At 69.9% G+C, this 55,373-nt stretch carries 53 protein-coding genes, 1 tRNA gene and 1 pseudogene; 29 read left to right on the top strand and 26 right to left on the bottom strand.

What is annotated here, in order from left to right; genetic code table 11:
* The first annotated feature begins 218 nt into the window (after nt 1-218).
* The 6 genes from AB0H82_RS02205 to AB0H82_RS02180 all read left to right on the top strand — a co-directional run bounded on the left by AB0H82_RS02205 (nt 219) and on the right by AB0H82_RS02180 (nt 3,847).
* Nucleotides 219-581 carry a hypothetical protein gene (locus tag AB0H82_RS02205; protein ID WP_362987841.1) on the top strand — a complete coding sequence of 121 codons (363 nt, stop codon included), beginning with the start codon at nt 219-221 and terminating at the stop codon, nt 579-581.
* 216 nt (nt 582-797) lie between these two features.
* Entirely contained in the window at nt 798-1,076 is a 279-nt protein-coding gene (locus AB0H82_RS02200; RefSeq protein ID WP_362988291.1) for a hypothetical protein, read from the top strand.
* A gap of 247 nt (nt 1,077-1,323) precedes the next feature.
* On the top strand, nt 1,324-1,824 hold the full coding sequence (locus AB0H82_RS02195; RefSeq protein WP_362987840.1) for a DUF5949 family protein: 501 nt from the start codon (nt 1,324-1,326) through the stop codon (nt 1,822-1,824).
* Nucleotides 1,824-2,498 carry a vitamin K epoxide reductase family protein gene (locus AB0H82_RS02190; RefSeq protein ID WP_362987838.1) on the top strand — a complete coding sequence of 225 codons (675 nt, stop codon included), beginning with the start codon at nt 1,824-1,826 and terminating at the stop codon, nt 2,496-2,498. The genes AB0H82_RS02195 and AB0H82_RS02190 overlap by 1 nt, the downstream gene beginning before the upstream one ends.
* Nucleotides 2,499-2,539: 41 nt before the next feature.
* Nucleotides 2,540-2,941, top strand: coding sequence for a tyrosinase cofactor (locus tag AB0H82_RS02185; RefSeq protein ID WP_362987836.1), 402 nt, complete (start codon nt 2,540-2,542; stop codon nt 2,939-2,941).
* Between the two features lie 36 nt (nt 2,942-2,977).
* Nucleotides 2,978-3,847: a tyrosinase family protein gene (locus AB0H82_RS02180; RefSeq protein ID WP_362987834.1), complete on the top strand. Its 870-nt coding sequence runs from the start codon at nt 2,978-2,980 to the stop codon at nt 3,845-3,847.
* Nucleotides 3,848-3,916: 69 nt separating this feature from the next.
* On the opposite strand, the gene AB0H82_RS02175 is transcribed toward AB0H82_RS02180, so the two are convergent.
* The gene (locus tag AB0H82_RS02175; RefSeq protein ID WP_362987832.1) at nt 3,917-4,252 is read right to left on the bottom strand and encodes a chaplin; all 336 of its coding nucleotides are present in this window, start codon (nt 4,250-4,252) and stop codon (nt 3,917-3,919) included.
* Between the two features lie 209 nt (nt 4,253-4,461).
* Between AB0H82_RS02175 and AB0H82_RS02170 the strand changes: the two genes are divergently transcribed.
* On the top strand, nt 4,462-4,752 hold the full coding sequence (locus AB0H82_RS02170; protein ID WP_362987830.1) for a hypothetical protein: 291 nt from the start codon (nt 4,462-4,464) through the stop codon (nt 4,750-4,752).
* A gap of 15 nt (nt 4,753-4,767) precedes the next feature.
* Here the strand turns inward: AB0H82_RS02170 and AB0H82_RS02165 are convergent, their stop codons facing one another.
* Both AB0H82_RS02165 and AB0H82_RS02160 read right to left on the bottom strand, forming a co-directional pair.
* Entirely contained in the window at nt 4,768-5,427 is a 660-nt protein-coding gene (locus AB0H82_RS02165) for a M23 family metallopeptidase (protein WP_362987828.1), read from the bottom strand.
* A gap of 69 nt (nt 5,428-5,496) precedes the next feature.
* On the bottom strand, nt 5,497-5,922 hold the full coding sequence (locus AB0H82_RS02160) for an STAS domain-containing protein (protein ID WP_362987826.1): 426 nt from the start codon (nt 5,920-5,922) through the stop codon (nt 5,497-5,499).
* 288 nt (nt 5,923-6,210) lie between these two features.
* Here AB0H82_RS02160 and AB0H82_RS02155 point away from each other — a divergent pair, with 288 nt between their 5' ends.
* Nucleotides 6,211-7,434, top strand: coding sequence for an FAD-dependent monooxygenase (locus AB0H82_RS02155; RefSeq protein WP_362987824.1), 1,224 nt, complete (start codon nt 6,211-6,213; stop codon nt 7,432-7,434).
* On the opposite strand, the gene AB0H82_RS02150 is transcribed toward AB0H82_RS02155, so the two are convergent.
* The 4 genes from AB0H82_RS02150 to AB0H82_RS02135 all read right to left on the bottom strand — a co-directional run bounded on the left by AB0H82_RS02150 (nt 7,431) and on the right by AB0H82_RS02135 (nt 9,396).
* The gene (locus AB0H82_RS02150; RefSeq protein ID WP_362987821.1) at nt 7,431-7,796 is read right to left on the bottom strand and encodes a hypothetical protein; all 366 of its coding nucleotides are present in this window, start codon (nt 7,794-7,796) and stop codon (nt 7,431-7,433) included. The two genes, AB0H82_RS02155 and AB0H82_RS02150, sit on opposite strands and share 4 nt — an antisense overlap.
* Nucleotides 7,797-7,872: 76 nt before the next feature.
* Nucleotides 7,873-8,127: a hypothetical protein gene (locus tag AB0H82_RS02145; protein WP_362987819.1), complete on the bottom strand. Its 255-nt coding sequence runs from the start codon at nt 8,125-8,127 to the stop codon at nt 7,873-7,875.
* Nucleotides 8,128-8,216: 89 nt separating this feature from the next.
* Nucleotides 8,217-8,774 carry a hypothetical protein gene (locus AB0H82_RS02140; RefSeq protein WP_362987816.1) on the bottom strand — a complete coding sequence of 186 codons (558 nt, stop codon included), beginning with the start codon at nt 8,772-8,774 and terminating at the stop codon, nt 8,217-8,219.
* Between the two features lie 172 nt (nt 8,775-8,946).
* Nucleotides 8,947-9,396 carry a DoxX family membrane protein gene (locus AB0H82_RS02135; RefSeq protein ID WP_362987815.1) on the bottom strand — a complete coding sequence of 150 codons (450 nt, stop codon included), beginning with the start codon at nt 9,394-9,396 and terminating at the stop codon, nt 8,947-8,949.
* 194 nt (nt 9,397-9,590) lie between these two features.
* On the opposite strand from AB0H82_RS02135, the gene AB0H82_RS02130 reads away from it, so the two are divergent.
* Both AB0H82_RS02130 and AB0H82_RS02125 read left to right on the top strand, forming a co-directional pair.
* Nucleotides 9,591-10,814 (top strand): amidohydrolase family protein, encoded by a 1,224-nt coding sequence (locus AB0H82_RS02130; RefSeq protein ID WP_362987813.1) that lies wholly within the window; start codon nt 9,591-9,593, stop codon nt 10,812-10,814.
* A 56-nt stretch (nt 10,815-10,870) separates the two neighbouring features.
* Nucleotides 10,871-11,806 (top strand): FkbM family methyltransferase, encoded by a 936-nt coding sequence (locus AB0H82_RS02125; protein WP_362987811.1) that lies wholly within the window; start codon nt 10,871-10,873, stop codon nt 11,804-11,806.
* A 4-nt stretch (nt 11,807-11,810) separates the two neighbouring features.
* Here AB0H82_RS02125 and AB0H82_RS02120 read toward each other — a convergent pair whose 3' ends face one another.
* Nucleotides 11,811-12,572, bottom strand: coding sequence for a glycosyltransferase (locus AB0H82_RS02120; RefSeq protein ID WP_362987808.1), 762 nt, complete (start codon nt 12,570-12,572; stop codon nt 11,811-11,813).
* 301 nt (nt 12,573-12,873) lie between these two features.
* On the bottom strand, nt 12,874-16,908 hold the full coding sequence (locus tag AB0H82_RS02115) for a hypothetical protein (protein WP_362987806.1): 4,035 nt from the start codon (nt 16,906-16,908) through the stop codon (nt 12,874-12,876).
* 1,557 nt (nt 16,909-18,465) lie between these two features.
* Between AB0H82_RS02115 and AB0H82_RS02110 the strand changes: the two genes are divergently transcribed.
* Nucleotides 18,466-19,344: a hypothetical protein gene (locus AB0H82_RS02110; RefSeq protein WP_362987804.1), complete on the top strand. Its 879-nt coding sequence runs from the start codon at nt 18,466-18,468 to the stop codon at nt 19,342-19,344.
* 341 nt (nt 19,345-19,685) lie between these two features.
* Here AB0H82_RS02110 and AB0H82_RS02105 read toward each other — a convergent pair.
* Nucleotides 19,686-19,925 (bottom strand): annotated as a pseudogene (locus AB0H82_RS02105) (YnfA family protein); the annotation flags it as partial.
* A gap of 207 nt (nt 19,926-20,132) precedes the next feature.
* Here AB0H82_RS02105 and AB0H82_RS02100 point away from each other — a divergent pair.
* Together AB0H82_RS02100 and asnB are read left to right on the top strand one after the other, a co-directional pair.
* On the top strand, nt 20,133-20,480 hold the full coding sequence (locus AB0H82_RS02100; protein ID WP_362987803.1) for a hypothetical protein: 348 nt from the start codon (nt 20,133-20,135) through the stop codon (nt 20,478-20,480).
* 263 nt (nt 20,481-20,743) lie between these two features.
* Entirely contained in the window at nt 20,744-22,264 is a 1,521-nt protein-coding gene (gene asnB / locus AB0H82_RS02095) for an asparagine synthase (glutamine-hydrolyzing) (protein ID WP_362987801.1), read from the top strand.
* On the opposite strand, the gene AB0H82_RS02090 is transcribed toward asnB, so the two are convergent.
* Nucleotides 22,244-23,290, bottom strand: a complete 1,047-nt coding sequence (locus AB0H82_RS02090) for a saccharopine dehydrogenase (RefSeq protein ID WP_362988290.1) — start codon at nt 23,288-23,290, stop codon at nt 22,244-22,246. The genes asnB and AB0H82_RS02090 overlap by 21 nt on opposite strands.
* Before the next feature lie 200 nt (nt 23,291-23,490).
* On the opposite strand from AB0H82_RS02090, the gene AB0H82_RS02085 reads away from it, so the two are divergent.
* The gene (locus AB0H82_RS02085) at nt 23,491-25,017 is read left to right on the top strand and encodes an RICIN domain-containing protein (protein WP_362987799.1); all 1,527 of its coding nucleotides are present in this window, start codon (nt 23,491-23,493) and stop codon (nt 25,015-25,017) included.
* A 55-nt stretch (nt 25,018-25,072) separates the two neighbouring features.
* Here the strand turns inward: AB0H82_RS02085 and AB0H82_RS02080 are convergent, their stop codons facing one another.
* Both AB0H82_RS02080 and AB0H82_RS02075 read right to left on the bottom strand, forming a co-directional pair.
* Complete coding sequence (locus AB0H82_RS02080; protein WP_362987797.1) at nt 25,073-25,570, bottom strand: hypothetical protein; 498 nt, start codon at nt 25,568-25,570, stop codon at nt 25,073-25,075.
* A gap of 43 nt (nt 25,571-25,613) precedes the next feature.
* Nucleotides 25,614-26,708 carry a hypothetical protein gene (locus AB0H82_RS02075; protein ID WP_362987795.1) on the bottom strand — a complete coding sequence of 365 codons (1,095 nt, stop codon included), beginning with the start codon at nt 26,706-26,708 and terminating at the stop codon, nt 25,614-25,616.
* A 385-nt stretch (nt 26,709-27,093) separates the two neighbouring features.
* Here AB0H82_RS02075 and AB0H82_RS02070 point away from each other — a divergent pair, with 385 nt between their 5' ends.
* On the top strand, nt 27,094-27,819 hold the full coding sequence (locus AB0H82_RS02070; RefSeq protein ID WP_362987793.1) for a hypothetical protein: 726 nt from the start codon (nt 27,094-27,096) through the stop codon (nt 27,817-27,819).
* 61 nt (nt 27,820-27,880) lie between these two features.
* Nucleotides 27,881-29,722 carry an RICIN domain-containing protein gene (locus AB0H82_RS02065; protein ID WP_362987791.1) on the top strand — a complete coding sequence of 614 codons (1,842 nt, stop codon included), beginning with the start codon at nt 27,881-27,883 and terminating at the stop codon, nt 29,720-29,722.
* 543 nt (nt 29,723-30,265) lie between these two features.
* On the opposite strand, the gene AB0H82_RS02060 is transcribed toward AB0H82_RS02065, so the two are convergent.
* Both AB0H82_RS02060 and AB0H82_RS02055 read right to left on the bottom strand, forming a co-directional pair.
* Nucleotides 30,266-30,823 carry a peptide deformylase gene (locus AB0H82_RS02060; protein WP_362987789.1) on the bottom strand — a complete coding sequence of 186 codons (558 nt, stop codon included), beginning with the start codon at nt 30,821-30,823 and terminating at the stop codon, nt 30,266-30,268.
* 5 nt (nt 30,824-30,828) lie between these two features.
* Entirely contained in the window at nt 30,829-31,803 is a 975-nt protein-coding gene (locus AB0H82_RS02055; RefSeq protein ID WP_362987787.1) for a helix-turn-helix transcriptional regulator, read from the bottom strand.
* A gap of 143 nt (nt 31,804-31,946) precedes the next feature.
* Here AB0H82_RS02055 and AB0H82_RS02050 point away from each other — a divergent pair, with 143 nt between their 5' ends.
* Genes AB0H82_RS02050 through AB0H82_RS02030 form a run of 5 tightly spaced genes read left to right on the top strand, consistent with a single transcriptional unit; the run spans nt 31,947 to nt 36,467 of the window.
* On the top strand, nt 31,947-33,101 hold the full coding sequence (locus AB0H82_RS02050; RefSeq protein ID WP_362987785.1) for a glycosyltransferase: 1,155 nt from the start codon (nt 31,947-31,949) through the stop codon (nt 33,099-33,101).
* On the top strand, nt 33,098-33,802 hold the full coding sequence (locus AB0H82_RS02045; protein ID WP_362987783.1) for a hypothetical protein: 705 nt from the start codon (nt 33,098-33,100) through the stop codon (nt 33,800-33,802). The genes AB0H82_RS02050 and AB0H82_RS02045 overlap by 4 nt, the downstream gene beginning before the upstream one ends.
* Nucleotides 33,799-35,028, top strand: a complete 1,230-nt coding sequence (locus tag AB0H82_RS02040) for a hypothetical protein (protein ID WP_362987781.1) — start codon at nt 33,799-33,801, stop codon at nt 35,026-35,028. Before AB0H82_RS02045 ends, AB0H82_RS02040 begins: the two co-directional genes overlap by 4 nt.
* Nucleotides 35,029-35,895 (top strand): glycosyltransferase family 2 protein, encoded by an 867-nt coding sequence (locus tag AB0H82_RS02035; RefSeq protein WP_362987779.1) that lies wholly within the window; start codon nt 35,029-35,031, stop codon nt 35,893-35,895. It abuts the gene before it with no gap.
* A 47-nt stretch (nt 35,896-35,942) separates the two neighbouring features.
* Nucleotides 35,943-36,467, top strand: a complete 525-nt coding sequence (locus AB0H82_RS02030) for an ATP-binding protein (RefSeq protein ID WP_362987777.1) — start codon at nt 35,943-35,945, stop codon at nt 36,465-36,467.
* 150 nt (nt 36,468-36,617) lie between these two features.
* Here the strand turns inward: AB0H82_RS02030 and AB0H82_RS02025 are convergent, their stop codons facing one another.
* The 4 genes from AB0H82_RS02025 to AB0H82_RS02010 all read right to left on the bottom strand — a co-directional run bounded on the left by AB0H82_RS02025 (nt 36,618) and on the right by AB0H82_RS02010 (nt 41,426).
* Nucleotides 36,618-38,312 carry a mobilization protein gene (locus tag AB0H82_RS02025; RefSeq protein ID WP_362987775.1) on the bottom strand — a complete coding sequence of 565 codons (1,695 nt, stop codon included), beginning with the start codon at nt 38,310-38,312 and terminating at the stop codon, nt 36,618-36,620.
* Nucleotides 38,309-38,845, bottom strand: a complete 537-nt coding sequence (gene mobC, locus AB0H82_RS02020; protein WP_362987773.1) for a plasmid mobilization relaxosome protein MobC — start codon at nt 38,843-38,845, stop codon at nt 38,309-38,311. The genes AB0H82_RS02025 and mobC overlap by 4 nt, the downstream gene beginning before the upstream one ends.
* Nucleotides 38,846-39,115: 270 nt before the next feature.
* Nucleotides 39,116-40,048, bottom strand: coding sequence for a DUF2637 domain-containing protein (locus AB0H82_RS02015; protein ID WP_362987771.1), 933 nt, complete (start codon nt 40,046-40,048; stop codon nt 39,116-39,118).
* A gap of 100 nt (nt 40,049-40,148) precedes the next feature.
* Nucleotides 40,149-41,426 carry a DUF3631 domain-containing protein gene (locus AB0H82_RS02010; protein WP_362987768.1) on the bottom strand — a complete coding sequence of 426 codons (1,278 nt, stop codon included), beginning with the start codon at nt 41,424-41,426 and terminating at the stop codon, nt 40,149-40,151.
* Between the two features lie 293 nt (nt 41,427-41,719).
* Between AB0H82_RS02010 and AB0H82_RS02005 the strand changes: the two genes are divergently transcribed.
* The 3 genes from AB0H82_RS02005 (at nt 41,720) to AB0H82_RS01995 (ending at nt 44,274) form a co-directional block, all read left to right on the top strand.
* On the top strand, nt 41,720-42,232 hold the full coding sequence (locus tag AB0H82_RS02005; protein WP_362987766.1) for a helix-turn-helix transcriptional regulator: 513 nt from the start codon (nt 41,720-41,722) through the stop codon (nt 42,230-42,232).
* Nucleotides 42,233-42,358: 126 nt separating this feature from the next.
* The gene (locus AB0H82_RS02000) at nt 42,359-42,736 is read left to right on the top strand and encodes a helix-turn-helix domain-containing protein (protein ID WP_362987764.1); all 378 of its coding nucleotides are present in this window, start codon (nt 42,359-42,361) and stop codon (nt 42,734-42,736) included.
* Nucleotides 42,737-42,768: 32 nt separating this feature from the next.
* Nucleotides 42,769-44,274, top strand: a complete 1,506-nt coding sequence (locus AB0H82_RS01995) for a LacI family DNA-binding transcriptional regulator (protein ID WP_362987762.1) — start codon at nt 42,769-42,771, stop codon at nt 44,272-44,274.
* A gap of 66 nt (nt 44,275-44,340) precedes the next feature.
* On the opposite strand, the gene AB0H82_RS01990 is transcribed toward AB0H82_RS01995, so the two are convergent.
* The 4 genes from AB0H82_RS01990 to AB0H82_RS01975 all read right to left on the bottom strand — a co-directional run bounded on the left by AB0H82_RS01990 (nt 44,341) and on the right by AB0H82_RS01975 (nt 47,380).
* Complete coding sequence (locus tag AB0H82_RS01990; protein ID WP_362987760.1) at nt 44,341-45,477, bottom strand: hypothetical protein; 1,137 nt, start codon at nt 45,475-45,477, stop codon at nt 44,341-44,343.
* Nucleotide 45,478: 1 nt separating this feature from the next.
* A complete protein-coding gene (locus AB0H82_RS01985) occupies nt 45,479-45,982 on the bottom strand; it encodes a DUF4365 domain-containing protein (protein ID WP_362987758.1) in 504 nt (167 codons plus the stop codon).
* Nucleotides 45,983-46,272: 290 nt separating this feature from the next.
* A tRNA-Pro gene (locus AB0H82_RS01980) sits at nt 46,273-46,346 on the bottom strand.
* 107 nt (nt 46,347-46,453) lie between these two features.
* The gene (locus AB0H82_RS01975; RefSeq protein WP_362987756.1) at nt 46,454-47,380 is read right to left on the bottom strand and encodes a metallophosphoesterase; all 927 of its coding nucleotides are present in this window, start codon (nt 47,378-47,380) and stop codon (nt 46,454-46,456) included.
* A gap of 128 nt (nt 47,381-47,508) precedes the next feature.
* Here AB0H82_RS01975 and AB0H82_RS01970 point away from each other — a divergent pair, with 128 nt between their 5' ends.
* On the top strand, nt 47,509-47,973 hold the full coding sequence (locus tag AB0H82_RS01970) for a GatB/YqeY domain-containing protein (protein ID WP_362987754.1): 465 nt from the start codon (nt 47,509-47,511) through the stop codon (nt 47,971-47,973).
* A gap of 104 nt (nt 47,974-48,077) precedes the next feature.
* Here the strand turns inward: AB0H82_RS01970 and AB0H82_RS01965 are convergent, their stop codons facing one another.
* Nucleotides 48,078-50,414 carry a transglycosylase domain-containing protein gene (locus AB0H82_RS01965; protein ID WP_362987752.1) on the bottom strand — a complete coding sequence of 779 codons (2,337 nt, stop codon included), beginning with the start codon at nt 50,412-50,414 and terminating at the stop codon, nt 48,078-48,080.
* 384 nt (nt 50,415-50,798) lie between these two features.
* Between AB0H82_RS01965 and AB0H82_RS01960 the strand changes: the two genes are divergently transcribed.
* Nucleotides 50,799-51,143 (top strand): WhiB family transcriptional regulator, encoded by a 345-nt coding sequence (locus tag AB0H82_RS01960; protein WP_030782081.1) that lies wholly within the window; start codon nt 50,799-50,801, stop codon nt 51,141-51,143.
* A gap of 135 nt (nt 51,144-51,278) precedes the next feature.
* Here AB0H82_RS01960 and AB0H82_RS01955 read toward each other — a convergent pair whose 3' ends face one another.
* Both AB0H82_RS01955 and AB0H82_RS01950 read right to left on the bottom strand, forming a co-directional pair.
* On the bottom strand, nt 51,279-52,562 hold the full coding sequence (locus AB0H82_RS01955) for an ArsA family ATPase (protein WP_362987750.1): 1,284 nt from the start codon (nt 52,560-52,562) through the stop codon (nt 51,279-51,281).
* On the bottom strand, nt 52,559-53,539 hold the full coding sequence (locus AB0H82_RS01950) for an ArsA-related P-loop ATPase (RefSeq protein ID WP_362987748.1): 981 nt from the start codon (nt 53,537-53,539) through the stop codon (nt 52,559-52,561). The genes AB0H82_RS01955 and AB0H82_RS01950 overlap by 4 nt, the downstream gene beginning before the upstream one ends.
* An 82-nt stretch (nt 53,540-53,621) precedes the next feature.
* Between AB0H82_RS01950 and AB0H82_RS01945 the strand changes: the two genes are divergently transcribed.
* From AB0H82_RS01945 to AB0H82_RS01935, 3 genes are all read left to right on the top strand, one after another.
* Entirely contained in the window at nt 53,622-53,783 is a 162-nt protein-coding gene (locus tag AB0H82_RS01945; protein WP_003975360.1) for a DUF4177 domain-containing protein, read from the top strand.
* Nucleotides 53,780-54,250, top strand: coding sequence for a RidA family protein (locus AB0H82_RS01940; RefSeq protein WP_362987746.1), 471 nt, complete (start codon nt 53,780-53,782; stop codon nt 54,248-54,250). Before AB0H82_RS01945 ends, AB0H82_RS01940 begins: the two co-directional genes overlap by 4 nt.
* A gap of 98 nt (nt 54,251-54,348) precedes the next feature.
* Nucleotides 54,349-55,218: an NUDIX hydrolase gene (locus tag AB0H82_RS01935; RefSeq protein ID WP_362987744.1), complete on the top strand. Its 870-nt coding sequence runs from the start codon at nt 54,349-54,351 to the stop codon at nt 55,216-55,218.
* The last annotated feature ends 155 nt before the right edge of the window (nt 55,219-55,373 follow it).

The raw sequence follows: 55,373 nt of genomic DNA, 5'->3' as shown, positions 1-55,373 counted from the left end.
CCGCGGTGGTGCCGGGTCGCCGCGGTGGTGCCGGGCGTGCCCCGAATGGAGTGTGCTCCCGCCCGCTGCCGACCGACCGTCACCTCGGCCCCCACCTGCGGGGATGCCCGCACGCACGGGGAAAGGCCAGGACGTCGCGCGGCCGCTCGGTTGCGGGCGGCGTGCGCCGCTCCCACGGTGATCACAAGATCCGACGCATCACCGGAAGGGAAACACCTATGCGCGCTCTGCCCGTACGGCGCCTCGCGACCACCACCCTGTGCGTGACGCTGCTCCTCGGCACGGCCGGCCCGGCCTTCGCCTCCCAGGGGGACGCGGACCCCACCCGCGACGCGATCGAGGCCGTCTCCGCGTCGCCCGTCAAGGCACCGGAGCCCGACGGTGACGCCCCGGCCGAGCCGCAGACGGCGGTCGACGATCTGCTGAAGGGCAACGAGGGCAACGAGGGCGACCAGAAGGACGTGCTCGGAGGGGTCCCGCAGGTCCTCACCGGCCTGCTCAACACCGTCCTCTCCCTGCTGGGCGGCAGCCAGCCCAAGGCGCCCGCCGGAACCACACTGCCGCAGGTCCCGGCGGCCTGAGCGGGCCTCCTTTCCGGCGGCCGACCGTCGTTTCGAAACAGCCGGTTGATATGAGGATGGGCGCGGCCTTCATTCGAGTGGGCCCCCGGAAGTTTCAGGGCCAGGGGTTTCCGTACCGGCCCGCGCTCGTTAGTCCCGGCGAAGAGAGACGACAGGCAATCGATGCCTGAACGGTGCTCGCCAAAGGCGACCCGCGTCGCCAAAGAAAGGAACATGATGAAGGCCCTGAAGGCTGCCGCTGTCCTTGCCGGTTCGCTCGCCGTCGCCGGTTCCGCCGCGCCCGCGGTCGCCGACAGCCTGACGCCCACCAGCCTGAACGGCGGGCTCGACGCCCTCACCAGTCAGAACCTGCTCGACACCAAGCCGGTGGGCACGAACATCCTCGACACCGAGAACAAGGGCTCCGTCATCAACACGGTCAAGGACACCGCGGAAGGCCTGAACTCCGCCGGCGGTCCCACCGATCTCCTCGGCGGACTCCCCCTCGCCAAGTAGAGAAGTAGAGCCTCGCAATTCCCGCGCAGGGCGGCGGAATTGGACGCACTGGGTGAAGCAATCCCCGCGGGCGGTGCCCTCGCCGTCCGAGGTCGCGCAAGGGCCGGTCACCTCTTCCACGGACCGGCCCTTCGGCGCGTCACCGGAGCCGACCGGGTGACCCCATCGTGTGATGGCGGGCCCCGGTTGGGCCACACGGGTGACAACCGGACCGGACCCGTCCGTCCGCGTCTATACGGTTCCCCTCATGACCTCAACATCCAGCGAACAGCGCCCCTTTAAAGAGACTGACCTGGGAACCCTGGCTGTTCTCGCCTGGAGCGGCGAGCACCCCGAGGAGGAGAAGGACATGCCTTTCCTGCTGGCCTACTCCCTCGGTGACGCGGAGGGCGGCCCGGAGACCACCGCCGAAGCGATGCGCACCGTCCTCGACGAGGCGGGCCTGCCCATCGGCGGTCCTCTCCTCGACGGGGCGCGCAACCCCTCCCTGCCGGTGAGCCTCCTCGTCGAGGGCGACCAGGCCGTCGTCACCATGCCCCACCTGAACGCGCAGTGCGTGGTGCCGCCGGAGTGGCTCGCCGCCGTCAAACAGCGTGGACACGCCTACTTCCTCGCCACCACGCGCGCGTGGCCGGAGGCCAAGCCGGGCGAGCCCGTCGCGGAAGACAGCCTCCGCGAGTTCGCCGCCGCCGAGGAGACCCTGCTCAACGCCACCCACTGCCTGCTGCCCGCGCGCAGCCTGCGCTGATGCGCCCCACCACCGAACTGCCGCACCGCGTACCGCCGCAGACCGTCGGCGAAGCCGGTGCGGGCCGCGCCACCACGCCCGCACCGGACGGCGCCCCCGAGCAGTGGGGCGGCCGGCGGCTCGGCCTGCTCCTGGTGCTCACCGGCGCGGCGGGGCTGCTCGCCGCGTGGGTCATCACCCTCGACAAGTTCAGGCTCCTGGCGGACCCGGACTTCGTCCCCGGGTGCAGCCTCAACCCGGTGGTCGCCTGCGGCAACATCATGAGGAGCGAGCAGGCGGCGGCCTTCGGCTTCCCCAATCCGCTGCTCGGCCTCGTCGCGTACGCCGCCGTGATCTGTGTCGGCGCCGGCCTGATCGGCGGCGCCCGCCACCCCCGCTGGTACTGGCTGACCTTCCACGCGGGCACCGCGTTCGGTGTCGCGTTCTGCGGCTGGCTGCAATTCCAGTCCCTCTACCGCATCAATTCCCTCTGCCTGTGGTGCTGCCTCGCCTGGGCCGCCACCATCGTCATGTTCTGGTACGTGACCGCGCACAATGTACGTTCCGGATTCCTGCCCGCCCCGCGCGGTCTGCGCACCTTCCTGGAGGAATTCCCCTGGCTGCTTCCCGCCGCGCACATGGGCGTCGTCGGAATGCTGATCCTGACGCGCTGGTGGGAATTCTGGACCGGCTGAACACCGATGGGACCGCACGGCGAAAGGACGGACCGAGCCCGATGGAGAAGAACCTCGCCGACCGGGTGACCCGCCGGCACCTCATCGGGACCGCGGCCGCGGCGCTCCTCGGCGCCGCGGGCGTCGTACGGGCCCTGCCCGACCGGCCCGTCCCCGACCCGCCCGCACCCGGTCCGGCGGCCGCGCCCGCCGACCCGCCGTTCGACGAGACGTACCGGGGCCGGCGCATCCAGGGCGAACCGATGGCCCAGCAGGCCGGGCACGACTCCGCGGGCTGGCACGTCACCGTCGACGGGCGACGGCTCGCGCTGATGCGCCGCGCGGACGGCAGCTATCTGAGCATGGTCGACCACTACGGCTCGTACGCGACGCCCCTGGCCGCGGCCCGCGGAGCCGTCGATGAACTAGGCCCCCTCCAGGCCCTGATCGGCCGCGGCCACTGAGCCGGGCACGTACCCCCGAACGCGGAAGGGACGGGCATGGCCCCCACGCGCAGGAACCAGCGGAGCCTCAGCGGGCCGGAGCGGCGCCGCTTCGTCGACGCGGTGCTGAAGCTCAAACGCCGCGGCGAGTACGACGAATTCGTCCGCACCCACATCGACTTCTATGTGTCGGACGGGGAGCAGCGGCTCCGCGTCGCCCACATGACCCCCTCGTTCTTTCCCTGGCACCGCCGCTTCCTGCTCGACTTCGAGCGGGCCCTGCGGCGCGTCGACCCCGGCGTCGCCGTCCCCTACTGGGACTGGACGAAGGACCGCGGCCCGGCCGCGTCGCTCTGGGGCGCGGACCTGATGGGCGGGAACGGGCGGCGGGGCGACCGGCAGGTCATGACCGGGCCGTTCGCGTACCGGCACGGGCGCTGGACCATCAAGGAAGGGGTCACCGACGGGGATTTCCTCACGCGTGACCTCGGGCGCCCCGAGGATCCGATCGACCTGCCCACGGCGCGGGACGTGGCGCGTGCCCTGGCCGATCCCCGCTACGACGTGCCGCCGTGGAACTCCACGTCACCGGAGGGCTTCCGCAACAGGCTGGAGGGCTGGACGTCCGCGCGCGGCGCCGAGCGGTGGCAGAACCACAACCGCGTCCACCGCTGGGTCGGCGGTCACATGCTGGGCGGGGCCTCGGTCAACGACCCGGTCTTCTGGCTCAACCACGCCTTCGTGGACCTGCTCTGGGACCGGTGGCGGCGCCGGCACCCCGGCTCCGCCCCCTACCTTCCGGAGCGGCCGCCGGGCCCCGGCTCGTCCCAGCACCGGCGCATCGTCGCCCGTGACGAGCCGATGCCGCCCTGGGACGTCACCCCGGGCGAACTGCTCGGGCACAAGGGGCTCTACAAGTACGCATGAGCAGGGGGAGCAGGGGGTGCATGGGGAAGCCCCCGGCGGAACGCGCGGCGGGGGCTTCGTCGGGTCGGGTCAGCCGCCGTAGCCGGAGTGGCCCCCGCCGTTGTGGCCGCCACCGTTGTGACCGCCACCGTTGTGGCCACCGCCGTGGTGACCGCCCTTGTGGCCGCCGTTGTTCACGCACGGGTTGCCGAAGGCGGGGTTCAGCAGGCCGATGACGTCGACGGTGTTGCCGCACACGTTCACCGGGATGTTGACCGGGACCTGGAGCAGGTTGCCCGAGATCACACCGGGGGAACCGACGGCGGCACCCGACGCACCGGCGTCCGCCAGGGCCATGCCGGCGCCGCCGACGACGACCGCTCCGGTGGTGAGGGTGACAGCGGCTGCCTTCGCGATGCGAGACATCACGTTCTCCTTTGATTTGGATAGAGCGGCTGCCCACACGCAACCGCCTATTGTCCAACTGCTTTCGTCAAGGCGAGGTCACGGTGCGAGAGCACGGCATGACCATGCTGGATAAATTCATCGTTCTCGCGAAATGCCGCGGATGCGCTTCCTGAGTGAGGCCTCGGCCGGACCCGTGACTTTCGGGTGCCCGAGACGGTTCTGAAAACATGACTTCAGCACGACGACTCATCACCGCCGTCTCGCTGGCCGCCGGCGCAGTGGCCCTGGCCACCCCCGCAGCCCAGGCGTCCGCCCCCACCCAGGACACGGGAAGGATGGAGGTGCTCGACACCATCGACGGCCTCGGTACGACCGGCATGCCCGCGGAACAGGCCGCCCGGATGCCGCACCTCAAGGACCAGCTCGTCGGCGTCAACCGGCTGAACGAGCTGAACCAGCTGCGCCAGATCACGGACCTGGTGGCCCCCCTCACGAACCTCGTGCCCGGCATCCAGTAGGCCGGCGCGCGACGGTCAGACGAGCCGCACTCCGCGCTCGGCCAGGTAGGCGACCGGGTCGATGTCCGATCCGTAGGCACGGCGGGCCCGTATCTCCAGATGGAGGTGCGGGCCCGTGGCACGCCCGGTGGCCCCGCTCCTGCCGAGGAGGAACCCGGCGTCGACGTTCTGGTCCTCGCGGACCGCGATGCTCGACAGATGGGCGACGAGGGCGTAGTGGCCGTCCGGCATCCGCACCGTCACGGCGTTGCCGTACGCGCCGGACCACCTGGCGACGAGGACGGAGCCCGGACCCACGGCGTAGACCGGCGTCCCCACCGGCACGGCGAGGTCTATGCCCGTGTGGTGGCCCGCGAGCCAGTTGCCGCGGATTCCGTAGGGCGCTGTGACCCGGTAGCCGCTGCGCAGCGGCATCGCGTACCGCTCCGGCGGGCCTTCCGGGAGCCTGCGCGTCTCGTCCGCGCTGAGCAGGTCGTCCGCCTCGGCCAGGGCGGCCTCGAACTCGGCGTCGTACGCGCCGGTACAGACGTGGTCCGACGAGGAGTGGTCCGCCCGGGCGACGGCGCGGGACGCCGTCAGCGGCAGCGCGCCGCCGGCCAGCAGCGCCGCGGCGGCCCCCAGAACGCGACGCCGCGTGGTGACCCCTTGTCCCGCACTCGCTATCTCGTGGTCCATGTCCGACAGCTCACCGGTGCCGGGTCCGCCTCGCATCTCGGGTGAGCCGCCCGGCGTATGCCGCACGCCCTAGGCCGTCGGAGGGAAGACCTCTTCGTCCGCGCCGCGCTCGGCGGGTGGCGGCCAGTGGGGGCGGGCGGGCTCCGGGAGGGAGCGCAGGGCCTGGCCGACCGAGGTGTGGGAGGAGAACAGGGCCGTGCTCCCGCTGTGTTCGAGCAGCGTGGCAAGGCGGCGGCCCACGCCCGCCAGCATCAGGTCACCGGCCTGCCGCCGCAGGAGCCAGTGCAGGGCGAGCAGGCAGTTCAGGCCGCGGGAGTCGCAGAACGTCAGCGCCGTCACGTCGAGGACGATGTGGCGCCGGCCCGCGTCGACCGCACCGGCCAGCGTGTCCATGAAGAACTTCTCGGACGCCTGGTCGAGTTCGCCGCTGAGCCGCACCACGGCGCAGAGGTCCGACTGGGCGAGGCCCGCGATGGACAAACGGTGGGACGGCATGCCCATCTCACCTCCAGGGCCGTCAGGAGCACCGGGCCGGCGGCGGGTCCGGACCGGCTCGGGGGTTCTGCTCTCGGATATACAGGATCGTCGACTTCTACAGGATCGACGTATACAGGATCGGCAGGGAGACGTCAGCCCGCGGGGGGCCACGTCACAGCTGGCACCCGACAGCGTGAGCCGGCCGGCCGAAACGGACAATTCACCCGTCCGTCCGGCGCTGGGACCCGCTCCGGACGCATGACGTCCGCATACGTTGGTGCTCCTCGGCAGAGATCAGGAGCGCGCGTGAAGATCGATTGCGTCGGTGGCGGGCCCGCCTCCCTGTACCTGGCCGTCCTCGCCAAACTCCAGGACCCGGCCCACGAGATCACGGTCCACGAACGGCACCCGGCCGACGCCCGTTTCGGCTGGGGTGTCACCTACTGGCCCGACCTCCTGGCGGACCTGTACGCCCACGACCCCGAGTCCGCCCGGCTCATCGAGGAGCAGTCCGTGCGCTGGCAGGGCGGGTTCGCCCATGTGGGCGACCGGACCACGGCCCACGACGGCGACCCCGGGCACGCCATCGCCCGCCACCGGTTGCGGACCGTCCTCGCCGACCGGGCCAGGTCGCTGGGCGTACGCCTGGAGTTCGGCCGGGAGATCGGCAGCCGCGCCGACCTGCCCGACGCGCACCTCGTCGTCGCCGGGGACGGGGCGCGCAGCAGGCTCCGCGCGGAACACGCGGACCGGCTCGGCACCCGGGTGACCACGGGCGCCAACCGCTTCATCTGGCTCGGCACAACCCGCGTCTTCACCGCGTTCACCTTCGCCTTCGTCGAGACCGGCCACGGCTGGATCTGGTGTTACGCCTACGGATTCAGCGCCGAGCACAGCACCTGCGTCGTCGAGTGCTCCGCCACGACCTGGGCGGCGCTCGGCTTCGACCGGCTCGGCCACGACGAGGCCCTGCGCCTCCTGGAGAAGATCTTCGCCGACCTGCTCGAAGGCCACGAACTGCTCGGCCGCAGGGACATCGAGAGCCCCGCCCAGTGGCAGGCCTTCCCCACCGTCACCAACGCGTCCTGGTCGCACGACGGCCTCGTGCTGATCGGCGACGCAGCCCACACGACGCACTACTCCATCGGGGCTGGCACGACCCTCGCGCTCCGCGACGCGATGGGCCTCGCCCGCGCCCTGCGGACCGCCACCGCGCCGGCGGAGCTGCCCGCCGCCCTCGCCGCGTACGAAAGGGAACGCAAGCGGGCCCTGCTCTCGGTGCAGAGCGCCGCGCGGCACAGCGCCCAGTGGTACGAGAACCTGCCCCGCTACATGGGTCTGGAGCCGCACCAGATGTTCGCGCTGCTCGGCCAGCGGCACTCGCCGCTCCTGCCCCACGTGCCGCCGCAGCTCTACTTCCACCTGGACCAGGCCGTCGGCCGCCTCCAGACCCTGCGCTGGCTCAAGCAGCGTCTGGGCCCCCGCCTCGCCCGCACGCTGCAGAGCCGCCGCGGCGGGAGCGGCTCCTAGGGGGCGTGCTGTCTGCGGGCCAGGCGGGTGAGCGTACGGACCAGGCCGCCCGGGCCGCTCTCGTCGGCGGCGAGCGTGTCCCCGTCGGGGGAGACGGCGCCGACGACCGCGTCGCCCCCGTGCACGACCAGTTCGCTGGGCAGGCCGAGGCCGCGCGCCCGGTGGACGACCGCGGCCGCGTCCCCGGGGAGGCAGGCACCGAGGTCGATGACCAGCACGTCCGGGAGCAGCACGCGGGCCCGGGCGAGGGCCAGCGAGCTGTCGTCGGTGTGGGACAGGACGCACACCTCGGGGACGCTCTCGATCCGGGCGATCAGATCCTTCTCGTTCTCCCGCCCGACCAGCACCAGCACGGTAAGCACGCCCTCCATCCTCCTCCGGACGCCCGCCGGTGTCCTGAGCGGGCCGCCGAAGGAGGGGCGGTGGCACCGGGTGCGGTCAGCGGCCGGCGGCGGCTTCCGTGCTCGTCCGCACGGACTTCAGTCCGGTGTCGACCACGGAGAGGGCGATCTTGCCCGCGTCCATGACCTGCTGGCCCTTCTCGACGGGGTCCATCAGGGTCTCGCCGACGGCCCGGCCCACGCTGCCCTGGCCCTCTTCGGACGGGGCCGCGGCGGCGTGGGCGGGGGCGGTCGCGGCGACGGCGGCGGCGGCCAGGGTCAGGGCGGTGAGCATGCGCTTCGAGTTGTTCATGGTCTTTCAAACGGTGAAAAGCGCGGGAAGGTGCGCCGACACCGCCGGTAACCGGGGCAATTCCACCGTCCGAGCGACGCGCACCGATCTCAGAAGTGCAGCATCGCCATCAGTTCGGGGCTGCGCAGGCCGGTCGGTATCTCCGGGAGGCGCCGGCCCGGCCGGAGCCAGCCCGCGTGCTCGGCGGCGGTGCGGGCGGCCGCCTCCGCCCGGTCCGCCGCGGCGTTCAGCGCCTCGTCCGCGCCGAGGGCGTCCCGGCCCGCCGCGGCCGATGCGGCCCGCGACGCCTGGAGCGCGGCACGGCACGCGGCGACGGCCGGCTCGCTGTCGCCGTCGTGCAGCTGCCCCAGCTGGGCGGCCCGCGCGGCGGCGGCCGCGGCGTTGCGCGCGCAGCGGGAGTCCGCCGCCGGGTCGGGGGCGGACTCGGAGAGCACGGCGAGGGCCTGGACGGAGGCGCGGGCCGCGTGGGTGGCCTGCCAGGCGGTGTTCTGCTCGGCGCCGTGCCGCTCGATGTGGTGGCAGACCGCCGCGGCGCGGACGGCGGCGCTCTTGGCACGGGCGACGTGACCTGCCCGAAGAGCCGCGTGGGGGTCCGGCGCGGGGGCTGCCTTCGGGGTCGCCTTCTCGTCGTGGGCGCGGTCGCTCATGGTCGTCTCCTCGTCCGCGGGACGTGCCGGTGCCGGTGCCGGTTGCCGAATGTCCGGCAGGGTGACAGCTGCGGCTTCAACAGGCCAGGGGGGGCGGGAAGGGTCAGGGTCGGGCAGGGGCAGGGGCAGGGGCAGGGGCAGGGGCAGGGGCAGGGGCAGGGCCGGGCAGGGGTCAGACGAGGATTCCCAGGGCCGCGTCCAGCGACCACGTCTGCCAGCTCCACGTGAAGAAGGCGACCAGGGAGGCCAGCGCCATCATGAGGTTCTGGCCCTGCTCGGCCCAGTCGTGGATCATCAGGACGAGGTAGACGAGGTTGAGGACGAGGCCGCCGATGAGGGCGACCGGGGTGAGGAACCCGAGGATCAGGCCGAGCCCGAGGGCCAGTTCGGCGTAGGCGACGACGTACGCCATCACGCGCGGCCGGGGCTTCACCACGACGTCGAATCCCCGGCGCACGGCGGGCCAGCGGTGTTTCTCGGCGATGCCCGCGGCCCAGCCGATGCCGCCGCCGGCGAACCACTGCTTCTTGTCCTTGTGGCGCCAGCTCTCCAGCCACCACAGGCCGATGCCGATCCGGAGTACGGCCACCCACTCGGCTCCACCGAGCCAGATCGTCTGCATCGCGCGTCCTCCCGAAGTCACCTGACGGGGCGTCAGTTCAGCGGATCGGGCCGTGGCGCGCAAGGGGTCGAGTTGCGGGCGGGCGCTTGCCGTCGCCCGGGTGAGGCCATAACCTCGATCCGACGGAATCTGATGGATCGTCAGATCCGGGTCGGTGAAACCGGCAGGCGGCGGCAGCGGTAGGGGGCACAACAGTGGTCAGCAGCGAGGTCGGCACCAAGGAACTCCCCCGGGTCATCAGCGTGGACGACCACGTGATCGAGCCCGCGCACCTCTTCGAGAAGTGGCTCCCGGCCAAGTACCGCGACCGGGGCCCGAAGCCCTTCACCGCGGGCATCGGCGAGCTGGAGTACGTCGGCGGCAAGTACAGGTTCACGACGGACCCGGCGGGCCAGACCACCGACTGGTGGGAGTACGAGGGCAACATCTTCCCGTACAAGCGCATCATCGCCGCCGTCGGCTTCTCGCGCGACGAGATGACGCTCGACGGCATCACCCGCGAGCAGATGCGCAAGGGCTGCTGGGACCCGCAGGCCCGCCTTGCCGACATGGACCTCAACCACGTCGAGGCGTCCCTCTGCTTCCCGACCTTCCCCCGCTTCTGCGGGCAGACCTTCTCCGAGGCGAAGGACAAGGAGGTCGGCCTCGCCTGCGTCCGGGCGTACAACGACTGGATGGTCGAGGAGTGGTGCGGCGACAGCGGCGGCCGGCTGATCCCGCTCTGCCTGATCCCGCTCTGGGACGTGGACCTCGCCGTCGCGGAGATCCGGCGCAACGCCGCCCGCGGGGTGCGGGCCGTCACCTTCAGCGAGATCCCGACGTATCTGGGGCTGCCGTCGATCCACTCCGGATACTGGGACCCGTTCTTCGCGGCGTGCGAGGAGACGGGGACCGTCGTGAACATGCACATCGGCTCGTCGTCACAGATGCCCGCCGCGTCCCCGGACGCGCCGCCCGCGGTCCAGGCCTCGCTCTCCTTCAACAACGCGATGGCGTCGATGATGGACTTCCTCTTCAGCGGCGTCCTTGTGAAGTTCCCGCGGCTGAAACTCGCCTACAGCGAAGGGCAGATGGGCTGGATCCCGTACGCCCTGGAGCGCGCCGACGACGTGTGGGAGGAGCACCGGGCCTGGGGCGGTGTGAAGGACCTGATCCCGGAGCCGCCGTCGACGTACTACTACCGGCAGATCTTCTGCTGCTTCTTCCGCGACAAGCACGGCATCGAGGCGATCGAGACCGTGGGCGTCGACAACGCCACCTTCGAGACCGACTACCCGCACGTCGACTCGACCTGGCCGCACACCAAGGAAGTCGCGGCCGACCACGTCGGGCACCTGCCGTACGAGATCCAGTACAAGCTGCTGCGCGGGAACGCGATCCGCATGCTGGACCTGCCGTTCGACCGGACCGGCCGGTAGGCGGCCGACGACGGGCCGATACGGTTCATCCGACCCCCCGACGGAGAGGCGATCGGATGAGCACCCCCCGGATCAGCACCCCCCTTTCGGAGACGCTGGTCACGCTCGGCCGCCGGTACGTGCGCGCCGCCCCCGGCACCTTCGGCAAGGCGGCGCTGGCCGCCCGCTTCCTCAACCCGCGCCTGCGGGAGAGCCCGCGCCGCCGCGTCGTCGCCGACCGGTACGGCCACCGGTTCGCCGTCGACACCCAGGACCTCATCCAGCGCTACGTGTACCTCTTCGGGGCCTGGGAGCCGCACATGACGCGGTGGCTGCGAGGGCGCCTCGGCGCCGGGGACGTGTTCGTCGACGTCGGCGCCAACGTGGGCTACTTCGCCGTCCTCGGCTCGGGGCTCGTCGGGCCCGAGGGACGGGTCGTGGCGATCGAGGCCTCACCCGCGTTCCACCGGCGTGTGCTGCGGAACGCCGAACTCAACGGATGCACCAACATCCGTGCGGTCAACGCGGCCGTGTCGGACGAGCACAAGCGGCTCACGTTCATCCTCGCCAGCTCGAACAACATGGGCGCGAACAGCATCGTCCCGTACGACGGGCCGGCCGAGTCCACCTTCGACGCCGACGCCACACCGCTGCCCGAGCTCCTGGAGCCCGACGAAATCGCCCGGGCACGAGTGATCAAGATCGATGTGGAAGGGGCGGAGGGCGGCGTCATCAGAGGCCTCGCCCCGGCCCTCGGCCGCCTCAGGACCGACGTGGAGATCGCGGTGGAGGTGACCCCCGACCGCCTGACGCAACTGGGGGACAGCGTCGAGGAATTGATGGACACCATGCGGAAGGAGGGATTCCACCCCTACCGCCTGATCAACGAGTACGCGCCCGAGAGCTACCCCGGTGCGATCCGGCGCCCCGCGCCACCGGTGCGGTGGCGGCAGCCGGTGACCGGCGAGACCGAGCTGGTCTTCTCACGGGTCGACGCGGAGACACTGGAGTGAGCCGTCAGCCGGTGCCGGGCGGGAAGCGCCAGTGGAAGCCCGCGAGCGCCCTGGCCCTGGCTTCCACCACCGCCATCCGCGCTGCCCGCTCACCCGTGTCGACGTGCGCGCTCTGGCCGGTCGCCTGGCCCTCCCACTTGCGGTAGAGAAGACCCACCTCGGAGGAGAACCAGCCGCGCGCCACCGCGTCGAGCGCCAGCAGGAGCCCCGTGTCCTCGGATGCGGGCAGCGCCATCCAGCCGCCCAGGGCGAGGAGCAGGTCACGGCGGACGCAGAGCGTCGCCGGGTGGACCGGCGCCCGGTAGTCGTGGCGCGCCCAGTGGCCGAGGACCGTCCCGCGCTCGATTGGCCCGTGCTCCGGATCGCCGGGGAACCCGGCCGTGGAGCCGTCGGGCAGCAGGTCGAGCGCCCGCGAGGTGGCCCACCCGATGGTCCTGTCCCCTTCGAGCGCCGCGAGATCGCGGGCCAGCGCACCGGGAGTGAGCTGGTCGTCGGCGTCGAGGATCTTCACGTACTCGCCGTCGGCGCGCGCGAGCGCCATGGTGCGCGCGACTCCGGGACCGCCGGGCCGCCCCTGTCGGAACGACACCCGCTCGTCGTCCGGGACGTGCGGCGCGACCCGGTCGCTCGTGCCGTCCTCCTGGATGAGCCAGCGCCACTCCCAGCCCTCGGGGAGCTCCTGCCGGCGGAGCGAGTCGTACGCGTCCGCCAGGAAGGGCGCCGAGGGCGCGTGGACGGCTGTGACGACGATGACGCGCCTGCGCACGGCACTCACCACCTTTCCGCGCCACACCCTATGACTCATGACTCCGAAAGAGGAGTCGACGAGAACACCAGGAAGTTTCGGTACGAAACGATCTCGCGGCTTAAAACCTGAACGGGCGACGGCACATCGCCGTGGGCGCCGAATAGTGCCGGGGAATGGAAGGGCCCGACCGCTGGCGACGGGGGATGCACCAGCGATCGGGCTCTGCTTACAAGAGTAACAAGGCTTATTGCGCGACGGGAGTCAACTCTGCCTTTTGACCATGGAGTTGTGATCGGGATCACGCGGCGGCGGCTGTCCGTTACTCGTCGCACGGCGGGTCGTACGAGAGGCGGGGAAGATACTCATCCCATTTATCCCGCGTCAGAACGCCCCGCGTGGTCGAGCAAATACGGCTGACGGCTTCGTCGGTGTCCAGGTCCCACAGCCGGACCGTATCCGTGCCGCTCGACACCCCGATCATGTGGCTCTGCGGGCTGAACGCCAGGAAACTGCCGGTCTTGGCGTTGGGGCTCATCGACTGGCCGATGGGGGAGACGTCCGCCGGATCGCTGACGTCCCACAGCCGGACCGTGTTGTCGTTGCTGCCGGTCGCCAGGGTGTGGCCGTCCTCGCTGAACGTCAGCGACACCACCGCGTCGGTGTGCCCCGTCAGGGTCGCGTCGAGGCGGGGCTTCGCGCGGCGGTCGGCGACGTTCCAGAGCCGGACCGTCCCGTCGTCGCTGCCGGCGGCCAGCGTGCGGCCGTCCGGGCTGTAGGCGATCTCGTTGACCGGCCCCAGATGCCCCTTGAGGGGCGCGCCGAGCCGCTTCACGTGGCGCGGGTCGGACACGTTCCAGAGCCGGACGGTGGCGTCCGCGCTGCCGCTGACGAGCGTGCGGCCGTCGTTGCTGAAGTCCAGGGAGTTGACGTACCCCTGATGGCCGGTGAGCGGCGGGCCGAGCTTGCGCAGCCGGCCCGGCGAGCTGACGTCCCACAGCTGGATGGTGCGGTCCGTGTCCGGGGTCGCCAGTACGCGCCCGTCCGGGCTGAAGGCGAGCGCGGCGGCGAACCGCGTGCGCAGCGCGACGGGCGGGCCGAAGGCGACGGCCTTCGCGGGATCGGAGACGTCCCACAGCTGTACCGCGCGATCGCCCGTGAGCACCGCGAGCGTGCGGCCGTCGGGCGAGAACACCGGTGAGCGGGCGGGCCCCTTCCCGGGCCGGAACGGCTTGCCGAGCGCCACCGGACGCTCGGGACGCCGCACGTTCCACAGCCGGACCTTCTCGTCCCCCGCCGCCGTCGCGAGCACCTTCCCGTCGGGCCGGAACGCCCCGATACGGCCGAGCATGTCCGCCGTCGAGATCGACCAGAGGCGCACCTTGTTGTCGCCCGTGCCGGTGGCCAGGGTCCGCCCGTCGGGGCTGAACCCCAGGGCGTACATCTCCCCGCTGCTGCCCGCCAGCGGCTCGCCGACCTGGGACGGATGCGCCGGATCGCGGACGTTCCACAGGCTCGCCGTGCTGTCCGCGCTGGCGGCCGCGAGCATCGTGCCCGCCGGGTTGAACGCCACGGACCACAGCGGGCCCGCGTGGCCGGTCAGCGGTGTGCCGAGCGGCTTGCCGCGGCGGGGGTCACGGACGTCCCAGAGGCGGATCGTATTGTCCGAGCCGCCGCTGGCGAGCGTGGCGCCGTCGGGGCTGAAGGCGACGGAGTGCGTCGTGCTCGTGTGCCCGCGCAGCACCTTGCCGATCGGCTCGGGGCGGCGCCGGTCGGCCGTGTCCCACAGCCTGATCGGGCCGTTGTCGCCACCGGCCGCCAGCGTCCGCCCGTCGGGGCTGAACGCCACGGACCGCACGGCCGCGGTGTGGCCGGTCAGCTTGGCGAGCGCCTTCGGCCGGGCCGGCGCCGCCACATCCCACAGGCGTACGGCATGGTCCTCGTTGGCGGCGGCCAGCGTGCGTCCGTCCGGGCTGAAGGCGAGCAGGTAGATCGTGCCGCCGTGCCCGGTCACCGGAGCGCCCAGCGGCCGCGGACGGCTCGGGTCCCGCACGTCCCACAGCCTGATCGTGCCGTCGTCCGAAGCGCTGGCGAGGGTCTTGCCGTCCGGGCTGAACACCGCGGTGCTCACCCAGCTGTCGTGACCGGTGAGGGGCTTGCCCAGCGGTTCGGCGTGCGTCGGGTCCGACACGTCCCACAGGCGGACGGTCCGGTCGTAGCTCGCGGTGGCCAGAACCCGCCCGTTCGGACTGAACGAGGTGAGGTACACGGCACCCTTGTGACCCAGGAGCGGTGTGGCCAGCGGCGCGTTGACGATCGAGATCAGCCGGTTCCGTACGCCCTCGTCGCCCGGCCGCAGGCGGTGCGCCACCAGGTCGAGCTGCGCGGACAGCGAAGGGTCCGTGTGCTGAGCCCGGTCGGCCTCGGCGACGACCTGCTGGAACACCGCGTCGTCCCGCTGCTGCCGCGCGACCACCGCCGATACGACGGCCACCATCGCCAGCACGACGAGGACCGCCACCGCGCCACGGCTCAGCCAGACGAAGCGCCTGCGCAGCCTGCCCGAAGCGGCCAGGAACTCCACCGCTCCCCGGGTCAGATACGTGTCGCCCGCGTTCTTCGCCCAGGCGCTCGCCTGTTCGAGCCGGGAGCCCCGGTAGAGCAGCGACGAGTCGCGCCCGGAGTCCTCCCAGGCCTTGCCGTCCTCCTCCAGGCGCTGGCGCAGCAGATGGTCGCTGCGGTCCTCGTCGATCCAGTCGCGCAGCCGCGGCCAGGCGTGCAGCAGCGCCTCGTGCGTGATCTCCACGGTCTCCGCGTCGAGCGTCACGAGCCGGGCGCGGACCAGCGCTTCGAGCGATTCCTCCGTCTTGTGGGGATCCGTCGACTCGTCCGCCAGCTGGCGGCGCGTCCCGCGTCTCCGGGTCGCCTGCGTGTCCTCGCCGAGCCGGACCAGGCGGAGCAGCAGCAGCCTCGCGGCCGTACGGGCGGCCGGGTCGAGGCCGGACCAGGCCCGCTCGGCGGTCGCCGCCACCGCGCCCTGGATGCCGCCCGCCGCGCGGTAGCCGGCCAGGGTGAGCCGTCCCGTCTTCCGCCGCTGCCAGGTGGCGAGCAGCGCGTGGGAGAGCAGCGGCAGCACGCCCGCGTCGTGCGCGCCGCGCGGTCCGTCCGTGCTCACCTCCCGGACGATCAGCTCCGCGAGGCCGGGTTCGAGCTCAAGGCCGACGGCCTTGGCCGGACCGGTCACCGCCTTGCGCAGCTCACCGGTGGTCAGCGGCCCGAGCACCATGTGCCGGTGCTGGAGGGCGTCGGCCAGCTCGGGGTAGCCGAGGCACTCCTCGTAGAAGTCGGCGCGTATGCCGAGGACGACGAGGGCGGGGGCGCCCTCCCCCTCCTTGCCCGGACTGCAGGCGGCATGGAGCAGCTGGATGAAGGCGCGCCGCTCCGACTCGTCCGGGCAGAGAGTGAAGGTCTCCTCGAACTGGTCGACGATGAGGACGGGGCGGGTGGCAGGGGCCGGGCTGCCCGGTTCCGTCTCCCCGCCGGAGGCGATGCGTCCCGTCCAGGCGCTGACCGACTCACGCACAGACCGGGTGAATTCGGACGTGACGGGCTCGTCGGCCGCACCCGCCTCAGGGACGGCGTGCGCGAGCTCGGGTATCTGGCGGAGCAGTTCGGCCAGGGGCTCACCGCCCGGCACGAGCTGCAGGACGGGACCGGTGGCCCGGCCGCCTTCCTCGTCCAGCGCGCCGTTGCGCAGGGTGGGCACCAGGCCGGCGTTCAGCAGGGAGGACTTCCCCGCGCCGGACGCGCCCACGAGCATGACCAGACCGCCCGTCGCCTCCGCCGCGCGGAGCTGGCAGACGAGGGCCTCCGTGCTCCGCTCCCGGCCGAAGAACCACTGGGCGTCCTGCTGACGGTACGAGGCGAGCCCCCGGTACGGGCAGACGCTGGGCGCGGCCGGGTCCTCGGCGGTCCCCGGCTCCCCGCCCTCCTCGGCCCCCGGGGCCCGGTCGCCGACCGGATCGGCCACCGCGCGCTCCCACAGGCGGTGCCACTGGGCCATGTCGTAGAGACCGGCGGAGACGGGCACGGGCCGCTCGCGCCGCGCCTCGGGAATCAGGACGTGCAGTACGGCCGCGAGCGCGGCGAACTGGGCCGGCACGTTCTTCGCCCGCCGCCAGTCGCTGATCCGCTGAGCGGACACCCGTACGGGCCGCCCCCGCTCGTCGACCCGCTGGAGCCTGACGACCGCTTCGGCCACACGCTTGAGGGGCGGGTTACCGGCTTCCTTGTACAGCAGCGCGAGACGTTCCGCGAAGCTTGTGCGTGCCCCTGAGTCGGAACTCAAGGCCTCCACCCCTTACTTCCGCCGCGCCTGGACATCCGGACCGGAAAACTCACTTTATACGGCTGACCTGCGCGGAAGGTGTCCGGACGAGAGGGCACCCTCCTCCCGGAGACCGCCAACTGGCAGGATTTCATCGCAGTAGCGAACCAACCACGCAGCGTCCTGGCAGGTCACCGGCGCAGTGCTCGCGGAGGCGGCTCACGCCACCGATGGTTCTGAGCCTGGCTTGCGTCACAGTGACGACGGGCTCGTCGCGTGGCCCGAGAGATCAGTGCAGTCGGTCATATACGGACCGCGTTCACATCGAAGGCGTTTCCGGACTTTCCCTGATCCGCGCCGATACGAAGTTCCACCACGGGTCGGCGTTGTACGCGTCGATCGGTGCCGGTCCCCACGAGGGGAGGGACCGGCGCCGGTCCGACGCGGTGCTGCTTGGCTGGGGCTGGGCTGTGCGGGACGGGGCAGGGCTGAGCGGGGCTCGCGAAGCTCGCCCACCCTCTATGGCGTTGCCGGGTTCTTCACGTCCTGCCGCCGTACATGCCTGAGCGCGCCCTGCGCCGGCCTCCACGCCTCACCCGTGCCGACGGGCCGGCGTCATCGAAGACGACGACAGCAGGGGCCTTCGCCGGCGTCGAGTTCACCCCAGAGGCCTCCAGCCCAGTCGGCGCTTCCTGTCCAGGCGCCCGAAGGACAGGCCTGACCCGATGCGTCAGGAACCCGTCAGAAACCCGTCAGAAACCAAAGAGGGGCCCTGGCGCCATACGGCACCAGGGCCCCGAAGGACTGCTACACCATCTGCCGACCCTGTAACTGCGTCGGCCTTCTGCGTCCGCAGGCCCGACCTGAATGCTGTCGGGGGTGCGGGGATCGCGGTTGCTTGACCGGAGACCACCTCACTATCGATGTCCTGCGGTACCCGGGCTCGACTTCCACCCGGGCGATCCTGATGGCGCTCGCTTCCTCCGTACTTCCCTCGGTGATCAACTACTTCTTGCGGTACTGCGAACTGCACTTGCGTGTACTGCTACTACGGGTACTGCGGTCCTGCTCATGGCGGCCCCTGATCACTGCGGGCCACCCGGTCCGGTCGTCAGTCCCGTCGCCGTCCTGCGACAACCCTGGCTTCGGAACTCCACCACCGCACCGTCCTGCGAACTGCAACTGCGGGTACTGCTGCCTGGCAGTTCGTCTCTGCCAGGCCCTGCGGTCTCTCTGGGGTACGAGAGAAACCATAACCACACCAGGACCCAATGTCTACTCTGGCTGGAGCAGATTTTTAGCTGCTCGAAGCGCAGGAAATCGACCCTGACCGACTCTCGCGCCTGCGGAACGGGGACGACTGAGACCCTGCCGCAGCACGTGTCCAGGCCGCTACGCTGGGTCAGTGAGACGTCCAGCGCGTCGACGCCGGCGGCATTGAGCGGCATTTAGGGGGCCCTGATGTCTTCCACTCCACCTCCTCCCGTACCACCTGAGCCGCCCACCAACGCTCCGCCCACCAACGCTCCGCCCTCGACTGACCCAGGGCCGAACACGGGCTGGCAGTGGACCCTCAGGGTGTTCGCGGTGATCGGTGCCGTCGGTGTCGTCGTCTCGTCGGCCGTCGCGATCTGGGGGCTTCCCGCCGCCGTGCAGAGCTCGGATGTCGCGCAGCAGGCCGAGGCCCGTGAACGAAACAAGGACAAACAGGACGACGCGAAGGAGGAGCGCCTCACGGTCGGTCCCGCGATCGACATCGCGGCCGGGGAGCCGAACCTCCTTTTCGGCGGCCGTTTCGCGCTCGCTCAGCGCACCACGAAGGCGGCGGACCTTCCGGAGGGCGGATTCCTGTCGGACGAGTACAGGGCCTGGTTCGCGAAGAACAAGGCCCTGCGGGTCAATGAAGCCACGGTCCGCGTCACCATCTTCCCCATTCACAGGGGCACGGTGGTGATCCAGAACATGCGGATCACCGACCTTTCCTGCCGGCCCACTCGCTACACCGGCACCGCTGTGATTCCCCCTCCTTTCGGAGACAGCGGAGGCGAGGCGCTTCCTACAGCAGTCGCCTTCGACCTGACAGAGCCCAGTCCGAGGCCGTGGAAGAAGAAAGGCTGGGTGAGCACAGGGTCACGCGACGGAGCGTGGGTCCTCTCCGAAAACGCCTTCGCCAAGGGCATCTACCTCGACGGGGGCGAGGATTTCGACGCCAGGGCGTTCGACCTGTCCTTTTTCACCAAGGGAAAGGACTGCGAGTTCGGCGTCGAGGTGAACGTCACGACCGCCGGCCGGGGAGACGAGTGGTACCGCGTGGTCTTCCCGGGCTCACGACTGACTTACAAGGTCGCAGGCCGCCCGGAGCGCTACGACACCTCTGTGGTCAGCGAATCGGTGGAGGCGCCTCCCGTCCTGAGGGGCCCACACACCTCCGACAGGCCACCGACCCTGCGGAAGGGCAGGTTCTGAGAGCCCCTCAGAACGCAGACGCAGCAAGGGCCTGACCCGCGATGCGGATCAGGCCCTTGACCTGGTGTTTCAGCTGTCGGGGTGGCGGGATTTGAACCCACGACCTCTTCGTCCCGAATGAGGTCCGAGCAAGATCGTTATCTGTGGATCTTATAAACATGCAGGTCAGGGGATTGGTCTGAGGTGGTGTGGTGGGGTCTTGGTTGGCCTCCGGGGGAAGATCATCTCCCAGATTTCTCCCAGCGGCGGCTCTTTGGCCGAGGGTTCGCAACCGGGGCTCGACTGCGAGCAGCATTGCGGAAGCAAGTTGCTTTGGCTGTCCTGCTGTGGTGAGCGGAAAGTCAGCCGTAAGGGGCATACACGATGACCGCCATACCGGCGAGGCAGACCAGGGAGCCGATGACGCCGAAGCGATCAGGGCGGTAGCCGTCGGCGGCCATGCCCCAGGCGATGGACCCGGCAACGAAGATGCCGCCATAGGCGGCGAGGATCCGGCCGGAGTTGTCGTCGCTTTGGAAGGTGGCAACGACGCCGTACAGACCGAGTGCGATCACGTCGGCGCCGACCCCGATCCAGCCTCTTGAGTGAGCGCCTCGCAGGTCGCACCTCCAGTGCCGACGAGTGGGGGGAGGCAGTCGGCTGGCGCCCCCTGCGAAGCGGCAGGGCGCCTGCCTGCGGGCCGAACGGGGCACAGAGAATCGTTTACTCAAAGTGACCGCGTGTGATGCAGAGCGCCAACGGACAGACTCGAACAGCCCATGTGCCCTTTCTCCTCAGGAGCCTGCTTTATGCGTCTTCGTCGTTCCGCAGCCGTCGCTCTGGGAGCTCTCGCCCTTGTTCTGACGGCCCCCACATCTGCCAGCGCCGCCGACGGGCAGTTCCGGTACACCTACCTGACCGATGAGGGCTTCGAGGCGGTCGGCTTCCTCAACAACCCGCCAAGTGGCGAGTGCATCAACCTCTACGGCGTCGGGTCCAACGATCAGCTCCCCGGGTATTCCCCGAAGAATCGGACGGACGCGGCGGCGGTGGTCTTCCGCAACGCCGACTGCGAGGGGGACGACTTCTTCTCCCTGCGCCCCCACACGGGCGGCGGCTCGGAGCGTCTGAAGGTGCGCTCGGTCATCTTCGCCTGACGGGCACGGATCCGCCCGGTGCCAGCCCACCGGCTGTACCGGGCGGATCCTTGAGTGTCTCCGCGACCAGGAGCGCGGGGTATCGGCTGGACTCGGAGACGAACTTGCGCCGGTGGCGGGGCCGTTAGCGACTCCTGCTTGGCCGGTGAGAAGACTGGCGCCACGGACTGCCACCGTGGCAGGGGGGAAGGAGTCTCGGTACGAGTCTTCGCCCGATTGCCGTGAGCTTCGATTGCCGTGAGCTTCGAGGAGGATGACCCACCATGTGCGGAATCGTTGCGGCGGTCGGCGAGGTCGACGTCCCGCTCTGCCGGGAGATGCTGGCCCGGATCGCGCACCGCGGCCCGGACGACACGGGAGAGACGCATCGCGGAGACGTCTGGCTGGGCCACCAGCGGCTTTCCATCATGGATCCGCCCGGCGGCCACCAGCCGCTCGTGGGGCCGGACGGCCGTTCCCGCCTCGTTGTCAACGGCGAGATCTACAACCAGTTCCACCTCCGGGAGGAGCTGGGCCCGGAACGCTTCACGACGGGTTCCGACAGTGAGGCGGCCCTGCACGTGCTGCTCGTGGATGGTCCCGCCGGGCTGACCCGGCTGCGCGGCATGTTCACACTTGCCCACATCGACGAGACCGGCTCGCTCCTTGTCGCCCGCGACGCCCTGGGGGTGAAACCGCTGTACTGGGCCCGCAAGGACGGCTGTGTCCTGTTCGCCAGCGAGCTGCGCGCCTTCGACCCCGCCGACCGTCCCCTGGTGGAGAGCTTCCCGCCGGGATGCTGTTGGACCCGGCAAGGCGGCCTGGTGCGTTTCGCAGACGCCGTCCCTCCCCGGGTGCGCCCCGCTCGGCGCCCTCAGGGGTCCGCCACGCCGGGCCGGTGGGACGAGACGTTGCTCAAGGCGGTACGCGAGACGATCGTCAGCGCGGTCGAGGACCGGATGATGAGCGATGTCGGCGTCGGTGTCTTCCTCTCCGGCGGCCTCGACTCGGCGATCGTCACTGCCGTGGCAGCGGAGTACGCGAGGCGTCACGGGCACCGCCGGCCGCTCCCGACGTTCGCGGTCGGTACGCCGGGCAGCCCCGACCTGCTGGCCGCGCGCGTGGTCGCGGAGTATCTCGGCACCGAACACCACGAGGTGGTGATGAGCCCCGAGGACGCCGTGGCGGCGCTGCCGAGGACGGTGCGGGCGATCGAACACTTCGACGTGCATCTGGTGCGCAGCGCGGTGCCGAATCTGCTGCTCGCCGAGTACGCCTCGAAGCGAGTACGGGTCGTACTCACAGGAGAGGGCGCGGACGAGTTGTTCGCCGGTTATCCGGACTGCCACCGTGAGCCGTTCCTGTCCCCGGAGGCCCTTCAGGCGAGGCTGGTGTCGATCGTGGAGGGGCTGCAGTGGGAGAACCTGCAGCGCTGCGACCGCACGACGATGGCGTACGGCCTGGAGGCCAGGGTGCCGTTCCTCGACCGGGACGTCATCGAACTGGCGCTCTCGATCCCGCCGGAACACAAGATGATCGGCCCGGGCATCGAGGAGAAGAAGCTGCTGCGGGACGCCTTCACGGGCTGGCTGCCGGAGGAGATGCTGCGCCGCGGCAAGCTCCAGTTCGGCCACGGATCCGGGGCCAAGGACGTTCTGACAGCGGGACTGACAGCGGCGGGGCTCGCACAGACCGCCACGGGCGACGCCGAGGAGGAGGCGGCCTTCTACGCGCTGTGGCGCGCCGAGTTCCCCGGCGTCGATCCGGTACGGACCCTGGGCCGTTCAGCCCCGCTCGCCCAGTGAGGCGACCGCACGACGGAACATCTCAAGGCAGCGGTCCCAGACTTCTGAGCCCTCCCTCAACGACAGCAGAAGGGGCCACAGGTCGGCGGAGAAGGCGCGGCTGGCCTCGGCCGGGAGGAGGGAGGGGAGGTTGTCGATGGCGATGATGTCGAGTGGCCGGGGATCCTCGCGAAGCCGCCGTACAGGGGTGGCCCAGTCGGTGACTTGGTCGTAGACGGGCAGGGCGTTGAGGTCGGAGCCCACGTCGCACGTCACGTCGGCGATCACGGACAGCCGCCGCTGCTCGTTGTCGAGGTCGGCCTTGGTCAGGAACGGCGGTACGGGCTGGCTGGTGGCGATGGCGTTCACGAGGATGTCGTGCGCGAGTAGTGCGTCACGGTCGAGGTTCCGGGTGTCCTTCAGTCCCCAGCGGGTCGGCTCGATACCGGCGGCACTGAGCGCGTCGCAGGCCCCGCGTCCCGACCGCCCGTCCGCTCCGATCACCAGGGTGGTGACGCCGCCTAAGCGTCGGTCAGGGGTCAGCTGCCCGCGCAGTTCTTCATGGGACGACGAGGCGAGCGGCGCCGTCAGCGTGCCCCGGTGCTGGAGAACGGCCAACGTGGCGCCCGCGTAGCCCGCCCAGTAGCCGAACGCCACCACCCGGTGGCCCTCAGCGTCGACGAGGTGTTCCAGGTCGAGCAGCGTGCCGCCGCCCGACTCGAAGCGCCGCAGCAGCCGCGGCGCCGCCGCCTGTCCCTTGTAGGCGTGCCCGAAGAAGATGTGCCGGTGGGTCAGCTCCGAGGGTGCGTCGGGCAGTTCCTTGAGACCCAGGACGTAGCTCGTCGCGGGGCAACGGCTCGTCCAGCTGCCCTGCGGTGCGATCGCACAACCGGCATCGGCGTACTCATGGACGGGAAAGACGCGCTGCGGCGACTCCTCGACCGTCAGGTGCACTCCTCCTGCGATCAACTTGCGGGCGTCGTCGGGGGCCAGAGCAGCACGTCGCTCGGTCCGCCGGGATTCGTGTCTCATCCAGAGGCGCGGCATGTCAATGTCAGGCACCGCATAAGTGTCCGAGACGTACGCCCCGTTGCACCGACCGCCGCGCCGGTCCCAGGCGGCATCGCGCCCCCACGCTTCGCAAACCACTCGGTCGTGGACTAGCCACCCCTGACGCCCTTCTGACTATGTGGAATCAAACGATGACCGTCTGTGGCAGGCGGTCGATGAGCGGTGAAGGGATGACGATGAGCACTGCCCAGACGTCAGACACAAGGGACGCGGACTCCGCCCCTGCGATCAGCACGGTCGTCGGAACCGGGGAACGGGGCTCCGGCGGTGACGGCGGCCAGGCTGCTTCGGCCCAGCTGAAGGGCCCGTTGAAGATCGCGATGGACAGCACCGGCACCCTCTACATCTCCGACAGCGGCAGCCACCGGCTCCGGAAAGTGACGGCTGACGGGGAGATCAGCACGATCGCTGGCACGGGCACCGGGGGTTTCGGCGGTGACGGCGGCCTTGCCGTTGAGGCACAACTGAGGAGCCCGGGCGCGCTGGCAGTGGACAGCACCGGCGCCGTCTACTTCACCGATGGCGGCAACCAACGGGTCCGGAAGATCACGGCAGACGGGACGATCAGCACGGTCGCCGGCACAGGCAAAGTGGGCTCCGACGGTGACGGCTGCGCCGCCACCGATGCCCAATTGAACGCCCCTTCGGGGGTGGCGGTGGACAACTCCGGTGTCCTCTACGTTGCCGAAAGCAACAACCACCGGGTCCGGAAGATCACGGCAGACGGGAAGATCAGCACGGTCGTGGGGAACGGGACCAAGGGAGCCGGAGGAGACGGCGGTCCGGCAATTGAGGCCCAGCTCAACCTCCCCCAGGGCCTGGCGGTGGACGCTGCGGGCAATCTCTACATCGTCGATGGCTTCAACTGCCGTGTCCGCAAGGTCACGGCGGACGGGACGATCAGCACCGTCGTCGGCATGGGTGCACCGGGCTCAGACGGTGACGGCGGCCCGGCTGCTCAGGCCCAGCTGTTCGGGCCCACGGAGCTCGTGGTGGACAGTACAGGGACCCTCTACATCGCCGATACCTTCAACAGCCGGGTTCGCAAGGTCACGGCGGACGGGACGATCAGCACCGTCGCCGGCACGAGCAAAGCCGGCTTCAGCGGTGACGACGGCCCAGCCGCCAAGGCCCAGCTCAGCATGCCGTCGGGGCTCACCGTGGATGGGGCGGACGCCCTCTACATCGGCGACTCCGGCAACTGCCGGGTTCGGAAAGTCACGCCGGTGAAGACGGACGGACTGCCCGATTCGGGCACTGTGGCCGCCTGGGTCAACGTCCGGAGCAAGCTGCGGATGGGGGTCTCGCGTGAGTCCCTCAGAGATGGGGCCGAGATCCGCCAGTCCCTCGCCTCCACCAGGGCTCACCAGAAGTGGCAGCTGGTCGTGGTGAGCCAGGACGACGGCGACGTCCTGTACACGATCGAGAACACGCGCAGCGGCAAAGTCCTGGAGGTCGTCGGAGCGGGGACGGCGAACGGGGCGGCGGTCGCGCAGCGCGCCTACGAGGGCGATGACGCGCACCACCAGCAGTGGAGGCTGATCCCGGCGGACTCCGCGACCGGCGCTCCACGGGTGTACGAGATCGCGAACCACCACAGCGGTCTGCTCCTGCGCGTCGACACCAACGGCCCCGCGGCGATCAAGCAGTACGGGTCGGAGGGTGACCACCGCGAGCGGCAGTGGCAGCTGCTGCCCGTATGACACACGAACGAGGGGTCAGGGACGGAAACGCCCCTGACCCCTCGTTGCCCGGACGCTACTCCGGCTTGTCCGGCTTCTTGGCCTTCGCCTCGGGGGCCTTGGGTTCCGCGGCCTCGGGGGTGGGCGGCTTGGGATTCGTGCACTCATCCTTCGTCGGCATGTCTTTCAGGTTCCCCGGCTTCTTGAGGTCGTTGTCACCCTTCACTGTCTGACTCGACTGCCGCATGCCGGCGGCCGCCGCCGTAGAGACCGAGCTGGGGTCCTGGGCGTACGCGGCCTGGGCGTCAGCACCTTGTCGGCTGGTCTGGATGAAGGAGCCGAGGAAGCCCAGGACGACCCGCGCTTCGGGCAACTGCTCCTGCACGGTCTGCGCCCGGGAGGAAGCCCCATGGATTCCGCGGGTGAACAGACTCGTGCTCGTGTCGTCGTATGTGTTCTCGTCGGCATCCTCGAAGTCGATGCCCTCTCCAGGCTGCGGCCTGTCGCGGCCGGTTACCACTGTGAAGAGTCCCGCGTTGTTTTTCGCGGCGTTGAAGACGTTGTTGAACACCATGGTCGTCACCTCTGGTCGTCGTCGTGGCGGTGCCGCCCGCCGGTCATGTCTGCTTGTACGGCGTTCGCTGGCTGTCGGTCAGCTTCTCGCCGTCGAACATCGTGTGGTGGACATCCAGTGCGGAGACGACTTCGGCCAGTCCCTTCATGCGAAAGCCGCCGCCCGCCAGGTCGATGTCGCCGATGTCGCGGGCGACCAGCCGGTCGAGGCCGGGGTAGGCCCCGCTCTGCGGGGGAGCCAGGACCGGCACCGGCACGGCGTACTGCACCGCGAGGAGCCCGGAGAAGGTCACCGGGATCTCATAGGAGTACTGCTTGCGGGTGCGGCGCTGTGTCACGAGGGTTTCCACGCGGGAGCCGGGCGGGACCTTGCCGGAGATCTGCGATTTCGAGGCCCAGCCTGTGGTCAGGGAGCCGCCAGTGGTGGCCGCGATGCCCTGCGCCAGCGAGGCGTTGAGCCCCGCGGTGCCGGAAGCGCTGCCTGTGGTCGTGAACGCCGTCTTGCCTGTCACCGTGCCCGTCGCGGTGGTGGTCATCCCGTTGGTCATGCCCATGTCCACGGCGTTCGCAACGTCCGCCCCCACGCTGTCCTTGCTGTTCTTGCTGGTGAACGTGTTCGCGTTCTTCGCCGAAATCTCGTTCTTGAGCTGCGCCTGAATCTGCCCCTGGAGGTCCAGACCGAGCATCAGCTGAAGCTGCAGCTGGAGCTGCGCGCTGACGTTGCCGCCGAAGGTGAGCTTGGAGTCCCCTGTGAGTGACCACGTGGCCCCGTTCGTCACGGTGAAATCGACCGAGTCGGTGAAGTTCATGTCCTCCTTGCCCCGGTTGACGTAGGTGCGCGAGGAGAACGTGTCGGGCGGGGGCTGGGCGATGTTGCGCCGCTCCTCGATCAGCGGCTCCCCCAGGTTCATGTAGGCGAGCCAGCCCAGACTGAAGGCGTTGCCCGTGAACGTGCCGAAACTCAGCTTGTTCACGGAGAACCCGATGGGCTTGTGCCGCACACCGTAGTCGTCGACGTAGACCAGATTGGGGTGGTCCAGGATGGACTTCCAGCTCTTGTCGATCTTGAGTTCCCACAGGTTCTTCTTCGTCAGAGGCTGACGCTTGGCCCGTTCCAGGCTGTACGCATTGGAAGGCAATTTCTGTCCTCAACTGATCCGGTCGAAACCGTACTCGGTGAAATGGAAACAGGCAGCTGCGCGCACGTTCCAAAACGAAGCTAGCACGGGCTCCATTGCCCGAGAAGACCGTCCTGCCTATCACGCTCAATCGAGTGACCGAGACATGCCTCCAGTGGTCAGGCACCAGCTCAACACCTTTCACAATTCACGCTCAGGGGTGGTGTGACCTGGAACCTTGCCGGTTTTAAGGCTATTTGCCTCGGTCGTGTATTCGCTTTTCGGGGCCCTTTCGACCGGGGGCTATTGACCTTGCGGTTATGTCGCGTGCCTAATCACTGTTTGAGTGCCGACGCGCTGTTCTCCCGCGTTGTTCCCCGCATCGAAAACAGGTGAGGTTTCCGCGATGTACACCCAAGAACGCACGGCAATGTCGAATTTGGTGGTCGGCGGTCCGGTGGCGGTGAACAGCTACGACAACGCCATCGTGGCGGCGCTGCTCGAGAGCCGGCCGGTCATGCTCGTCCACGCCTTCAACGGCGGCTACCTGCGGCCCGCCGAGCTGAAGGAGGAAAGCCACGACAAGGGGGTCGAGCTGGCCACCGCGCTCGACCCGGACACCAAAGAAGCCAAAGGCCATCTCTGGCACATCACCCCCGGCGGCTTCTTCGGACAGCGGCCGCTGTACTTCCTGGAGAGCGCCGCGGGCCAGGTGACACCCCCGCCCCCGGGCAAAGCCGAAGATGAAGCCGAGGCCGGGCGCGGCGACGACGGCGCGCCGAAGCCGCAGCGCAGGCGCATCACCGTCCACCAGGACGCCCCCAAGGATCCGGCCGACACCCTCCGGGTCGGCCTGCCCAGTGAGGTCGGCGACAAGTGGCGCGGGAAGAACGGCGCTCCCGAGGACACCCAGCTCTGGGTCGTCACGGTGACGCCGTGGGGCGGTATCACCTTTGTGCCGATCACCCACCCCGACACCATCCTGGGGTTCAAGGACCACACGGTGGCGGCCGCCGGCGAGGCGCGTCTGACCTACAACTGGGGCGGGGACTTCACCGGAACGGTCATCAACACGTTCTATCCGCGGCTGCCCAGCGAGTGGAACGTCCCCTACCACCACATCTTCACGTGACCTGCGGCCACCGCCGCGCCGTCCTGAGCCCACGCCCCCACCGCCTGGAAGAGGCAGCACGATGCCCGTGCCCACAAAAGAACTGAAGCTGGAGATCGTCAACGCCGCCACGGGACAGACCCTCAGTGCCCGGGCCACGCCGGGCGCGGACGGTGCGCTCGTTGCCCGCGACTTCTCCGCTGACGGCCCGAGCCCGGAACAGTGGCACCTCACCCCCACACAGGACGACCAGGACGGCCAGGCATATGTGATCCGCAACGCGGTCAGCGGCAAGGTGCTGGACAATCCCGCCGCTGAGGACGGCGGCGTGCGCCAGTGGGATGCCGCCGCGGGCAAGGAGAGCCAGCAGTGGCGCGTCGTCCCCGTCGAGGGTGAAGAGGGCCTCTACTTCATCGAGGACGTGACCGATGGCGCCGTTCTCGACCTCGCCGTCCCGAGCAAGGATGGTGAGGGCGACACCCGCATCGTCCTGCGCGAGTACGACGACAGCGCGGCAAGCCAGCGCTGGCGGTTCGTGACGGTCGAGCCCGAGCGCACCAGCGATCCGGTGCTGCGGTGGGCGCCACTGAGCCACTGGAACGGCCGCCAGTCCTGGCGGCTGGCCGACTCGGCCGCGCTGCGGCCGGCACCCGACGCGACCCCCTCCTTCAGCAACGTACTGCTGGTCCTCGAACAGTTCGGAAGCGACCAGGGCGCGGGCAAGTGGATGACCGACGGCTCCAACCGCTCTCCCGGCGGGCAACCGGGCTGGTGGGCCGGTGTCGGTGCGCGTTTTCTCGCCGACACCACGGGAACAGGACGCCAGGACGTCGTCGGGCTCAACCTCAAGAAGGGGGCTGTGGCGGCGTCCGGCAGAGGTGACGGGACGTTCGACGACGAGGAGCGCGTCCTGCACCAGCCCGCACCCTCCTTGAACGGCGCGGACCTGTGGACCCTCGCGGACACGACGGGTGACGGCAGCCCCCACGTCGTCGTGCTCGCCGCTGACGGAGTCCGGATCTCTCCCCAGGACGAGGCCGGGACGTACGCGCCCGCGGGCGGCGAGCCGGCCGTCAAGGCGTTCGGCCGCAGTGAGGAGGCGGGTGGCTGGATCGCCGACAAGCACCCTCGCTTCCTCGCCGACACCACCGGCAACGGCAGGCTCGACATCGTCGGCTGCCATGAGGACGGCGTCTGGATCTCCCTCCAAGACGAGGAAGGGACGTACGCGCCGATCGGCGACGAACCCGCTCTCCGCGCGTTCGGCCACGGTGAGGAGGCGGGTGGCTGGATCGCCGACAAGCACCCTCGCTTCCTCGCCGACACCACCGGCAACGGCAGGCTCGACATCGGCGGCTGCCATGAGGACGGCGTCTGGGTCTCCCTCCAGGACGAGGAAGGGACGTTCGCCGAGCCTCTGTACGTCCTCGACGAATTCGGCGTCGACCAGGGCTGGAGTTCGGCCGAGGAGCACCCTCGGTTCCTGGTCAGCACCACCGCCGACGGATCACTGGACATCGTCGGCTTCGGCCCGCAGGGCGTCGTCGTCGCCCGCGGGCTCGGTGACGGCACCTTCGAACCCCCGAAGCTCGTCCTGAACGACTTCGGGCACGCCCAGGGATGGACGGGCGCGAAGCACCTCCGGCTGCTCGCCGACGTCACCGGAGACGGGAACCCGGACGTCGTCGGCTTCGGCAACGAGGGTGTCTGGGTGTCGCACAGCACCGGCGACGGTCGGTTCGAGCAGGCCCAGCTGGTGTGCCGGGGCTTCGGGTACAACGACGACGCGGGCGCCTGGCGGGTCGGCCGCCACCCCCGCTTCCTCACCGACATCACCGGCGACGGCCGCGTCGACATCGTCGGCTTCGGCGGCCCGGGAGTCCACGTGGCCCGCAACCTCTACCGCCGCTTCAGGACCCGATAACCCCCGAAGGGCCTCCCCAGCCCCATCACGGCGAGCTTGCGGGTCACCGTGGGCTTGGGGCGGCGGTCGCTGGACAGGTGGCGGTAGGGCCGAGATCCCGGCGGACCTCTCCGGAGGCGTGCAGATCGCCGGACGGGTGACCTGGGCGCGGGGCGGGCGTCCGCTCCGCCGGAGGAGGCCCTCGTACCGGTCGCTCACCGACGCCGCCGGTGCCTGAGCGGGGACTCAAGAAAACGCCACCTTGCGGCGAGGCCGGTTCTCCGCCTGGGGCCCAACCAAAGTGGCCCTTAGGCGAGGGCGGTGATCCCTCCGCACGCGCCAGTGGGGATGCCTGTCAGGTGTGGAGGGTAGGGCTGTCGGCTGCGCGTAGCGGTGTCCGAACAGGATTCGCGGTTTCTCACGTATACGGAACTCCGGCACCCTGACCCGGTTGACGTCTAGCTGGTGAAGGCCGGCGATCTTTGGCGAGTTCGGCGGTGCCGGGCACGCCGCGGCGCTGGTAGAGCGCGAGCCCGTGTCTCGGCCTCCACCTGAAGCTGACGGCTACTGCTCGTACGCCCAGGCACTGCCGGTCTGCCGGTACTCCTCCACGGGGATCGGCTCGACCCCGGTGCACATGCGGGCGGTGTAGAGCAGGCCGTCGAGGTGGTCGATCTCGTGGTGAATGAGGCGGGCGAGACCGCGTTCGTACACGGTGGTGACGGTCTCGCCGGTCAGGGACGTGGTCTCGACGGTGATCTTCAGGGGACGGGGGACGAGGCCGCGGACGTCGAAGAAGCTCAGGCAGCCTTCGTACTGCTCGTCCAGTTCGTCGGAGCGGTCGGTGATCCGCGGGTTGAGCAGGATGATGGCGGGTGCGTCGCCGGGCGGCTGGACGACGGCGGCGGTGCGGCCGATGCCGATCTGCGGGGCGGCGATGCCCATGCCCTTGGCGAAGGGGTGGACCTGGCCGATCCGTTCCATGGCGGCGAACAACTCGTCGGTGATGCGCTCGGCTTCGACGCGCTCGTCGGGCAGCGTGAAGGCGCGGGCCGGTTCGGCCAGGATGCCGGCGCCGTGCTGGACGACTCCGAGATCGCGCATCTTCTGGCTGGGCCGCACGTCAATCACCTGAAGTCCCCTTGTTCCGTGTTGTGTTCGGGCCGTGCCCGGAACCTCCACTCAAGACGGTACCGAGCATGGAGGGCGGGCGTGGCCGTGATCCAGGTGAATTGCCTCAGTTCACCGTCGTCGCTGCGGACGGGCGGAGTCCGCAGGGGCGAGGCTTCGGCGGTCATGGAGGTCTCGGTGCCCCACACGACGGGGTCGAGGGAGGCGGGGAAGGCGAGCTGGACTTCGAGTTGTTCGGTGGGTAGGCGGACGGCCCGCTGGAACCAGTTGCCCCATTTGTCGTCGCCGACGGTGTAGGCGTACTCGATCCACACGGACTCGCCGGGGTAGAGCGGGAAGCGGCCGTGTTCGTTGTCGAACAGCAGCCAGACTTCCTTGAAGGCGTCGCGGTCGTGCTTGGCCTGCCAGCGCATCGTCTCGCCGCGGCAGGTGGCGGTGAGATCGAGTTCATCCCAGGTCAGCGGGTGGACTCGGTAGTGGGCGTTGGACTGCTCCGGGTCGCCTGGGTATCGGTCGACGGAGATGCGGATCAGGTAGCGGGTCACCGGTTCGTCGCCGGTGTTCCGCAGCAAACGCCTCATGGTGAGCCGGTAGGAGTGGCCGTCGTAATGGAGGCGGGCGGCGTCGTGTTCGACGACGAGGGCGGACCCGGTGGCGTACGGCTGCTCGGGCCTGCGCTGGGTCGGCGGAGCCGTGGGCTGACGCCGGGACTTCGTCCGGGCCTGCTCGTAGTCGCACCAGCGCCGCCAGATCGCCTTCCCGGCGTTCAGGTGCTCGTCGGCGAGCCTGGCGAACTCCTCGGTGGGCTTGTGGCGCCCGGACTCGACGTGGCTGACGTAGGACGGGTCGAAGCCCATGGCCAGCGCTAATGCCCGCTTGGACAAGCCGCGTACTTCCCGCCATCTGGCTACCTCGGCCGCGAAGTCCTCGGCCGCCTGCTCGACGGTGATCTCCTCGCTATGCGCGTCCATCGAAGCCCCGCTCCGCGTCACTTGGTGAGCATGAATGAACCGTGAGTGATCCAAGTTCATCATTCCGTCACGGCGTACGTTGCCGTTTTCCTTCCCTCAGCGGCCCGGATCGACCCCGGGCGGATGAGGGAGGCGACGCAACCATGCGCGTGCTGTATCTGCTGAACATCTCCAACCCCGACCGGCTGTCTGCGGACTCGGGTTGGATCTTCGCGGATCTGCTGGCCCCGGCCCTGGTCGACGCTGGGGCGGAAGTGACTGTTGCGGCCCCGGCGGCGCCCGGGGATGCCCGCTGCGGATTCCACCGGACGAAGGTACCGGGAACGAAGTACCGGGCCCGGTTCTCGGCGGACATCGACGAGGTGGTGGCTTTGATCGGCGCGGAGAAGCCGGACGTCGTGGTGGCCAACCAGATCGAGGAGGCCCCGGCTGTCCGCACGGCTCTGCTGGAGGCCGGGTCGGATGCGCTGCTGGCCGGGTACTGCCACTACCTGCCGTTTTCGTTCGCGGGCGGCGGGCAGATGCTGCTCGACCCGTCGCTGGATGATGCGGGGCTCGGGAGGCCGGTCCTGCTGGCGTTCGCCGCGGGCCTGGCCGCGTGCGACCGAGTGATGGTCCACTCCTCCACGGCCGCCTCGTGGGTGTCGGCCGCCGCTGCCCGGATGACGCTGGACCTCGGCGACCGGCTACGGGTGGTACCCGCACCGCGTGACGAGCTCCTGGTCCGCGCCCCCGCCACAGTCCGGGCCGCCTCCGGCACGGCGATCGGTGTCTACAACCACCGGCTGTACGCGCACTACGGAACCGAGCAGTTCGTGGATCTGGCCCGCCAGCTCAGCGACTCCGGCACCGTGCGACTGCGGGTCTTGGACCTGTTCGGCCAGCGCCGGGCCGAGCGCAAGGGCCTGGACGACAGTCCCGAGAAGATGCGCGAGAAGCTTGCCGCGCTGCCGCACGTGCAGGTCGTCTCCGACCGTGGCGACCGCGTCCGCTACAAGAACCTGCTGGCCGGCGCCCGCTTCGGCATCGCCCCGTTCCGGCCCGGCTGCCCCTGGTCGATGAGTGTCATCGACTGTCAGGGCATGGGCCTGCCGGTCATCTCGCCCCGACTGGGCTGGCTCGCCGAACACATCGACCCTGAGCTGTGCTTCACCACCCCGGCCGAAGCCGCCGCCCTAGCCGAACGCCTTGCCACGGACGACGAGTTCCACGCCGTCCACGCCAAGCGGGCGCACGCCTCCACCGCCGACTTCGCCCCCGCCCTGGTCGCCGCCCGCTACCTGGAGGCGATCTCGTGACCGGCTTCGACGCCGTGTTCCTCTCCTACGACGAGCCGATGGCCAACTCCCTGCATTCCCGGCTCCAGCGGACGCTCGGCGGCACGGTCAAGCGCCTGCACGGGGTCCACGGGATGCGCCGGGCCTACCGGCTGTGCGCCGAGGTCGTCGAGCGCGAGCAGTTCTTCCTCGCCGACGGAGACTTCGCCATCGACACCGACTTCGACCCCGCCACCGTCGAACCACTGGAGGAAGGCGTCTCCATGCGGGTGTGGCGGGCGGTCAACCCGGTCAACGGCCTGACCTACGGCTACGGCGGCCTGAAGCTGATCCGCCGCAGTGCTCTGCGGGAGATGGGCGACGCCGTGGACGTGCTTGCCGCTCTGCCCGGACGGATCGAATTCGCCCAGCACACCGCCGGGATCACGCGGTTCAACCAGAGCCCCTTCCACGCCTGGAAGGCGGGATTCCGCGAGTGTGCGATGCTCGCCCGCGGCAGCGAGTACGGCATGGCCGACGACGACGCCCACCAGCGCGTCGATGCCTGGATGCGCAGCCGCAGCGGCGAGTTCGCCACCTACGCCGCTGCCGGGGCCAGGGAGGGCGTCTCCTTCGCCCGCCAGGCCGCACGTGACCCGCAGCAGTTCGACCGCCTCAACGACCCCACCTGGCTGCGGGAGAGGTTCACCGCTGCCCATGGGGACCAGGCGGTGTCCGGATGAGGGGCAGGCTCGTGCTCATCGAGCCGTACGCGAACCGCCTGGGCGGGCACCACCAGCGCACACTGGTGGCCCTCGCCCAAGCTCGGCCCGGCAGCCTCGTCATCGCCCCGCACGGGATCGCCTCCGAATCGGTACGTGCCTTGCACGAGGCGGACGCCCGCCTGGTGACCGCACCGGCCGGGTCGGCGGCAACCGTGCTGCTGGCCGTCTCCCGGGTGGTGGCGGGGCTCTCCGCGGCCGGACAGCGTGTGTTCCGCTCGCGCCGCTGGCCCCGCCGTCTGCGGAGGGTGCCGCACCAGATCACCCTCCTCGCCCGCTGCCTGACCGAGGCGTCCGCCCTGCGGTCCTCGCGCCGGTTGGTGTCCGGCGCCGACGCGGTGGTGATCCTGACCGCGAGCGAGGCCCTGCACGGGGCCGCCGCCCTGCTCGGCGGGCAGCCGCACCTGCGGTTCGTCCACGAGGCGGTCACGGCCGAGGATGCCGTCGTGCGACTACTGGGCCGACTCGCCCGCCGGGGCGAACAACGGGTGATCGCCGTGTACCCGACCCAGGTCGTCGGCGATCAGTTCGCAGCGGCCTTCGCCGACCTGCCCGCGGTGGTGGGCGCCTTCGCGGTCGACGACGGCCGCCGCCTGAGCGACGCCGAACGCGACGGAGGCCGGGCCGCGTTCGACATCCCCGCCGCCGAGGCGGTGGTCTGCCTGGTCGGCGGCTGGTGGCCCTACAAGGACATCACCGTCGTCGACGACGCCCTGGCCCGGCTCAAGGAGCCCCTGCACCTGGTGGTCACCGGCTTCCCGCTCGACGAAGCCGTCCTGCAGCGGTGGCGGTGTCTGCCCGGTCTGCGGGTGCACACCGTGCCCGGCCCCGTCAGCGACTCCGTGCTGCGGCTCGTGTACGCCGCCGCCGACGCCGCCCTCGTCACCCGCCGCCCCGGAACCGGCAAGGAATCCGGACTCGTCATGGACGCCGCCCGCCTCGGCGTCCCCCTGATCGTCTCCGAACACGACGGCGCCCTCACTGCCCGCCTGCACGGCCAGCCCTGGGCCCTGACATTCCCCGCCGGCGACCCGGACGCCCTCGCAGACGTCCTGCACACCGTCATCCGCCAGCCGCCCCCGCTGCCCGGACCGGAGGCCCCGGTTCTGCTCGGGATGCGGTCCGCCGCCGAGCAGGCCGACTTCCTCACCCGCACTTTCGCCCCCCTGCGCACGAAGGAGTCCTGAATGCCGAGCACGCTTCCCGCGCTGATCGCCGTCGTCGGCCCCGTCGAGCCGCCGCTGCTGGCCGCCTGGGCCCGCCACTACCGGTGGCTGGGCGTCGAGCGGTTCCTGATCGCCTTCCACTTCCCCGACCACGTCCCCGACCGGCAACGACACGAACTCCAGGCCGCGTGCCGGGAGCTGGGCATCATCCCCACAGGCACCAGCACCGGCCCCTGGCACGAGCACACCAACACTCAGCTCCGCGACGCCCTGCGGCACCGGGCCGGTCCCGGCTGGCACCTGTTTGCCGACGCCGACGAGTTCCAGCAATACCCCGCCCCGCTGAACGAGGTGATCGCCCAGGCCGAGAAGTCCGGAAACCCTGTGGTGGGCGGTCTGATGCTCGACCGCGTCGCCGCGAGCGGACGCCTGACCGGCTGGCGGCCCGAAGGCGGACTCGAACTCGCCTATCCTCTCGGCGGCCACCTCACCCACCGGCTCCTGCACGGCGACCCGAGGAAGATCGTCCTCGCCCGCCACGACGTCACCGTCTCCTCCGGCAACCACCGCGCTCCGGGCCACCGGCCGGACGCGGACCGCATCTGCGCGGTTCACCATTTCAAGTGGCGCTCGGGCGTCCTGGACGAACTGCGCCGCCGGGTCCAGCACTTCGCCTCCGGCACCTGGCAGGAACACACTCCCGCCGTCCGCGACGAGGCAGGCCGCCTGCTGGCCCACGTCGGCCAGCACGGCGGCGTGATCAACACCAGCGATCCGCGGCTCGCCTTCCGGCGGGTAAGCCTGGACCGGATGCCCTTCAGCTGGCCCTCCGAGGCCCGCAACATCTTCACCACCTGGCGCCCGCACGCCCACAGCGGCCAGGATTGACAGCGACACTCTCACTCGCGGACACCACGTCGCGGAAGGATGACCACGTGCCCCTCGCCGTACTCCTGGCCGGCCTCACCGGCTCCGGGAAGACCACCGTCGCCCAGGCCCTGGCCGACCGCGGCTACCTCCGGCTGTCCGTGGACGAAGAGGTCCACCGTCTCCACGGCCGGTACGGCGTGGACTACCCCGAACACACCTACTTCGAGCGCGAACGGCCCGTCGTCGAAGCGACCCGGGACCGGTTCATCAAGGAGATCGAGGCTGGCAACGACGTCATCCTGGACCACGGGCTGTGGCGCCGCGCCGAGCGCGACGCCTGGCGACAGGCCGCCCGCGAAGCAGGCGGCCTGCCCGTTGTCGTCTACCTCCCCGCCGACCGCGACGAACTGCTGCGGCGCCTGACCGAGCGCAACGCACGCGAGGACGCCAACGCGCTGACCGTCACCCCGGAAGCCCTGGACGACTTCTTCGCCCGCTTCGACCCCCCGGCCGACGACGAAGACGTGATCGTCTACACCGGCGACCTGGACGCACTGGTGGCGGCGCTCACCGAGGCCCGGGAGCGGTAAGGCCGCCAGGGTCTTGGTCCGGAGGCCGTCAGCAGCACGACCCATACGGGGCCGTGCCGCTGCGAGCGGCGGGCAGGCGGCGTACCCGGCGCCGCACGTGGAGTCGAAGCCGCATAGCGCGGACTCCACGTGCGGCTCGCGGTGGGTGTGTCAACGTCGCCGCGCCTGGGGCGACTGTGGTTGAGCGGCCGGAGCAGCCGGTGGAGATTGCACCAGCGTGCTCGACCGCCGTGCCGCACTCTGCGCCTGTGCCGCACGTGCGCGGGCGCTGGGCGCCGACCTCGTACGGAGGCGTTCGACGCGCCACGTCAGCACCCGCGCGGGCCGGCGGGCATCATCGAGCGAACGCTGGTCGGCGGCCTGTTGCAGGAGCTGCTTCGGGTCGTGCCCGGCCTTCTCTGAGTCCGCGAGCACGGCAGCGAGCGCGTCGAAGGCCGGATCCTCCAACACCCGTTCCGCGTGATCGGGCATTGTCTGCCGGATGAGGAGCATGTGCCGCTCCACTACCTGCGTGGGTGGCCTGCGCTGGGCGAGCACGGTCAGTGGCGCGATGGCAGTTTGTTCGTAGGCGGCCTGGAGGTGGGCCAGGGCCTGGTGGGCTGCGACCACCTGTTGGTCGTGGTGGCGGAGCTGGTGCCAGCGGGCGGCGGCGGTGACGGCGAGGATCGCGGCGTCGAGGAACATCGCCAACAGGGTGCCGTCCTTGGGGGTGGGCTCGCGGACCATGGCTCGCACGGCACCGCGCAGGGCGCGGGCGTGCCGGTGCTCGGCCTGGATGCGGGAGCGAGTAGCGCGCTCGAACGCCTCGGCTGCTTGACGGAGTTGGGGCTGAATTGCCTGGGCTGCGCGAAGGGGCAGGGCGTCGAGGGCTTCGCCCAAAGCGGCAAGGTGGGCTTGGGCCGCTGTGCCTTCACCGTGCTCAAGGCGATGGGGGATGCGCTCCACGGCGGCGGTGGCCTGATGCCACGAGTTGGTCTTGCGTGGGCCTTGTCGCGGTTCGGTGGCGTCGAGGCGCTTGCGGATCTTGGGAAAGGACAGGTCGGGAGAGAGCTCGGAGCCTGAGTACCAGACCGGCTCCTGCACGGTGTTGACGTCACCTTCGAGGGCGACGGTGTAGCCGCGTACGTCTCCGGACGGGAAGTGCTTGACGTCCACGAGGATGCCGTCGGTGTGCTCCAGCAGGTGGATGAACTCCTCGGTGCTGGCGGCGGCGGCCACGGCGGTACGCACCGTGGTGCGCAGGCGTTCGCGTGCGGTGCGGGCCTGGCCGGCGCGCTTGGTCTTTTCCTGCTCGGCGCGCGTGGGCCGTTTGGCGGCGGTGCGATCCCCACGCGCGACCTGGTGCAGGTCGTACTCCTCCTCGATGGCGGCGAGTTCGCGGTCGGCGGTGAGGTAGTCGTTCCAGTGGCGGGCAGTGCGCAGGTCGGACCGGACCTTGGTGGCGGCGATGTGGATGTGATCGGGCGCGTGGCGGACGGCGACCCAGCGGCAGCCGTCCGGATCGCCCTCGGGCGCGATGCCGGTGGTGGCGACGACGCGGCGGGCGATGTCGGCCCATTCCTCGTCGCTGAGGTGCCGGTCGGTCTCGGCGGCACGGATCGAGCAGTGCCACACGTGCTGCTCGGGGGCGCGGCCGAGGCGTTCGGCCTGCTTGACGTGTAGGTCGAGGTCGGCGACGAGGAGCTTCTTGGTGGCGGCGAAGTCGTCGGTGCGGCCGGGGTCGGGGGCGAAGCCGTCCCAGGAGGCGACCAGGTGGGGGTCGGTGTGGTCCTTGGCCTTCTTGGTGTCGTACAGGTAGCGGATCAGGCCGGTGGTGCTCTTGCCGCTGCTGATTTTCGCGATCACGGGGCCGCCTTGTGGCCGACGGCCTGGTTGGCGGCTGCCGCGATGTGGCGCACGGCCGTAACGACAGCGTCCAGGGTGCGGTCGGTTTGGGCCAGCAGGGCGCTGTCCCCAGGGTGGGGGTGGCCGCCGGAGTTGAGCTTCTTGGCGACCTGGTTGACGTTGTGGCCGATGGCGGCGACCTCGCGGCGCAGGGCGTTGAGTTCGTCGATGTAGTCGTCGAGCGGGGTGCGCTGGCCGGGCACGGTGAGGTCGCCGTGGACGTGGGCGAGGGTGACGACCGCAACGTAGTGGGCGCCGCTGACGTTCAGCGACCTGGCCTTGGCGAGGATGGCGGCCTTCTCCTCGACGCTGTAGCGGGCATCGACCCGCTTCTTGCGCTGGCCGTTCACGTCGGGCTTGCGACGTCGGGCGACACGGTGCAGGGCGGCGACGTCGGCAGCACGTGGCAACAGCGCGTCGGAATCAGCGGCGGGATCGGTGTTCGTCGGCTGTTCCTCCTCGGGCACCCCCTGGTGCCCGAGTGCCTTCGCCACCCCCGGGGCGGAGGCTTCCCCGTGGGACCGGCCTGTGGACGGTCCAGCGGGATACCTTGCTGACGCGATCGTGGGTGCTGTGGCCTTGGCTATGTCCTGGTGTGCGGTGGGCAGTTCGTGCTGTGGTGCGGGCATCGTGACCTACTCGGTGGTGGTGTGGTCTGGGGAGTGCGGTGATGTCGGGTCGACTCGTCGCGGAAGGGAGACTCGTCCCCGCGCTGACGTGCGCGGGGACGAGAGATGCGGGATGCGGTTGGCAGCGGCCTGTGGTCAGGAGGCGATCGCTGCTGGCGCGGTCTCGCTCGGTTTGGCTGCGGCGGCTTTGTCGAGTTCGGCCTGGAGCGCGTCCTTGACGCGTTCCGCCTCGTCCTTGCCGATCGAGCGGCCGGTGCCGCGGACCGTGTCCTCGATGTGGCGGCGCGAGGCTTTGCCTCCGCGCCCACGAGGCGCACGGCGGGCGAGGGCGAGCAGATCGGGGTCGATGGCGTCCGTATCCGCTTCGTCGTCCGCGCGGGAAGTGGCGGTGGAATCTGCCACATCGGTAGCCTCTTCCGCCACGTCTGCCGAGCCGCCCGCCACCTTGAGGCTTGTAGGCGAGTGGACGTCGGCAGGGGCGCCGCTGGGGACCGGCTCGGCACTCTCCTGCTCAGCGGACAGCGCGAGGTCCCGCTGGATGATCTGGTAGAAGTGCACCGCGCCGGCCAGGGCGAGCGGCGGGAGCGCAGAGAGCACGGCTACGGTCCAGTCGCTGAGCTGTAGACCGCCGTCCAGGGCTTGCTGGTTGAGGCGTACGGCGTGCAGCGCGTTGGCCCAAATGCTCAGCGTGGTGGCCAGGATGACGAGGATCCACACGTACAGGCGGGCGGCCGTGGAGGCGGTGCGCACCAGGAGCAGGGTGCCGATGCCGATGGCGATGAACCCGTCGATGACGAGGGGGAAGCCGATGGCGAAGAGCGGGCGGATGTGGGCGGAGACGGCCATCTGTCGCAGGGCGTCATAGGACAGGACGAAGCCGATGGTGCCGAGCAGGGCGATGCCGAAGCGGATGGCGCCGGTCTTGGGCGCAGAGGATCCGGATGCGTGCGGGGGCAGGGAGAACCTCCGATGGGTGGGGGCACCTGCGAGCAGGCAAGGCAGCGGGGCAGGGCGCTTTGGCTGCGAGGTGCTGGGACTCGTACCACTCGTCGCGTGCCTGGTCAGCACAGGTACGAGTGGCGTGGTGATGTCGAGACGACTCGTTGCGGGATGCTCACTCGTCCCCGCGCTGACCTGCGCGGGGACGAGTGATGCGGGTGGAGTCGAGTCAGGCTGCGGTGCCGGGCAGGAGCCCGTCGGCTGACGAGGCGGGCGTGTCCGCCGCCTTGGGCTCGGGGCAGTAGCGGGCCCAGGTGTCGAGGAATTGGTTGCGCGCGAACCCCTTGGCCTGGGCGCCGTCGGGGAAGCGGCGGTTGGCCGAGCTGATGCCGTACGGCTTGAGCAGCAGCTGCAGGCCGCGCGGGGTCAGGCCGTTGGCGCCGTACTCCGCCCACGGTGCTTCCTTGTCCGCATTGAGCGCCTCCAGCAGGTGCTTCGTGCTCAGCACGGCCGGGTCACCGACGGCGGCGAAGGCCCGGCGGATGCCGACCAGGAGGCGGGTGCGCAGACCGCCCTCCTCGTCCTGGCCAGCCTCATAGTCGGTCATGGCGCGGCATGCGGTACGGGCCAGCGCGGGCCAGTTGCCTCCGGCGAGGTCGGCGATGATGACCAGCGGTTCCCAGGTGTCTGCCGCACGGTCCTCGACCGGCATGGGCGGCTCCATCTCCATGGCCAGCTCGTACAGCGGCTGCAGCCAGGCGTGGAGGCGGTCGCGGATCGCGTTCAGGGCGGGCGTATCCCGGCCCGTGCGGAAGGACGCAACCTTCTCGCCCGCCGCACGGCGTCGCATCCGGATGACCACCGCGCGGTCCATGATCGTGTCGGGTAGGTCGCCGATCCCTGCCAGCGCGGCCATGGCGAAGGTCGGGAACTCCTGCACCTGGTGCTCCGGCCCCGACACCCGCAGGGTGGGTCGGCCGCGCTGGTGCCCGGCATTGATCAGGCCGCGGACCTCCTCGTTTTTCTCCGCGGCCTTGGTGGTGCTGAACATGGCGTCAGCCTCGTCGACCAGGAGGGTCGGCGGGTCGTCCCCGTCGATCGACCGAAAGATCGCCGCCGCGCTGGCGTTGACCGTGATCAGGCGCTTGTGCACGGTCTCGGTCACCACGTCCAACAGCCGCGACTTACCGCACCGCTTTTCCGGAGCGACGATCGCCAGCCGTGGGGCGTGCTGCCACGCGCGCTGTAGGTGCGTCGCCGCGACCCACAGCGCCACCGCCGTCACGGCCTCCTCGCTCGGCATCGCCACGTACCGCTTGATCTGCGTACGCAGGTCGTCCAGGATCTTCGCTCCCTCGGGCAGCGGCACAGTCCTGGAGGCGTCGTCGAGGTCCTCGTCCGCGGGAGGTGCGGTGGAGTCGGCCGGTCGGCCGGGCACAGCAACTGGGGGCCATGACGTGGCGGCGGCGTCGGGAAGGGATGGCGTACTCGGCTGGGGATCGGTCATACTGGGCATCAGCTCCTCTGCTTGCGGGCCATATGGGACGGCAATCCCGGTCTCCGCAGGTTGATCGCTAGGGATGGCGGTTGAGAGGTTTGCGCTTGAGCCCCCGGCATCGCCGGGGGCTTCTTTCATGTGACGTGCGGTCGTGCGGGGCTCCTCGGGTTGGTCGGGTGGGACCACCACTATGCCACACGAATTGCAGATCGCAGAAGTGTTCTGCATCTCGCAGTACGCATGTTACTGTTAGGGGGTCCTTGCAAATGGCAGGGGAGTGCTACGTACGGAAGGAGGTGGCCATGGCGGATGAAGACCCGCCGCAGGGCGTGTTGCTCAGCGGTGAGGGCAACGTCGCGGTGCGCATCAAGCTGGAACGCGAGGCGCGCGGCTGGAGCACCAACGCTTTGTCCGACCGCATGAACGAGGCCGGCTTCGAGATGAACCCGTCCGCGGTCTGGCGGATCGAAAACGGCAAGCGCCGCATCAACCTCGACGAGACCATCGGCTTCGCCGAGGTCTTCGGCCTCGACCTGCGCAATCTCGTCGGCCCCCCACAGCTGGCCGCCGAGGCCCGCGCCATGGAGCTCATCGACGAGATCGTTGACGCGTTCCGTGCCACCCAGCGCGCCAACATGGCCTTCACCGAGGCGCGCGACGCCCTCGACGCCTACCTCGCCGAGCACCCTGACGTGCGCGAGGAAGCCGACGTCATGGTCTCCAACGCCATCGCGGAGGAGGCCAGCAAGACCATGCTGAAGATGCACGGCCCTCCGGCTGGTGGCGGCGACACCGATCCCGCCGACGAGGCGTAGCCCCCGGCTCCCACTCCCGTGCTGGACCCGCAAACCCCCAGCACGGGCACCTCATCCCCATCCCTTTAGCGATCGACCGGCGGGCGGCGTTGCCGCGCCCATGCCCGCCAGAAGAGGACCCACCCCTTGCGCCAATCCGCGATAACCCCTGCCTCCGCACCGACTCCGCACGCCGAGGCCGCGCTACCGCGCCTCTACGTACCCGAGGAAGTCGCTGCCGTACTCGGCTGCTCCGCCTGGTGGGTCAAGGACCGTGCCCGCCGGCGACTCATCCCATTCACCCGCGTCGGCCGCGCCTACCGATTCTCGGACGAGCACCTTGCCGAGATCATCCGCATGTACGAAGAGCGTCCGGCTCAGACTTTGCAGCGCCCTGGCGCCGCCTCTGCGCCGGCCCGGAAACCGCGCACTCGGCAGCAGCCCGAGATGGCTGCCCCCACGGTCCGTCTCAAGGCCCGCCCGCCACGCCGGACGACCAAGTCCCAGTACGGAACCGCTGCTTAACGCACCCCACACGACAGAGGGGAGGGAAATCTGTGGGGTACGCAGAAAAGCGCGGCGGCTACTGGCGTGGCCGCTACAAGATCGAGGACGGCAAGTACGGCACCGTCGCCGATTCCATGGGCGCCGTGGTCAAGTTCGCCACCAAGCGCGAGGCCAAGCAGGCCGCAGACGCGGAAGAGGTGACCGTTCGGCGCGGCCAGTGGCGCGACCCGAGCCTCGGGCAGGAGACGTTCGGCGAGTACGCGAGCCGCTGGTACGCCGCCCAGGACCTGGCCGCCTCGACCATGCAGAACTACAAGCGCCACATTGAGGAGCACCTGCTCCCGGACTTCGAGGACAAGGCGCTCGCGGGCATCCTGCGCACGGACGTCGACGCCTGGGAGAAGAAGGAGCGGGCCGCGTACGCGGCTTCCAGCGTCAAGACCTGGCGCTCGACGCTCCACCTGATCTTCGAGGACGCGATCGACGAGGGTCTGCTCACGTCCAACCCGGCGGCCCGTCGACGTGGGCGAGGCAAGCGCGCCGGACGTTCCCGTGACCGCAGCCCGGAGAAGGTCGTCACCGACGCGCTCGGCATCCTGCTCACCGCAGAGCGGGCCTCCTTGCTCTCCGGCCGCGACGACGAATTCGTCGCCACGGTCCTCAAGGGCTACACCGGCAAGCGCTGGGGCGAAATCGTCGGCCTGGAAACGGAGTTCGTCCGGCCCAACGCCTTCCGCGTCGAGTGGCAGCTGTACGAACTCGACACCGGCGAGCTGGTGCGCTGCCCGCCCAAGGACGACAGCTACCGCGACATCGACTCGACGGACTGGCTGTCGGCCCTGGTCTTCAACCACATCGCCCGTACGAAGCCGACGCCCTGCCCCTGCCACGGCAGGACGTACGTCTTCCGCGGCCAGGGAGCGGCGCGCACCGGCGGCCACCAGGGCGCCAAGCTCGTCGACGTCGCACGCCGCGCCGGAGTCTCCACAGGCACGGTCTCCAACGTCCTCAACCATCCCGACCGCGTACGCCAGGCCACCCGCGTACGCGTCGAACTCGCCATCGCTGAGCTCGGGTTCGTGCGAGGTGGCATGACGTCGGAGCACGCCGCTCACTGGCGCCGAAACGGCTTCGCCACCTGGCTGTTCACTCCGGCGGTCTCCGGCTGGTACCCGAGGAAGGCACCTCAAGAGGCCCGGCCGGTGCCGATCCTCGGCGAGCCGTGGCCTGGCATCCCGGCCCGAGGCCGAGGCGCCGCTACTCGGGCGGACGCCTGCTGGCTCCCGATCGCCAAGGGCCTCACACCCCACGGCCTCCGGCACACCCACCGGACGATGATGGAGGACCTCGGTACGGAGAAGGTCCTCATGGACGAACGCATGGGCCACATCGACGGCTCGGTCTCAGCCCGGTACGCGCACGTCACTCCAGGCATGCGCAGGCGCCTTACGGCCGGCCTTACCGAACGGTGGGAGGCGGCGCTCGATGCGCGTCGGGTCATGTGCTCGTCCTCACCAGTACGAGTTCTCGATCGCCTGCTGAGGTCGAGGGGATAGAGCGGCTGGCAAGTCGCGAGAGGCGGGGCTGTCGTTGGAACAGTCCCGCCTCGTCGTTTTGAGCTGCTAGTCGTCTGCTCCCAGCGATGGGTCAGGTCCGAAGCCGGTGACTTTCATGCGGGCAAGCCCGCCGGGTGGACTGGTCAGCATGCCGCTCACTCGGACGGGGATTCCGGCATCGTGGCAGTGCACGGCTGTGTGATAGTCGCTGTCAGCGAGGTCCATCCATACCGTGCGGCTGCGGCGCTGAATGAGCGTTTGGACCCCGACGCGCCCGGTGTCGTCATCGGGGTGGCGACTGAGGTCTGTGACCACGCCGTAGATCAAGTGCTCCCGCGTGTAGACCTTGGTCTTGAGTTGTTCGGACACCAGGTCGACGATCTCGATCGCATCGCGGTTGAACTCAACGCGCGCTGGCGTACCTGGCGGTGGTGCAGCTACGCGGGACCAGTTGAATGCCACGTCGAGTGCACTGACGGACTCGGTGTTCACGACTTTGGCGAGGGCCTGACACAGTTCGTAGGAGACCCCCTCGCCGATGGAGTCATTGATCTCGCTGGGCGTGGGTTCGTGGTCGGCGCCTGCCATGTCTTCAAGTACGCCTAGTGCGCGAGACATCGTGGCAGTCACCCGGCGGTCGAAGAGAGTCTCCTCGACCTGGACGTCGATGTGATCCTGACGGGGTGAGTAAACGTCCTCGGGGGAGCGCGCCTGGCTGATGATGGGCACGATGTAGGAGCCGCGACGAGTCTGGCCCAGGCGAACCTCTCGTGCCTGATCACGCGCCCGAGTCGGGAAGTTCCGGAAGTGCCCTTGACGCCGGATCGTTGCCGCCGCCGAGGCCACCCGAAGGCGTTTGGCGGAGACAAAGAGTTCGTACCCGGACTCAAGCGGGATCGATCCGTCGCTCATTGACGGGTGGGAGGCCCGGAGGTCGGTGACGTCGTTGTAGACCGTGGCGACGGCGTCGTGGACAGTCTGGATGTCTTCGAACTCGATCCTCGCCAGGTCTTGGATCAGGATCCGAGCCCTCTTGGCGAAGTCTGGTGCGCCCGGCTTCATCGGAACCAGGACGACTTCGTCCGCCGGCCCTGGAAGCCTCCATAGCTCGGCCACGTCTCCGCCCGATACGGGTGCCCATCCGGTTACCTTGAGATAGCTGCGAATCTCTTCAGGGCCGAAGTCAGGGGTGATGTCCGCCATGTCAGCTCAACCCCAGACCAGCGCTGTGGGTCATGCGACGCGCAGCATCGAACATGGTCCCCATGGCCTTCACGGTGAGCTCCTGGTGCTCAGGAAGGTGGATCGCGGTAGTAGAGCTGCCAGCGGCCTCTCCCATCCCATGAAGGGAGGACCAGTAGCCGTGGCAAGCAAGGACTATCGAATCCGGCTGGTGGATGACCCAGCGGCCGATGTCGGGCGGAACGATGAGCAGCGCAAGGTGACCAGGCGCAGAGCGCTCAGGGTCACGTAACTTGTCGTAGGTCTCGATGTCCAGGTCGAAGCTGTAGCCGCTCCTGATAGTGCGTGGGCTTTGTGTGCACTTGAGCTGGATATCGACCATGAGGCCGCGGGAACGGAGTGTGACGTCGACCCCATCCTTGTCCACGTTCCAGTCGCAGATCGTGTACCCGCCTTGCGTTGCTAAGGCATGCACGTAAGCGCGACTGACTTGCTCCTTCTGCCAGCTCGTTGCCTCAGCAGCCATGACCACCCCCCGGTAGCGTGATCGCGAGGATAAGTGGGATCTGCAAGTGAGGGAATACCGCGTACGCAGGCCAACTTTCCGGAGCCCCTGTTGCGGGCACCTCAGATACCGATTGGCGAACGCACAGGTTCAGCGGCGTGACGGCTGACGTGCGCTGGGTGCGAGATGCAGGACCGTCTGGGAGACCCCGACCAAGATCTTCTCCCAGATTTCTCCCAAACGATCTCCAGAGACGCAGCTAGGGCCTGACCCTCAGAGAGGATCAGGCCCTTGACCTGGTGTTTCAGCTGTCGGGGTGGCGGGATTTGAACCCACGACCTCTTCGTCCCGAACGAAGCGCGCTGCCAAGCTGCGCTACACCCCGATGTCGTTGCTCCACTGGCCTGACGGGCAGGCCGTGGCGACATCGATTACTTTAGCGGACCGGCGGCCGGAGACGAAATCCGGTTTCCCGAGCCGTGGGGCCGGGCCTCAGCCGCGGGGTGCCAGCGTCAGCAGTGTCGCCTCCGGAGGGCAGGCGAAACGCATCGGTGTGTAGCGGCTCGCCCCGCAACCCGCGGAGACGTGCAGGAACGACTTCCGGCCCTCCGCCTCGTGGCGGGAGAGGCCCTTCACGCGGTCCGTGTCCAGGTCGCAGTTGGTGACCAGGGCTCCGTAGAAGGGGATGCAGAGCTGGCCGCCGTGGGTGTGGCCGGCGAGGATCAGGGGGTAGCCGTCCGCGGTGAACGCGTCCAGGGAGCGCAGGTACGGGGCGTGCACGATGCCCATCGAGAAGTCCGCGCCGGCGTCCGGGCCGCCCGCCACCTGCGCGTACCGGTCGCGCTTGATGTGCGGGTCGTCCAGGCCGGTGAGGCCGATCTCGTAGCCGTCGATCTTGAGTGAGCCGCGGGTGTTCGTGAGGTTGACCCAGCCCGCCTCGTCGAAGCCGTCGCGCAGGCCCTCCCACGGGTTGTGGATGACGCCGACCGCGGGGGCGTTGCCGTTCAGGCCGTGCTTGCCCTGTGCCTTTTCGAGCAGGTAGCGGGCGGGGTTGCGCAGCCTCGGGCCGTAGTAGTCGTTCGAGCCGAAGACGTACGCCCCGGGGAACTCCATCAGCGGGCCGAGCGCGTCCAGCGTCTCCGGGACGCCCTCCGGGTCGGACAGGTTGTCGCCCGTGTTGATCACGAAGTCAGGCCGCAGACCGGCCAGCGAGCGCAGCCACCGCTGCTTCTTGCGCTGGCCGGACACCATGTGGATGTCGGAGACCTGAAGGACCCGCAGGGGACGCATCCCCGACGGCAGTACGGGCACCGTGACCCGCCTCAACCGGAAGGAACGGGGCTCGATGCCGAACGAGTAGGCGAGACCGGCCGCGGCCGTCGCCGTGATGCCCAGAGGTACTGCGTATCGCGCGCGCATCCCCCCATCGTGTCAGACCCCGCCGGCCCGCCGGCCGGAGGGCGTTGGAGCCCAACCCCCGCCCGCCACGGGCCCACCCGGCGGAAATCGAGGGGCAGGCAACTCCCCGCACCTGCCACAATCAACCCATGACCACCCTCAAGGCGAAGCTGCACGAAGACCTCACCGCCGCGATCCGGGGGCGCGACGAACTGCGCTCCTCGACGCTCCGGCTGACCCTCACCGCGATCACGAAGGAGGAGGTCGCGGGCAAGGAGGCGCGCGAGCTCTCCGACGACGAGGTGCAGAAGGTCATCGCCCGCGAGGCGAAGAAGCGCCGCGAGGCCGCCGAGGCCTTCGCCGACGGCGGCCGCGCCGAGCAGGCCGCGAAGGAGAAGGCGGAGGGCGAGATCCTCGCCGAGTACCTCCCGAAGCAGCTCTCCGACGACGAGCTCCAGGACATCGTCGCCCAGGCCGTGGAAGAGGCCAGGGCCGCCGGTGCGGAGGGGCCGCGCGCCATGGGGCAGGTCATGAAGATCGTGAACCCGAAGGTCGCGGGTCTGGCCGAGGGCGGCCGCGTCGCCGCCACGGTCAAGAAGCTCCTCGCGGGCTGAGAGCGGATCGATCGCTCAGTTGATACGCCGATGAGGGCGCCCCCTGAAGCAGGGGGCGCCCTCATCCACGTACAGGAGAGACCGTCGAGCGGGGAGCCGGGAGGCTACCGGGGCCAGCCGCCGCCGATCCCGCCCCCGATGCCGTTCCCGCCGCCGCCGTGACCGCCCCCGTTACCGTTCCCACCGTTCCCGTTCCCGCCGAGAACGTCCGGCGGGATCGAGAAGCCGGGCCAGGGATCGCCGCCGCCGTCGCCCCCACCGCCGATCCCGCCGCCGACGCCACCGTTGCCGCTGCCGCCGTTTCCGCCGCCGTTTCCGCCGTCACCGCCCGGCTTGCCGTCGTCGTGACCGCCGCCGCCGTGGTCCCGGTCCTTGTCCTTGCCCCCGCCGGGGATGTGGACGGTGTTGAAGCCCGGCGCCGGCTTGCCCGCGAGGGCGCCGCTCATCGCGTCGCGCCAGATCGGACCCGGCACCTCGCCACCGAAGACCTTGTCGTACGGGACGCCGCCGATGGTGATGTCGACCATCTGCCGCTTGTGCATCGGGTCGCCGACCCAGACCGCGCCCGACATGTTCGGGGTGTAGCCCACGAACCAGGCGGCGTAGCGGTAGTCGGTCGTACCCGTCTTGCCCGCGCTCGGGCGGGAGCCGAGACCGGCCTTCTTGCCCGTGCCGTCCTCGACCACGCCCTGCAGGAGCGTGTTGATGGTGTCGGCCGTCTTCTCCGACATGGCGCGCGAGCACGTCGACTTCGGCACCGGCAGCGACTTGCCGCCGAGCGTCGTGATCGTCTCGATGGCGATCGGCGTGCAGTACGTGCCGCGCGAGGCGAAGGCCGCGTACGCGCCCGCCATCGTCAGCGGCGACATCTCCTGGGTGCCGAGGGCGATCGACGGTGCCTGCACGATCTCCTTGCCGTCGGCCCGCTTCACGCCCATCTTGTCGGCCAGCTTCGTCACCGGGCAGATGCCGATGTCGCCGATGAGCTGCACGTAGTAGGTGTTGACCGACTTCGCGGTCGCTTCCTCCATGCCGTACGGACCGACCTCGGACTCGTTCTCGTTGGTCAGCTTCGCGCCGCCCGAGTTCACCCACTGCTTGCCGCCACAGGTGGCCACCCGCTGCGGATACGGCATCTCGTACGGGGACGAGTAGCTCTGCCCCGCCGACTTGCCGCCCTCCAGGGCCGCCGCCGCGACGATCGGCTTGAACGTCGAACCGGGCTGGTAGCCCGCGCCGCCGCCCATGGAGTCGTCCACGGAGAGGTTGATCGTGGTCTCGTCCTTCTTGAAGCCGTAGGGACGGGACTGGCCCATGCCGAGGATCTTGCCCGTGCCCGGCTCGACGATGGTGGCGGCGGTCGCCACGTCGTCGGTCTTGTTCACGTGATTCTTAATCGAGGCCTGCACCGAGTCCTGGGCCTGCGGGTCCAGCGTCGTGCGGACCTTCAGGCCGCCCCGGTTCCAGACCTTGGCCCGCTCTTCCTTCGTCTTGCCGAAGACCGGGTCGTTGAGGAACACCTCGCGGACGTAGTCGCAGAAGAAACCGGCGCCGCTGACCGAGGTGATGCAGCCGTTCTTGGGCCGGCTGACCTTCAGGCCGAGGTCGGTCTTCTTGGCCTCGTCGGCCTCCGCCTGCGAGATGTCGTGCGTGTCGGCCATGCGCTGCAGCACCACGTTGCGCCGCTTGGTGGCCTCGGCCGCGTCGTTGACCGGGTCGTACCTGCTGGGCGACTGCACGATGCCGGCGAGGAGCGCGGCCTCCTGGACCTTCAGGTCCTTGGCGTGCTTGGAGAAGTACCGCTGGGCCGCGGCCTCGATGCCGTACGCCTGCTGACCGAAGTAGGTGATGTTCAGGTAGTTCTTCAGGATGCGTTTCTTGCCGAGCTTCTCCTCGACCTGGATCGCGTACTTCAGCTCGCGGATCTTGCGGCCCAGCGTCTGCTGCGTGGCCTCGGCGACCTTCGTCGGGTCGTCGCCGGCCTCCTCCACGAAGACGTTCTTCACGTACTGCTGCGTGAGCGTGGACGCGCCCTGCGAGACGCCGCCGCTCTGCGCGTTCTGGTTGAGGGCGCGCAGGATGCCCTTGAGGTCCACCGCGCCGTGCTCGTAGAAGCGGGCGTCCTCGATCGCGACGATCGCCTTCTGCATGTACGGCGAGATGTCCTTGAGCGGCACGACCGTGCGGTCACGTGAGTAGACCGTCGCGATCGATCCGCCCTTGTTGTCCAGGATCGTGGTGCGCTGACTGAGCGGCGGCTGCTTGAGGTTGGCGGGGATCTCGTCGAACCCCTCGACCGAGCCCTTGGCCGCGAGGCCCAGTGCCCCGACCGCGGGCAGGGCGATCCCGGCCAGCACCGCACCCGCCAGGACGCTGACTCCTAGGAACTTCGCGGCCTGCTGAGTTGGTGACAGACCACCGCCCGAGCGCTTCTTTCCCATGAGGGCAGCCTACGTTCTGATTCGCCGGACACGCCTTAATGCCTTGGCCTAAGCTGCTCCCAACTGTCACAGCGGTGCGGTTCGGCAACAAGCCCTGCATCGCTCCCGGATCCGACGAATTCCTGTCCGAATTCGCCTTATGTGGCGCCCGGCGTCCGTTGTGACTTAACTGAACTGTCCCGGAATGCCGGGTTCCTCACGGATGTCGCCCGCTCACTCCGTCGGGTGATCTGCCGCTTACGCATAGTCCGTTCGGGCCATCCAAGATTGGGCCCGAAGGGGGTGTTGCGCTGTGCCCACCTTCCGTAACGTCCTCAACTGGCGGCGGTGCATATGCCGCTGCCGCCGTGGGGGAGCCTCGATTCGGGAGAGGACGGCGCCGGTATGGGCTGGGTAACCGACTGGAGTGCGCAGGCGGCCTGCCGCACTACCGATCCGGATGAACTGTTCGTTCAAGGAGCAGCGCAGAACAGGGCCAAGGCGGTGTGCACCGGATGTCCGGTGCGGACCGAGTGCCTGGCCGACGCGCTGGACAATCGCGTCGAGTTCGGCGTGTGGGGTGGCATGACGGAGCGGGAGCGCCGCGCCTTGCTGCGCAGGCGTCCCACCGTCACCTCATGGCGCAGGCTCCTGGAGACTGCGCGCTCCGAGTACGAGCGCGGCGCGGGCCTGCTGCCCGTGGACTTGGAGGACGAGGAGACGTACGAGAGCTATGCGGCGGTGGGGTAGGCCGTCAGGGCGATGAAACCTGACGCAACCCGCAAGAACACCTGATGCAACCCGCAGAGTGAGACGCGCGGGAACCCACGTACGGGGCGATGAGCCCCGTGCCGGGGCGTCCGGGCCGGTGCACCCCACGTTCCGTCAGCCCGCCAGCCGGTCCCCTACGGCCCGGAGCCCCGCAAGGTCATGCACGTCCCCGGGCAGCGCGGCCACCTCGGCCACCGCCACCTCGGGATGGAGCGCGGTGAAGCGATCGCGCGTGCGCTGCTCCCGCGTGAGCAGCTGCATGCGCTCCGCGTGCAGCCGCAGCAGAGCCGCGGTCAACTGCTCGACGGACGGGTCGGGCGTCACCACGGACGGATCGGGCGTCGTCACGGAGGGATCGGTGGCGGAGTCCTCTGAAGTGATCTGATTTTCGGGGGAGTTACGATCTCCTACCTTCCCGTCCCCCTGATCCACAATGCCGCTCTCCTCAAGATTTTCCGCGGCGGCGAGTGCCCGCTCGGCCGACAGCTGAGCGGCGCCGCTGCCGTGCACCCGGTTCAGTACGAGACCGGCCAGCGGCATGTCGTCCGCGGCGAGCCGCTCCACGAAGTACGCAGCCTCCCGCAGCGCGTCCCGCTCCGGCGAGGCCACCACCAGGAACGCCGTGCCGGGCGCCTGCAGCAGCCGGTACGTCGCGTCCGCCCGCGTACGGAAACCGCCGAACATGCTGTCCATCGCCGTCACGAACATCTGCACGTCACGCAGCAGCTGCCCGCCGAGCAGCTTGCCGAGGGCGCCCGTCATCATCGACATGCCGACATTCAGGAACTTCATCCCGGCCCGGCCGCCCACCTTCGCCGGCGCCATGAGCAGCCGGATCAACTTCCCGTCCAGGAAGGACCCGAGGCGCTTCGGGGCGTCGAGGAAGTCAAGCGCCGAACGCGAGGGCGGCGTGTCCACGACGATCAGGTCCCACTCGTCCCGGGACCGCAGCTGCCCCAGCTTCTCCATCGCCATGTACTCCTGCGTGCCCGCGAAGCCCGCCGAAAGCGACTGGTAGAAGGGGTTGCTGAGGATCGCCCTGGCGCGCTCCTTGTCCGTGTGCGCCTCGACGATCTCGTCGAAGGTGCGCTTCATGTCGAGCATCATGGCGTGCAGCTCACCGGCGCCGTCGATCGCCTTGACCTGCCGCGGAACGTTGTCGAGCGAGTCGATGCCCATGGACTGGGCGAGCCTGCGCGCCGGGTCGATGGTGAGCACGACGACCTTGCGGCCCCGCTCCGCCGCGCGCAGCCCGATGGCGGCCGCCGTGGTCGTCTTGCCGACGCCGCCGGAGCCGCAGCACACCACGATGCGGGTCTTCGGGTCGCCGATCAGGGCGTCCACGTCCAGCGCCCGCCCGGGGGCCAGCCTCCGTGCCGCTTCCTGGCTGCTCGTCATGCGATCCCTTGCTTCCGCAGTTCCGTGGCGAGTTCGTAGAGGCCCGCCAGGTCCATCCCGCCGGCGAGCAGCGGGAGTTCGTGCAGAGGCTGGCCGAATTCGGTCAGCTGGGCGCGCTGGTCGCGCTCCAGGGCGTACCGCTCGGCGTACTCGGCGGCCTGCTCCAGGAGCGGGTCGACGAGCCGCTCGGCACCTCCGCCGCGGCGCGCCCCGCCGAGCCCGGCGGCCGACAGCGACTTGGCGATGGCCGTACGGGGCGTCCGGTCGAGGCCCAGCTCCAGCGAGGCGTCGCCCAGCAGGGCCGGGCGCACCATGTTGACGATGACCCGCCCCACGGGCAGCTGCGCGGCCCGCAGCTCGGCGATCCCGTCGGCGGTCTCCTGGACCGGCATCTCTTCGAGCAGCGTCACCAAGTGCACGGCCGTCTCGGGGGACTTCAGGACCCGCATCACGGCCTGTGCCTGATTGTGTATCGGCCCGATCTTGGCGAGCCCGGCGACCTCGTCGTTCACGTTCAGGAAGCGGGTGATGCGGCCGGTCGGCGGGGCGTCCATCACCACGCAGTCGTACGCGTACCGCCCGCTCTTGTCCTTGCGACGCACGGCCTCGCACGCCTTGCCGGTAAGGAGTACGTCCCGCAGGCCCGGCGCGATGGTGGTGGCGAAGTCGATGGCGCCGAGCTTCTTCAGGGCCCGGCCCGCGCCCCCCAGCTTGTAGAACATCTGGAGGTAGTCGAGCAGCGCGAGCTCGGGATCGATGGCGAGGGCATACACCTCCCCGCCCCCGGGAGCGACGGCGATCTTCCGCTCCTCATAGGGCAGCGCTTCGGTTTCGAAGAGCTGCGCGATGCCCTGCCTGCCCTCGACCTCGACGAGGAGGGTGCGTTTGCCCTCCGTCGCCAGGGCGAGCGCGAGGGCCGCGGCCACCGTGGTCTTGCCGGTACCGCCCTTGCCACTGACGACCTGGAGCCTGCTCACCCTTCCGAGCCTAACCAGTCGCCGCCCGGACCATGCAGGAGCCCACCCTGAGCAGCCCTCCGCACCGACTACAGTCGGCCACATGACCAAGTGGGAATACGCAACCGTGCCTCTGCTCGTCCACGCCACGAAGCAGATTCTGGACACCTGGGGCGAGGACGGCTGGGAGCTGGTCCAGGTCGTGCCCGGGCCGAACAACCCCGAGCAGCTCGTCGCCTACCTGAAGCGGGAGAAGCAGGCATGAGCGGCGCAGTCGAGGCCCGCCTCGCCGAGCTCGGCCTGACCCTGCCGGAAGTCGTGCCGCCGCTGGCCTCGTACCAGCCGGCCGTCCAGTCCGGCGTGTACGTCTACACCGCGGGCCAGCTCCCGATGGTGGACGGCAAGCTCGCCGTGACCGGCAAGGTCGGCGGTGAGGTCACTCCGGAGGAGGCCAAGGACCTGGCCCGCACCTGCGCGCTGAACGCGCTGGCCGCGGTCAAGTCCGTCGCCGGTGACCTGGACCGCGTCGCGCGCGTCGTGAAGGTCGTCGGCTTCGTCGCGTCGGCCCCGGACTTCACCGGCCAGCCCGGCGTGATCAACGGCGCCAGCGAACTCCTCGGCGAGGTCTTCGGCGACAAGGGCGTGCACGCCCGCAGCGCCGTGGGCGTCGCCGTGCTGCCGCTGGACGCCCCGGTCGAGGTCGAGTTCCAGGTCGAGCTCACAGAGGCGTAAAACGGTCCCTCCGGAGTGGCCGTTCACACCGAGCGGCGCTCCGTAGGGCACGATTGTTGCCTCTCGAACATCAGCCCACTAGGGGATAGCCTCCGCCCATGGCAAATGGGCAGTGGTACCCCCCGGAGTGGCCCGACCGCATCCGCGCCCTCGCGAGCGGCGAGCTGACTCCGGCCACCCCGCGCCGCGCCGCGACCGTCATGCTGCTCAGGGACGGCGCGGAGGGCGCTGAAGTACACATGCTGCGCAGACGCGCCTCCATGGCCTTCGCCGGAGGCGCGTACGCGTATCCGGGCGGCGGCGTCGACCCGCGCGACGACGACCACCTGGTGCGCTGGGCGGGCCCCACGCGCGCGTCCTGGGCGGCCCGGCTGGGCGTCGACGACGAGGCCGCGGCCCAGGCCATCGTCTGCGCGGCGGTCCGTGAGACGTACGAGGAAGCGGGCGTGCTGCTCGCGGGACCGACTCCGGAGACGGTGGTCGGCGACACCACGGGCGACGACTGGGAGACGGACCGCGAGGCCCTGGTGACCCGTGACCTCTCCTTCGCGGAGTTCCTCGACCGCCGCGGCCTGTACCTCCGCAGCGACCTGCTCGCCGCGTGGGCCCGCTGGATCACCCCCGAGTTCGAGCCCAGGCGCTACGACACGTTCTTCTTCGTGGCCGCACTCCCCGAGGGCCAGCGCACCCGCAACGCCTCCACGGAGGCCGACCGCACGGTCTGGATCCGCCCGGCGGAGGCGGCCGCGGGCTACGACGAGGGCGAGCTCCTGATGATGCCGCCCACGATCGCCACCCTCCGCGCCCTGACCGCCCACCCGACCCCCAAAGCGGCCCTCGACGCCGCCCCCTCCCAGGACATGACACCGGTCCTGGCCCAAGCCCATATGGAGAACGGCACCTTGGTCCTCTCCTGGCCCGGCCACGACGAGTTCACGAAGCACATCGCCGCGGGCAGCGAACGATGACACCGGGCCGGCCCGCCGGAGACCCAAGCCCCCACCGGCCGGACAGCCGCAAGCGCTCCGGAGGGGACGTGGGGGTATGTGCGAACGGAGCACCGAGCACACATCGGCGTCTTTGTCCGTGTGCCGCGGCGCAGGGATAGCGAGTACGCACATAC

Origin of the sequence: Streptomyces sp. NPDC050732, from assembly GCF_040654255.1 — a bacterium.
Lineage (GTDB): Bacteria > Actinomycetota > Actinomycetes > Streptomycetales > Streptomycetaceae > Streptomyces.
Note: the sequence above shows the minus strand (reverse complement) of the source record. Positions and strands in the feature narration are given on the sequence as shown.

What these genes read in the sequence shown, in the direction of transcription:
- AB0H82_RS02205 (WP_362987841.1), top strand. Translation starts at nt 219, where the DNA reads ATGCGCGCTCTGCCCGTACGGCGCCTCGCGACCACCACCCTGTGCGTG.
- AB0H82_RS02200 (WP_362988291.1), top strand. Translation starts at nt 798, where the DNA reads ATGAAGGCCCTGAAGGCTGCCGCTGTCCTTGCCGGTTCGCTCGCCGTC.
- AB0H82_RS02195 (WP_362987840.1), top strand. Translation starts at nt 1,324, where the DNA reads ATGACCTCAACATCCAGCGAACAGCGCCCCTTTAAAGAGACTGACCTG.
- AB0H82_RS02190 (WP_362987838.1), top strand. Translation starts at nt 1,824, where the DNA reads ATGCGCCCCACCACCGAACTGCCGCACCGCGTACCGCCGCAGACCGTC.
- AB0H82_RS02185 (WP_362987836.1), top strand. Translation starts at nt 2,540, where the DNA reads ATGGAGAAGAACCTCGCCGACCGGGTGACCCGCCGGCACCTCATCGGG.
- AB0H82_RS02180 (WP_362987834.1), top strand. Translation starts at nt 2,978, where the DNA reads ATGGCCCCCACGCGCAGGAACCAGCGGAGCCTCAGCGGGCCGGAGCGG.
- AB0H82_RS02175 (WP_362987832.1), bottom strand. Translation starts at nt 4,252, where the DNA reads ATGTCTCGCATCGCGAAGGCAGCCGCTGTCACCCTCACCACCGGAGCG.
- AB0H82_RS02170 (WP_362987830.1), top strand. Translation starts at nt 4,462, where the DNA reads ATGACTTCAGCACGACGACTCATCACCGCCGTCTCGCTGGCCGCCGGC.
- AB0H82_RS02165 (WP_362987828.1), bottom strand. Translation starts at nt 5,427, where the DNA reads ATGGACCACGAGATAGCGAGTGCGGGACAAGGGGTCACCACGCGGCGT.
- AB0H82_RS02160 (WP_362987826.1), bottom strand. Translation starts at nt 5,922, where the DNA reads ATGCCGTCCCACCGTTTGTCCATCGCGGGCCTCGCCCAGTCGGACCTC.
- AB0H82_RS02145 (WP_362987819.1), bottom strand. Translation starts at nt 8,127, where the DNA reads ATGAACAACTCGAAGCGCATGCTCACCGCCCTGACCCTGGCCGCCGCC.
- AB0H82_RS02140 (WP_362987816.1), bottom strand. Translation starts at nt 8,774, where the DNA reads ATGAGCGACCGCGCCCACGACGAGAAGGCGACCCCGAAGGCAGCCCCC.
- AB0H82_RS02135 (WP_362987815.1), bottom strand. Translation starts at nt 9,396, where the DNA reads ATGCAGACGATCTGGCTCGGTGGAGCCGAGTGGGTGGCCGTACTCCGG.
- AB0H82_RS02125 (WP_362987811.1), top strand. Translation starts at nt 10,871, where the DNA reads ATGAGCACCCCCCGGATCAGCACCCCCCTTTCGGAGACGCTGGTCACG.
- AB0H82_RS02100 (WP_362987803.1), top strand. Translation starts at nt 20,133, where the DNA reads ATGCGTCTTCGTCGTTCCGCAGCCGTCGCTCTGGGAGCTCTCGCCCTT.
- asnB (WP_362987801.1), top strand. Translation starts at nt 20,744, where the DNA reads ATGTGCGGAATCGTTGCGGCGGTCGGCGAGGTCGACGTCCCGCTCTGC.
- AB0H82_RS02090 (WP_362988290.1), bottom strand. Translation starts at nt 23,290, where the DNA reads ATGCCGCGCCTCTGGATGAGACACGAATCCCGGCGGACCGAGCGACGT.
- AB0H82_RS02085 (WP_362987799.1), top strand. Translation starts at nt 23,491, where the DNA reads ATGAGCACTGCCCAGACGTCAGACACAAGGGACGCGGACTCCGCCCCT.
- AB0H82_RS02080 (WP_362987797.1), bottom strand. Translation starts at nt 25,570, where the DNA reads ATGGTGTTCAACAACGTCTTCAACGCCGCGAAAAACAACGCGGGACTC.
- AB0H82_RS02070 (WP_362987793.1), top strand. Translation starts at nt 27,094, where the DNA reads ATGTACACCCAAGAACGCACGGCAATGTCGAATTTGGTGGTCGGCGGT.
- AB0H82_RS02065 (WP_362987791.1), top strand. Translation starts at nt 27,881, where the DNA reads ATGCCCGTGCCCACAAAAGAACTGAAGCTGGAGATCGTCAACGCCGCC.
- AB0H82_RS02055 (WP_362987787.1), bottom strand. Translation starts at nt 31,803, where the DNA reads ATGGACGCGCATAGCGAGGAGATCACCGTCGAGCAGGCGGCCGAGGAC.
- AB0H82_RS02050 (WP_362987785.1), top strand. Translation starts at nt 31,947, where the DNA reads ATGCGCGTGCTGTATCTGCTGAACATCTCCAACCCCGACCGGCTGTCT.
- AB0H82_RS02040 (WP_362987781.1), top strand. Translation starts at nt 33,799, where the DNA reads ATGAGGGGCAGGCTCGTGCTCATCGAGCCGTACGCGAACCGCCTGGGC.
- AB0H82_RS02035 (WP_362987779.1), top strand. Translation starts at nt 35,029, where the DNA reads ATGCCGAGCACGCTTCCCGCGCTGATCGCCGTCGTCGGCCCCGTCGAG.
- AB0H82_RS02010 (WP_362987768.1), bottom strand. Translation starts at nt 41,426, where the DNA reads ATGACCGATCCCCAGCCGAGTACGCCATCCCTTCCCGACGCCGCCGCC.
- AB0H82_RS02005 (WP_362987766.1), top strand. Translation starts at nt 41,720, where the DNA reads ATGGCGGATGAAGACCCGCCGCAGGGCGTGTTGCTCAGCGGTGAGGGC.
- AB0H82_RS01990 (WP_362987760.1), bottom strand. Translation starts at nt 45,477, where the DNA reads ATGGCGGACATCACCCCTGACTTCGGCCCTGAAGAGATTCGCAGCTAT.
- AB0H82_RS01985 (WP_362987758.1), bottom strand. Translation starts at nt 45,982, where the DNA reads ATGGCTGCTGAGGCAACGAGCTGGCAGAAGGAGCAAGTCAGTCGCGCT.
- AB0H82_RS01975 (WP_362987756.1), bottom strand. Translation starts at nt 47,380, where the DNA reads ATGCGCGCGCGATACGCAGTACCTCTGGGCATCACGGCGACGGCCGCG.
- AB0H82_RS01970 (WP_362987754.1), top strand. Translation starts at nt 47,509, where the DNA reads ATGACCACCCTCAAGGCGAAGCTGCACGAAGACCTCACCGCCGCGATC.
- AB0H82_RS01965 (WP_362987752.1), bottom strand. Translation starts at nt 50,414, where the DNA reads ATGGGAAAGAAGCGCTCGGGCGGTGGTCTGTCACCAACTCAGCAGGCC.
- AB0H82_RS01960 (WP_030782081.1), top strand. Translation starts at nt 50,799, where the DNA reads ATGGGCTGGGTAACCGACTGGAGTGCGCAGGCGGCCTGCCGCACTACC.
- AB0H82_RS01955 (WP_362987750.1), bottom strand. Translation starts at nt 52,562, where the DNA reads ATGACGAGCAGCCAGGAAGCGGCACGGAGGCTGGCCCCCGGGCGGGCG.
- AB0H82_RS01945 (WP_003975360.1), top strand. Translation starts at nt 53,622, where the DNA reads ATGACCAAGTGGGAATACGCAACCGTGCCTCTGCTCGTCCACGCCACG.
- AB0H82_RS01940 (WP_362987746.1), top strand. Translation starts at nt 53,780, where the DNA reads ATGAGCGGCGCAGTCGAGGCCCGCCTCGCCGAGCTCGGCCTGACCCTG.
- AB0H82_RS01935 (WP_362987744.1), top strand. Translation starts at nt 54,349, where the DNA reads ATGGCAAATGGGCAGTGGTACCCCCCGGAGTGGCCCGACCGCATCCGC.